The organism is Bradyrhizobium sp. Ses1 (assembly GCF_059512365.1).
The window spans coordinates 1-55,785 of sequence record NZ_JCAMOQ010000021.1; the positions used below are offsets into that span (position 1 = coordinate 1).

Here is a 55,785-nt window from a genome sequence, read left to right on the forward strand (position 1 = left end):
AATGTAGCGGTCCAGTTCCTGACCAGGCGCTTCGCCCTCGGCTCCCTCCGATAGCTGTCACTACTTGCCCAGTCTCGACGGGTTGTTATGTCGCACCGAAGGCAACCACACCGTCATTGCGAGCACCGCGAAGCAATCCATAGCGCCGCAAGCGGAGGCGTGGATTGCTTCGCTTCGCTCGCAATGACGGGTGGCTCACGCTGCGGTATTGCCGTCGACCATAGCGGCGATCACGGCGTCGATCGACACCGCGCCTTTGCGGGCATTGGCGCCTTTGTCCGCAAAGTCGATCCAGCCCTCGTTGAAGCCGTCGATCATCTGCATTCTCGGCAGCGGATTGCGCATGCCCTGCTCGCGAAAGATCGTTTCCCATTGGGCGCGCGGCACTGCCTCGGCCCGAACCGGCTTGCCGAGCGCCTTTGAGAACGCCGCTGCGATGGCCGCGGGGCTGACGCGCTCGGCGGCCTCGAGTTCGACGATGCGGGTGTCGCTCCACTGCTGCTGCAACAGATCGGCGATGGTGTTGCCGATGTCAGCGGTGGCGATCATCGGCACCGCGCGATCGAGCGGTTGCAGATAGCTTGTGATGACGCCGCGATCCCGGGCTGAGGCGAGATCGAATGCCGCGTTCTCCATGAACCAGGCGGCGCGAAGGAAAGCCACCGGCATGGCGATCGTCGAGAGCGCGCGCTCGAGCAGGCCGAGTTGGCTGAGCAGGTTCGGCCGCTCGGCATCGGCGCCGATCGTCGAGAGCGCCACCACGCGTTTCGGCGCGCCGCGTGTCAGCGCCGCGCGCAACGTAGCGATCATCGCTTTAGCTTCGCGCCAATCAGGCGAAGGATCGAACAGCGGCGGCAGCATCACAAACGCGGCTTCCGCGCCCTCGAAGGCGCGGCCCAGCGCATCGGCATCGCCGAGATCGGCTATCGCGATCTCGCATCCCTGTGCGGCCCAGCTCTCGCCCTTGGCGCGATCCCGCACGATGACGCGCGGCCGCTTGCCCTCCGCGAGCAGCGGGCGGGCTGTGGCGCCGCCGACTTTTCCCGTGACTCCCATGAGCGCGTACATGTCTCTCTCCTTTGGCCTGATATGATCGCCGCCGATTGTGCGACCCGTAGCCCGGGTGAAGCGAAGCGCAACCTGGGATGGTTGTTATGCGGCGGCACGGTTACCCGGGTAACGCGGAGCCTGTCATCGGGCGCGCGTTCGCGCGACCCGTTGGCTTCACCCGGGCTACGGGTAGAAATCGGCTACCAGGGTAGGCTGTCGCCGTGCCGGCTCATGAACTTCAGGCCGGGTTTGCCGGCGCGGGCCTCAACTGCGGTCACGACAGCCGGGATGCTCTCCTCGATCGAGAGTATTGCTTCGCTGCCACCCATTTCGGTCCGCACCCATCCCGGCGCGATCAAGAGCATCGCTCGCGGGTCACCGGGATGCCGCTGGCTGAAGCATTTCATCAGCATGTTGAGCGCGGCCTTGCTTGCGCTGTAGAGCTCCCAGAAACCACGATTGGCGGCGATGCTGCCGAGCTCGGATGACATCACCGCAATGATGCCACGCGGCGGCACCTGGTCCTCGAAGGTTTCGACCACGCGCATCGGCGACAGTGCGTTGGTCACCATCATCGCGACGAAGTCGTTGACATCAGCATCGATCGGCGTGTTCTCGCGCGCGAGGCAAATGCCGGCATTGACCAGCAAGGTGTCGATGATGCGATTCCCGAGGCGCTGCTTCAGCGCCTTGACGGAGGCCGGCTCGGTGGTGTCGACAGTCTCGATCTCGAGGCTTACAGGAAAGCGCGCGGCAAGATCATCCAGCGCTTTCGACGGGGTACGCACGGTGGCGGTCACCTGGTAGTCGCGGCCGCAATATTCCTCGGCGAGCGCAAGACCAAGCCCGCGCGAGGCGCCGATGATGAGAGCGGTTTTCCTGGTTGCCATTGAGAGCGATCCTTTCCGAGATCGTTTGATCTGCTGGATGGACTCTCTCACTCAGGTACTGATGATCCCAGTGCGGATATGTCATGTGACTGGTGATCGATGGTCATCAATTACTTCGCATGCGAACGGGCTGCGCCCTGTGCCGCCTTGAGCGCGAAGTCGATGAAGGCGCGGACTTTCGCCGGCGGGTGGTGTCGCGAGGGATGCAGCGCGTAGAGCGGGAAGGTCTCGCCCGGCCAGTCCGGAAACAATTCGATCAGCCGGCCCGAGTCCAAGAGCGGCTGCACGCCGATGGCCAGCAGTTGTGCGATCCCTGTGCCGGCGATGCATTCGTTGATCATGGTGCCGACGTCGGTCAGCACCAACGCACTCGAGGTCTTCACCGGCAGAACTTTCTTGCCCGCATGAAATTCCCATTCGAAGAGCTGTCCGGACAGCGGGTCGATGAACTGGATGCAGGGATGATGCTGCAGTTCGCCAGGATGCTTGGGACGGCCGTGCTTCCTGAGGTAGCCGGGCGAGGCGACGGTCAGCACGCGGGTCTCCAGCAATTTGCGCGCGATCAGCGGGCCGGCGGGAGGTTCGCCGAAGCGCATCGCAACGTCGATGCCATCGGCGACGAGATCGCCGACATGTTCGCGCGTGATCAATTCCAGCGTCAGCTCCGGATGCTGGCGCAGGAAGCCGCCGATATGGCCAGAGAGGATCATGCGCGAGAAATAGGGATCGATGTCGACGCGCAGCCGGCCGCGGACCACGCCTGATGATCCCGACGCGGTGCTCGCGGCGTCCTCGATCCCGGCCAGCAGCGGCGCCACTTGTTCATAGAAGCGGCGGCCTTCGTCGGTCAGCGCCACCGAGCGCGTGGTGCGGTCGAACAGCCGCACGCCGACGCGCGCTTCGAGTCGCGCAACCGCCCGGCTGACGCCGGAGGCGGTGATGCCGAGCGTATCGGCGGCGCGGGCAAAGCTTTTGGTCTGCACCACCGCCGCCAGCACGCTGATTCCCGCCAACAGGCGGCCGTCGAAGGGCATTGCTTCACCATGACTGTGTGTCAGTAATGATGGAGCGGGAGTGTCGTTGGATCAATAGCGCAGGCGGTTGCGCTCCCTCTCCCGCTTGCGGGAGAGGGTCGGGGTGAGGGTGTCTCCGCGATTGACATTCTTTGAGTGGAGAAAGCCCTCGCCCGCTCAGCCTTTGGCGCAGCGACCTCTCCCGCGAGCGGGAGAGGTGGACCGAACCCTCACGCCTTGCGTTTCGCGGCTTCCTGCAGATCAGGGGCGTTGACGGCGGGGATCGCGACGCGGCCGGGGCCGGTCTTGGACAAGGCCGCGGCAGCTTTGTCGTTCTCCATGATCTTGGCCATCACGGCCTGGCCGGCGCGTTCGAAGATCGCGCGGTTCTCGATCACGAATTTCTGCGACTTGCGCAAGGGCTCGATAAAGCCGTTGATCTCGGGGATCACATAGCGCGCCACCATGTCCCAGCTTCGCCTTGTGTTTTCCGGATTTGCCCAGTCATGGGCGAAGCCGACGATGGTGCCGACGCCGCCGGAGACCTGCACCAGGTTCTTGATCATCTTCACGAGATCGTCAGGCGTGCCGATGGTGGAGGCCGCACCCTCGACGAAAGCAGTCTTGTCGACGGCCTCGTCCGGTGAGGAGAATGCGGTCAGCCCGGGCCGCATCAAAGTGCCGACATTATATTCGTTGTGCCAGCGCATCAGCCCGGCGCCGGCCTCGCGCCGCGCCTGCTCGCGGGTCTCGGCGATGTGCCAGGACAGCAGCACCCGCCAGTTCGACCGGCTCACGGTGGTGCCGGCGTTCTTGGCGGCGTCCTCGGCGAATTGCCATTGCTGCGGCAGCGCCATCAGGCCCTGGGTCGACATCGAGCCGAGCGAGATGATGCCGATGCCGTATTTGCCGGCGAGCGTCATGCCGGAGGGTGAGATCTGCGAGGCCACCACGAACGGCATGTCTTCCTGCAGGGGCAGGATCTGCAGCGCGGCATCGTTCATCACGAACCAGTCGCTCTTTGCGGTGACGCGCTCGCCGTTGAACAGGCGGCGGATGATTGCGATCGCCTCGTCCTGGCGGTCGCGCTGAGTCATCGGGTCGATGCCGAGCGTGTGCGCGTCGGAAGCGAGCGCGCCCGGGCCGGAGCCGAAAATGGCGCGGCCGCCGGTCATGTGGTCGAGCTGCACCATGCGCTGGGCGACGTTGAAGGGATGGTGATAGGGCAGCGAGATCACGCCGGTGCCGAGCTTGATCCGCTTGGTGCGCTCGCCGGCGGCGGCCAGAAACATCTCCGGCGAAGCGATCATCTCCCAGCCCGAGGAGTGATGCTCGCCGCACCAGAACTCGTCATAGCCGAGCTCGTCGAGCTGCCGGACGAAATCGAGGTCGCGGCGGAATTGCAGCAGCGGATGTTCGCCGATCGGGTGATGCGGGGCGAGAAAGGCTCCGAATTTCAGGCGTGTCATTGGGTGTTCTCTCCAGGATTATTGTTGTCGTTGGTTGCGCCAACCCTACGGGCAGGGCAGGTCCGACGCAATGCTCCGAGCCCGCGCGCCATGCATGGTTGTTGAGCAGGCGGCGCGGTATGCCGCCGCTCGGAATTTTGGGCACGCGATCGTAGGATGGGCAAAGGAGCGCAGCGACGTGCCCACCATCAAGCATTCCGCCCGCAATGGTGGGCACGCTTCGCTTTGCCCACCCCACGATTCCTGGTGCGAAGCTTACCTCGGAGGTAATCGCCGGAATGTGCCGAATCTGTAGCTTGCACGCACAACAGATTTTGAACGGAACGCCCTGCCATGCACCAGATCGTCACCTATGTCAGTGAGCCTATGTCAGTGGATTCCTCGCGGCGCTGGTGGGTGTTGGCGACCGTGGTCGCGGCGCAATTCATGTTCGGCGTCGATGCCTTCATCGTCAATGTCGCGATCCCGACCATTGCGGCGGAGCTGCATGCGAGCGCGGCCGAGATCGAAGCCGTGATTGCGATCTACCTGATCGCCTATGCGACGCTGGTGGTCACCGGCGGCCGGCTCGGCGACATCTACGGCACCAGGAACGTGTTCGTCGCCGGCGTTGCGGGTTTCAGCTTGGCGTCACTGTGGTGCGGCCTTGCGCAATCCGGACCTGAGCTGATCGTCGCGCGGCTGGCGCAGGGCGCGACCGCGGCGCTGATGGTGCCGCAGGTGCTGGCGACGCTGCATCTGCTGTTTGCGGATTCCGCGCGCGCCCGTGCCTTCGGCATCTACGGCATCGTGCTGGGCCTCTCCGGCGCCGCCGGCTTCCTGCTCGGCGGCGTGCTGGTGACGCTCGATCTCGCCGGGCTTGGCTGGCGCGCGGTGTTCTTCGTCAACGTGCCCTTCGGCATCGTCATCATTGCCGCGGCCGTCAGGATCATGCCGACGGTGCCGCATCGCGCCGGCACGAGGCTCGACATTCCCGGAGCGGTGGTGCTGTTTGCGGGATTGCTGTGCCTGATCGGACCGCTGTTGTTCGGGCATGACCTGCACTGGTCGCCCTGGGTGTGGCTGGTGATGGCGGGCGGCGCTGTGATCATCGCCGCATTCGTCCGGCTCGAACGCGTGATCGCGCGCGGCGGCGGCATGCCGCTGATCGATCTGGCGCTGCTGACTGACGCAGCCTTCATGCGCGGACTGGTTGCCGTGTTCTTTTTCTTCTTCGCCAATCTCTCATTCTATCTGATCATGACCATGTTCATGCAGAACGCGCTGCATATTCCGCCGCTTCAGGCCGGATTGGTCTTCATGCCGGCCGCGCTCACCTTCGTGGTCGCCTCGCGCCATAGCGGCGCACGGGCCAGGCATCGCGGCACGCTGGTGCTGATCGAGGGCTGCGCGCTGCAGATTGTGGGCCTTGCCGCGATTGCCGTGACAGCGGCGCTGGTTGAGGCGCCTTCCGCACCGTCGCTTGCGCTGGTGCTGATGATCTTCGGCTACGGGCAAGGATTGGTGATGGCGCCGCTCTCGAGTGCGGTGCTCTCGACGGTGAAACCCGCGAGCGCGGGCGCGGGTTCCGGCATCTACGGCACCACGGCGCAGATCGGAAATGCGGCCGGCGTGGCCGCAATTGGCGCCGTGTTCTTTGCGATCGAAGTAGCAGGCTCAGCGGAGCTGGCGCTGCATGCGGCATGCGCCTTGTTTGGGCTGTCGATCATCATTTGCGCCGCATTCCTGTCATGGATGCGGCGCGCACCATGATCACAAATTAATCTTGCGATCACGAATTTACCGGCCGCCTCACGATTTCGCGGGAAATGACAGTATACGGACTTTTTATTTTGCGCTGCAGCAACTATGTGATTTGGCCGAGGCTGGACGAAATCACCTCAGGAGTTGCTGTTGTCACTTGCCAAGAACATCGAGTTCCTAAGCCATCTGCCCCGGCTGAGCGGATTCAATGGGCTTGCCGCCGTCTACGGGCGAAGCCTTGCACCTGCGGTCGACAGTCCGCTGGTCGAGACCGCCGATTTCGGATCGAATCCCGGCGCGCTGAAGATGTATTCGTTCGTGCCGGAAGAGCTGCCGCGCGGTGCCGCGCTGGTGGTCGTGCTGCACGGCTGCGGCCAGACCGCGGCCGGTTACGATCTCGGCGCGGGCTGGTCGACGCTTGCGCGTCACTATGGCTTTGCGCTGCTGCTTCCGGAGCAACAGGTCGCGAACAACGCCAACACCTGCTTCAACTGGTTCAATCCGGCGGACATCAAGCGCGGCAAGGGCGAGGCTGGCTCGATCCGTCAGATGATCGCGCGCATGGTGGTCGACCACAAGCTCGATCCGCGTCGCATCTACATCACCGGACTCTCCGCCGGCGGCGCCATGACATCGGTGATGCTCGCGGCCTATCCGGATGTGTTCGCCGCCGGCGCGATCGTTGCCGGCCTGCCGTTCGGCATCGCCACCAACCTGCGCCAAGCCCTCAATGGCATGATGCAGGCGTCGTCGCGCACCGCCACTGAATTGGGCGATCTGGTGCGCGGCGCGTGGAAGCACCACGGTCCGTGGCCGAAGGTTTCGGTCTGGCACGGCAGTGCCGATCGCACCGTCAATCCCGGCAATGCGGACGCGATCGTCCGGCAATGGCTCGACGTGCACGGCCTGCCCGAGACGCCGATGGCGACGACGATGGTCGACGGTTATCCGCGCGATGTGTGGTGGGATTCGAACGGCGAGACGGTCGTCGAATCCTACACCATCACCGGTATGGCTCACGGCACGCCGCTTGGCCCCGCTGCCAATGACGAACGCTATGGCGAGGCCGGCGCCTTCCTGATCGAGGCCGGGATTTCGTCGTCCTACCACATCGCGAATTTCTTCGGCTTGACCGAACAGGCTCGCCGACCCGCGCCGGCTCCGAAAGAAGCCGACAAGCCGGCGGTCAAGCCTGTGGCGCTGCCGGTCGCAAAGGAAACGGCAAAGCAGCCGATGCCCTTGCCGCGCGCCGCTCCCTCGCGTCAGGCTGTGCCGTCACGCAACCTCCGCGGCCGCGCCCGCGAGATCAGCGATGTGATCACCCGGGCACTGACAGCCGCTGGTTTGATGAAGTAATTCTGGCGCCGCGGTTACTAAAGCGCGATGAGATGAGGATGAATCATCATCGCGCTTTAGCTTATTGTTTGAGCATGATCTCCGCGCAAACGCTTCGCGTTTGTCGCGAGGGAAAACCGCTTCACACTTTTCCGGATCATGCTCTAGCCGCGGCGTCGCTCACAGCTCGCCGGTGATGAACGGGTTCGTCATCCGTTCCTGGCCGATGCTGGAGCCGGCGCCGTGGCCGCAGATGAAGCCGACATCGTCACCGAGCGGCAGCAGCTTCTCCTTGATCGACCTGATCAGCGTCTCGTGGCTGCCGCCGGGCAGGTCGGTGCGGCCGACCGAGCCGTTGAACAGGACGTCGCCGACATGGGCGAAGCGCAATTCGCGGTTGAAGAACACGACGCTGCCCGGCGAATGGCCGGGGCAATGCAGGATCTCGAAGGTGAGTTCGCCGATCGTGACCTGCTCTCCCTCCTCGAGCCAGCGGTCCGGCGCGAAGTCGCGCACGCCGCTCATGCCGAAACGCGCGCCGCTCGCAACGACATTGTCGAGCAGATATTTGTCCGCGATATGCGGGCCCTCGATCGGCACCTTCAGCGCATCGCGCAGTTCGGCGGCGCCGCCGACATGGTCGATATGGCCATGGGTGATCCAGATCTTCTCGACGCTGACGCCGGTCTGTTTGATCGCCTCCTGGATCTTCGGGACGTCGCCGCCAGGATCGATCACGACCGCCTTCTTGCTCGGCTCGTGCCAGAGGATGGTGCAGTTCTGCTCGAACAGCGTCACCGGCACGATGATGGCGCCGGCCTTCGGTTTTGTTTCGGTTTTGTCATCCATGGCGGCACCTTATTCTTCCCTTGGACCCCGTCAACAAGGGTCCGGAACATCCTGCGCCCATTGGCCGGTCTGTGATAGGATTGCACAGTTCTTGAACATGTAGTGTGAAAGAGGAATGGCATCCACCGTGACGGAACATCCCGTGAGCCAGGTTTCGCGGTCGCCGCTCGGAGGCGCGCGCACCACGGCCCGCGCCTTCTTTGTGGCCGAGCGCCTGAACACGTCGGGGCTCGAGCGCAGCGATGTACTGGCGACGACGCCATTGGCGTTCCGCGTCAATGACAACGGCGTCGCGATCCTGTTCCGTTACGGTGTCGTGGTCCTGATCGGCCTGAATGCGCTGGAGGAGGAGGAGTTCCTGCGCGGGCTGCAGTCGCGCCTGGTCGCGCCGTTTGCGCGGCGCGAGGAGGAGAGCGCCACCATCGAGCTCGCCTCCGAGAAGGACGATCAAATTCCGCCGGGCGGTCCGATCTGTCTGCAGAGCCTGTCGCCGGAGCGGCTGATCCTGGTCGGTGAGGCGCTGGCGAAGAGCGTCGTGCTGGCGCGCCATGAGCGCGAGGTCGCCGCGGTATTCGACACGACCGAGCCGTTCGCGCGCGAGCTCGCCAAGAGCGGGCAGATCCATCGCAGCCGCAGCGCGATCCTGAAGCACATCGGCAATGCCTTGTCGGTCCGTCATCGCGTCTCGGGGCCGGTCGAAGTGTCCGAGAAGCCCGATATCCTCTGGGACAAGCCGCAGCTCGAGCGGCTCTATGCCCGGCTCGAGGACGAATACGAACTGAAGGAGCGCACCGAATCGCTCAACCGCAAGCTCGCGGTCATCGCCGAGACCGCGCAGGTCCTGACCGACATCATCGATACCCGCCGCTCGCTGCGGCTCGAGCTGATCATCGTCTTGCTGATCCTGTTCGAGGTGTTGATCACCATCTACCAGCTCGCGACCGGCCGCCACGTGTGATGTTCCTCTCCCCGCAAGCGGGGCGAGGTGAAGCGGAGCTCGCGGCTCGCTTCGATACGAATCATTAATACGTTATGCATCGAAATTTTCACGCAAACACGCCACGCGTTAGCGCCTTGCCACGTTCAAGCCTGAATTGAAGGGTGACGTGACGATATGAGTGATTTGGGCGATATTGAAAAAGATTGGTGGCGGCGCGGCGTCTTCTATCAGGTGTATCCGCGCTCGTTTCAGGATTCCAACAGCGACGGCGTCGGCGATCTCAAGGGAATTTTGCGGCGATTGCCGTACTTGAGAGAACTTGGCGTCGATGCGTTCTGGCTGTCGCCGATCTATCCGTCGCCAATGGTCGATTTCGGCTACGACATTTCCGACTACACCGGCATCGATCCGCAGTTCGGCGCGATGGAGGATTTCGACGCGCTGGTCGCCGCAGCCCACGACGCGGGGCTGAAGCTGATCCTCGATCTGGTGCCGAACCATACCTCGGACCAGCATCCCTGGTTCATCGAATCGCGAAGCTCGCGGGATAACCCCAAGCGCAACTGGTACATCTGGCGCGATCCGAAGCCGGGCGGCGGACCGCCGAACAATTGGCTGTCGGAATTCGGCGGCAGCGCCTGGGAATATGACAGCGAGAGCGGGCAATATTATTACCACGCCTTCCTGGCCCAGCAGCCGGACCTGAACTGGCGCAATCCGGAGGTCCGGGCGGCGATCTATGACGTGATGCGGTTCTGGCTCGGCAAGGGCGTCGACGGCTTTCGCGTCGACGTCATCTGGCATCTGATCAAGGACGCCAAGTTTCGCGACAACCCGCCCAATCCGCATTATCACGAGGGCCGGCCGCCGCATGAGAAGCTTCTGACGCAATATTCCACCGACCAGGCGGAGGTGCACGAGGTGATCGCCGAGATGCGGCGCGTCACCGAGGAATTCGAGGCCCGGGTGCTGATCGGCGAGATCTATCTGCCGCTGCATCGCCTCGTCGCCTATTACGGCAATGATCTCACCGGCGCGCAGATGCCGTTCAACTTCGCGCTGCTCTCGACCTTGTGGAGCGCGCGCTCGATCGAGCGGATCATCGAGGATTATGAGAAGGCGCTGCCACAGGGCGCATGGCCGAACTGGGTGCTCGGCAATCACGACCGGCCGCGGGTCGCGAGCCGGGTCGGGCCTGAGCAGGCGCGCGTCGCCGCCATGCTGCTGCTGACGCTGCGCGGCACGCCGACGCTCTATTACGGTGACGAGATCGGCATGCGCCAGGTTCCGATCGCGCCCAATGAAGTGCGCGATCCCTTCGAAAGGAACGTGCCGGGTATCGGCGTCGGCCGCGACGGCTGCCGCACGCCGATGCAATGGGACGCCGAGCCCAATGCCGGCTTCTCGACCGCAAAGCCCTGGCTGCCGCTCGCTCATGATGCGCTGCGCGAAAACGTCGCCAGTCTCGGTGCCGACAGGACGTCGATCCTCAACCTGTACAAGGCGCTGATCGCGCTTCGTCGGCAATGGCCACAGCTCGTGACCGGCAGCTATGAACGGGTCGCCGCGCAAGGCGACATCCTGCTCTATCGCCGGCGTGGCGAGGACGGCGCGCTGATCGTGGCGCTGAACCTGGGGGCCGAGCCGGCCGCGGTCACCTCGAGCGCGATCGCTTTCGGCAGCGAAATCCTGCTGTCGACCTTCCTCGACCGCAAGGGAGAGACGATCGAAAGCGTGCTCGAGCTGCGCGGCAATGAAGGCGTCATCATCGCCCCACCGGGGCACCGAGATCGCGATGCCGCCGACCTCCACCAGCCAGAGCTGGAGCAGGGCGAATCGGCCGACATCGATGATCAGGCCGGGTGACCGCCTTTGTCGGCCTGATCGATATCGCTGCGTTTCAACAGATAATCGAGCCCGCCGACCCTGTACCAGCGGTAGCCATAGGCCTCGAGCAATAGCCGGTGCTGACCACGGCCATTGGCGCGGCTGTGGTCTTCCGTGAGAAGGTTGATCAGGAGCTTGCCGGTGTCACCGGGAAGCCCGGCCCGAAAGGCCACCTCGCACGGTCTGTCATCGAGGTTATGGACGAACAGCACCGAATTGTTGCGCCAGTCGTAGCGGATCGCGAATACGGCTGGATCATGCGTGTCGATGATGCTGAAGTCGCCCCAGCCGACCTCCGGGACTTCCTTGCGCATGCGGATGATGCGCTCGGTCCAGTTCAGCATTGAATTGGGATCGCGGCGCTGCTTGGCGACGTTGACGTGCTCATAACCGTAAGGGCCGGTATCGATGACGGGCGCCGTCGGCCTGTCGCCCTTCGTGAATCCGGCATGCGGCTCCGTCGACCATTGCATCGGCGTGCGCGCACAGCCGCGCTCGGGCAGATCGAGATTGTCACCCATCGCGATCTCGTCACCATAACGGATGACCGGCGTGCCCGGCAGCGTGCACATCAGGCTGTAGGCCAGTTCGAGCCGGCGCCGGTCGCCGCCCAGCATCGGCGCGAGGCGGCGGCGGATGCCGCGATCGTAGAGCTGCATCTCCTTGTCGGGACCGAATGCCTTGAACACGATCTTGCGCTGCGCGTCGGTCAGGCGGCCGAGATCGAGTTCGTCATGGTTGCGCAGGAACAGGCCCCACTGCGCCGTCGCCGGTCGCGGCTTTGTCGCCTCGAGCGCTTTTGCGAGCGGACGCGAGTCTGCGGAGGCGAGTGCATAGAACAGATGCTGGTTGACCTGGAAATTGAACATCATGTGCATGCGGTCGCCATCGCTGCCGAAATACTCCATGTCGGTTTTCGGCAGCACATTGGCTTCGGCCAGAATGATGGCGTCGCCCTCGCGCCATTGCAGGAATTCGCGAAAGGCGCGCAGCATGTCGTATTGCTCGACCGGCTTCTTGACGTTTGGTCCCTTGGTCGCAATCACGAAGGGCACCGCATCCATGCGGAAGCCGGAGACGCCAAGCTGAATCCAGAACCCCATGATCTTGAGGATCTCCGCCTGCACATGCGGATTCGATGTGTTGAGGTCCGGCTGAAAATCGTAGAAGCGATGGAAGTACCAGGCGCCAGATTCCTTGTCCCTGCTCCAGGTCGACTTCTGCACGCCGGGAAACACCATGCCAGTGTCGGCATTGGCCGGCTTCTTGTCGGACCAGACATACCAGTCGCGATACTGGGATTCTTTGTTCTTGCGCGCCTCGCGAAACCAGGGATGCTGGTCGGACGTGTGGTTGACGACAAGGTCGATGATGACACGGATGCCGCGCTGCTTGCAGCCGTGGGTGAATTCGACGAAGTCTCCGAGCGTGCCATAGCGCGGATCGACGCCGTAATAGTTCGATATGTCGTAGCCGCCGTCGCGGCCCGGCGAGGGCTGGAACGGCATCAGCCAGATCGCGGTGACGCCGAGCCCGTGGAGATAATCCAGCCGGCGCAACAGCCCCTTGAAATCGCCGACACCATCGCCATTGGCATCCATATAGGTGTCGACGGAAAGACAGTAGATAACGCCGTTCTTGTACCAGAGGTCGTCGATCACAGGGCTTCCCTCACAGGTCCGCCCGGGAGCGGCCGTCTATTAAGCGGAGAGAGCAGCTTGGGTTCCCGCCATAGCCGTGTTGGGTGGTCCGGCGGAATCGGCTAGGTTATTGATATGGAATCGTCCGCCCGCAACATCGCCCTTGTTCCGCCGCCGGACCGTCGCCAGTCGGAGACGGCGCTTGCGATCGCGCGCGGCACGGCGCGACTGTTGCGCTCGCTCGGGTTCTCCTGCATCAGCGAATTGCCGCTGCCGTCGGGCCGGCGTGCCGATCTCGTGGCGCTGAACGAGCGCGGCGAGATCTGGATCGTCGAGATCAAGTCGTCGGTGGAGGACTTGCGCGCCGACCAGAAATGGCAGGACTATCGCCTCCATTGCGACCGGCTGTTCTTTGCCTTCACGCAGGATCTGCCGTGCGAGATCTTTCCCACTGATACCGGCCTGATCATCGCCGACGCCTATGGCGCGCACATGCATTGCGAGGCGCCGGAGCATCGGCTGCCGGCGCCGACCCGCAAGCTGATGACGGTGCGCTTTGCGATCGCGGCGGCGCAGCGGTTCAACCGCTTGCTCGACCCGCAGGGCCATGCGGAGTTTTAGATTAGGGTGAGACCCTCATCCTGAGGAGCGCGGAACGCGCGTCTCGAAGGATGAGGCCACAGACGGGGCCTCATGGTTCGAGACGCCGCTGCGCGGCTCCTCACCATGAGGGGAAACAGGGGAGCCGTAGGGTGGGCAAAGCGAAGTGTGCCCACCTTCTCTTGCACCGATCGTGAATGGTGGGCACGCTGCGCTTTGCCCGCCCTACAAATTAACGCTACGAATTACCGCGGCGCGCGCTTGGCCAGGATGCGCTGCAGCGTCCGGCGGTGCATGTTGAGGCGGCGCGCGGTTTCCGAGACGTTGCGGTTACACATCTCGTAGATGCGCTGGATGTGCTCCCAGCGCACGCGGTCGGCCGACATCGGGTTGGACGGCGGTTCGGATTTCTCGGTGCCGCTCGCCAGCAATGCTGCGACGACATCGTCGGCATCAGCGGGCTTGGAGAGATAATCGATCGCGCCCATCTTCACCGCAGTCACGGCGGTGGCGATGTTGCCATAGCCGGTGAGCACGATCGCGCGCGCATCGGGGCGCTTGCGCTTCAACGCCGAGACGACGTCGAGGCCGTTGCCGTCGCCCAAACGGAGATCGACCACCGCAAACGCAGGCGCGGCCTTTCCGATCTGCGCCAGACCATCGGACACAGTATCGCAGGATGTCACGGTGAAGCCGCGGGTCTCCATGGCGCGCGACAGGCGCTCCAGAAACGGCTTGTCGTCCTCGACGATGAGCAATGAGCGGTCGGTTTGATCGTTCAGTTCGGCGATGGCGTTCACGGTTCTGCTATCCCTTCTCCAATCCCAAACATATGGCGTGTGACTGCGGCGATGCCAAGGCCGCCCGAAATCGGCGATTAATGCGTCAAATTGTCGAATTGTGTTCAGCCCATCATGTCGTCGGCGGCATCGTTCGTCTCGAAGACGTCGCGGGGCCACACGATCTGAACCACGGCGCCGTGATCGGGAAACACGCGGTTGGTGAACGTGACCTTGGCGCCGGTGCGCTCCAGCAGCGTCCGCGCGATGAAAACGCCAAGACCAAGCCCCGTGCGGCCGTTTTGCGCCTCATCCGCACTGCGGCGCCGCGACAAATAGGGCTCGCCGATGCGGTTCAGCATATCAGGCGCGATGCCGGGACCGTCATCGGAAATGACGATTTCGACGGTCTCGGCATTCCACCAGGCATTCACCTCGACGGTTTGGTTGGCGAAATCCACTGCATTTTCCAGGATGTTGCCGACGCCATAGAGGATCGCGGGATTGCGGGCGCCGACCGGTTCCGTGGTGACTGCGACAGCAAGCCGCACCTTGATTGCAACGCCGAAATCGCGGTGCGGTGCAACAGCCTCCTCGATCAGCGTCGACAGTTTCATGCGGTCGAACGGCGCGCCGGTGGAGGAGAGCTGGGTGATCTTGCCCAGGATGTCGCGGCAGCGCTGCGCCTGTTCGCGCAGCGTCTTCAGGTCGGCAGCGAGCGGGCCGTCCTTCACCGTACCTTCCAGCTCGCGCGAGATCAGGAAGATGGTTGCGAGCGGCGTGCCAAGCTCGTGCGCGGCCGCGGCCGCAAGGCCGTCGAGTTGGGTCAGATGCTGCTCGCGCGCCAATACCAGCTCGGTCGCAGCCAGCGCGTCCGAGAGCTTTCGCGTGTCCTCGGTGACCTGGAACGCGTACAGGCTGGTGACGCCGATCGCGAGCAGGATCGAGAGCCAGACGCCGAACAGATAGATCGGCGGCAGCACCAGCGGATCGTCGGCGTCCCAGGGCAGCGGCAAATGAAAGAACACCAGCGCCGACGCGCAGGCGACCGCGAGACAGCCGAGCGCGATCGTCAGCCGGACCGGCAGCGCGGTGGCGGAAATCAGGACCGGCGCCAGGAACAAATATGAGAACGGATTCTGCAGGCCGCCGGTCAGGAACAATAAGCCGGCAAGCTCGACAATGTTGAGCGCGAGCAGCGCCGCGGCATAGATCGGCTCCAGCCGCTGCATCGGGTTGAACGCGATCTGCAGGGCGAGATTGAGCAGCGCCGACAGCGCGATGATGGCGATGCAGGGGATGACGGGGACGTCGAATTCCAGGCCCTGCGCGACAATGAAGATCGCGGCGAGCTGGCCGAGCGCGGCCAGCCAACGCAGCCGCAGAATTGTATCCAGGCGAACATGGCGGCGCGGTTGGCGGAAATCGGAGGCGGCAACATCGGTCATATCCTCACTCTAGCTACACGACAGCTCGATCACAAACGCGCGTGATCTGGCTGTTGTGGCCTCCGTCATGGCCGGGCTCGTCCCGGCCATCCACGTTCTTGCCGCCGAGGGAGAGTAAGACGTGGATGCCCGGGACAAGCCCGGGCATGACGAGCTCCTTGCGCTCGGGGACGTGATGCCTCAATGAAACGGGTTGAATGAACATCGAACAGACAATTTCGCGTAAGCCGCCAGCTTCCGATCCCGTAGCTTCGGCCGCGATCGATGTCGCGCATCTGGTGAAGGTCTACAAGGCCACCCGTGCGGTCGACGATGTCTCGTTCCGGATCGCGCGCGGCAGCATCACCGGGCTGCTCGGCGGCAATGGCGCCGGCAAGACCACGACGATCGCCATGATCATGGGCCTGGTGCTGCCGACCTCCGGCCGCATCCATGTGCTGGGCTTTCCGATGCCCGAGCAGAGCGCCGAGGTGCTCGGGCGGATGAATTTCGAGAGCCCCTATGTCGACATGCCGATGCGGCTCACCGTGCGCCAGAACCTCACGATCTTCGGCCGGCTCTATGCGGTGCCGAATCTCACAGAGCGGATCGATCGGCTCGCCTCCGACCTCGATCTGCGCGACTTCATCGACCGCGCCAACGGCAAGCTGTCCGCCGGCCAGAAGACGCGCGTGGCGCTCGCCAAGGCACTGATCAACGAACCTGACCTGTTGCTCCTGGACGAGCCGACCGCCTCGCTCGATCCCGATACCGCCGATTGGGTGCGGCAGCACCTGGAGAACTACCGCAAGAGCCATAACGCGACGATCCTGCTCGCCTCGCACAACATGCTGGAGGTGGAGCGGCTGTGCGACCGCGTCATCATCATGAAGCGCGGCAAGATCGAGGATGACGACAGTCCCGATCGGATCCTGGCCCGCTACAACCGCGACACACTGGAAGAGGTGTTCCTGGACGTCGCCCGCGGCCGCACCCGGGAGAGCGCGACATGAGCGAGACTGCTGTCCATCGCGGGCTGTCGCTCAACCGCATCAATGCGATGGTGCTGCGCTATTGGTACCTGTTGCTGTCGTCCTGGCCGCGACTATTGGAACTGGTCTATTGGCCGGCGCTGCAGATCATCACCTGGGGTTTCCTGCAGAACTACATTTCGCAGACCTCGGGCTTCTTTGCGCAGGCCGGCGGCACCCTGATCGGCGCGGTCATCCTGTGGGACATCCTGTTCCGCGGCCAGCTCGGCTTTTCGATCTCGTTCCTTGAGGAGATGTGGGCGCGCAACCTCGGCAATCTCATGATGAGTCCGCTGAAGCCGATCGAGTTCCTGATCTCGCTGATGATCATGAGCCTGATCCGCCTCGCCATCGGCGTCATTCCGATGACGCTGCTGGCGCTGTTCTTCTTCGGGTTCAACTTCTACGCCATTGGCCTGCCGCTGATCGCCTTCTTCTGCAACCTGATCTTCACGAGTTGGTCGGTCGGCATTTTCGCCTCCGGCCTCGTGCTGCGGAACGGGCTCGGCGCGGAGAGCATCGTCTGGACGCTGATGTTCGCGCTGATGCCGCTTGCCTGCATCTATTATCCCGTCAGCGTCTTGCCGCCCTGGCTGCAGGTCGTCGCCTGGATGCTGCCGCCGACCTATGTGTTCGAGGGCATGCGGGCGCTCTTGATCGACCACGTCTTCCGCACCGAGCTGATGGTCGACGCCCTCGTCATCAACGCGGTGCTGCTTGTCGCGTCATTTTCGATCTTTCTTGCCCTTTTGCGCAGCGCCAAACGCAACGGCTCGCTGCTCAGCAGCGGCGAATAACTTTCACTTTCCCGTGGATTCCCGGTTATTTACGGCTTTTCGAGGCATAAATGGACCGATCGGTGCATTGACGCTTTATTACTCATTGGCCAGTATGCTGCGTCGCAAACAAGGATTTTGAAGCAAATGCCGATTGGTGAATTTGGCGGCGCCCCGCCGCTGGCGGCCGAAGGCAGTCCGGCGCTCACGACGCCACTGTACTGGATGTACGAGATGGCGCATTCGTCGCTGAACCCGGCGCGCGCGGTGACCGACGCCACCAAGATCCTGTTTCAGAATCCGCTCAATCCGTGGACGCATACCGAAGTCGGCAAATCCGTCGCCGCGGCTTGCGAACTGTTCGAGCGCACCACCCGCCGCTATGGCAAGCCGGACTGGGGCCTCGACGAGACCGAGGTCAACGGCGTGCGTACGGCGGTTGAAGTCCGCACGGTCTGGGAAAAGCCGTTCTGCCGGCTGCTCTATTTCGATCGCAAGCTGACCCGGCCGCTCCGCAGCCCCCAGCCGCGCGTGCTGATCGTAGCGCCGATGTCCGGCCATTACGCGACGCTGCTGCGTGGCACGGTCGAAGCCTTCCTGCCGACCCACGAGGTCTACATCACCGATTGGGCCGATGCGCGCATGGTGCCGCTGTCCGAAGGCCGCTTCGATCTCGATGATTATGTCGATTACCTCATCGAGATGCTGCATGCGCTTGGCGGCAACATGCATGTCATCGCGGTCTGCCAGCCCTCGGTGCCCGTGGTGGTCGCGGTCTCGCTCATGGAAGCGCGGCGCGATCCCTTCGTGCCGCTGTCGATGACGCTGATGGGCGGCCCGATCGACACCCGCCGCAATCCGACTGCGGTCAACAACCTCGCCGCCGAACGCGGCATCGAATGGTTCCGCAACAATGTCATCACCAAGGTGCCGTTCCCGCATCCTGGCATGATGCGCGACGTCTATCCGGGATTCCTGCAGCTCAACGGCTTCATCAGCATGAATCTCGACCGCCACATGGATGCGCACAAGGCGCTGTTCGCCAATCTGGTGAAGGGCGACGGCGATCTCGTCGACAAGCATCGCGAATTCTATGACGAATATCTCGCGGTGATGGACCTGACCGCCGAGTATTATCTGCAGACGGTCGACCTCGTCTTCGTCAAGCACGCGCTGCCGAAGGGCGAGATGACCCATCGTGGCGAGCTGGTCGTTCCCTCCAAGATCAGGCGCGTTGCGTTGATGACGGTGGAAGGCGAGAAGGACGACATCTCCGGCCTTGGCCAGACCGAAGCGACGCATGCTTTGTGCACGTCGATTCCCGATCATCGCCGCGTGCATTACGTGCAGAAGGGCGTCGGACACTATGGTGTGTTCAACGGTTCGCGTTTCCGCGCTGAAATCGTGCCGCGCATCTCCGATTTCATGGTTTCGTCGGCGAATACGCGGCTTTCCTTGGTCGCAGCCGCTGAATAGCGACGTGATCGAGCCCGTTTTGGGTGGGTTTGTAAGTCGCTGAATTGATTAAAAGAATCCGGATTCGGCGATCGCTCAAGGAATGAGTTTTGACTCGTTCCTTGGGAGGTGATTTCGGGCCGGGTCGGCCCAAATTTTTCGGGTTCCGACCCCACGATGTGGGGGTCAAACCACGGGCAGCCTCTGTATATTGGGCAAATGATTTGTTTTTGCGCCGAGCGATTTCCCTGGCGGCGGATATGGCAGAATCCGGGCGAACTCCTCCTCCCCGGACTCTCAGAAATGGCTACTCGCGCGCTCCTCTATCGGCGGCCCGCCGAACCCTCGACTCTTCTCATCAAGCACGGCTCCCAATATTTCGCGATCAGGCTACGGCGGCATAGGCGCGCGCGTCGCTACACGCTTCGCATTCATCCAACTGACCGCGAAGCGATCCTCACGATGCCGCCGCGCGGCACCATCGCCGACGCGCGCGACTTCGCGCAGCTTCATGGCGGCTGGATCGCCGCGCGTCTCGGTCGTCTGCCGAAGGCGGCACCGTTCCAACCCGGCACAGTGGTGCCGCTGCGAGGCGTGCCGCATCGGCTCGTGCATCGCGCCGGCGAGCGCGGCACGGTGTGGACCGAGATCCGTGACAGCGGCGAAAGGATTTTGTGCGTGGCCGGCGAGCCGGAGCACATGGACCGCCGCGTGCACGACTTCCTCAAGCGCGAAGCGCGCAAGGATTTGCACAAGGCTTCCTTGGCGTATGCGGCGGAACTCGGTGTGCGCGTGCGCCGTGTCTCGATCCGCGATCAATCGAGCCGCTGGGGTTCCTGCACTTCGCACGGATCGCTGTCGTTCTCCTGGCGCCTGATCCTCGCGCCGCCCTACGTGCTCGACTATCTCGCCGCGCATGAAGTCTCGCATTTGGTCGAGATGAATCACTCGCTGCGGTTCTGGAAGACCGTGGGCCGGATCTGCTCGTCGGTGGATCGCGCCAAGACCTGGCTCGACACCCACGGCAACGACCTGCACCGCTACGGGATCGAGGATTAAGCCGCGCTCTCCGCTGTCGTCCCGGGCTTGACCCGGGACCCATAACCCCAGGGAGCAGTTTTGCGGACGGCGACTGCCCCGAATCCTTATCGACAGATCACGCGGTATGGGTCCCGGCCTTCGCCGGGAGGACGGAATAGCTAGACTCGTAGGATGGGTAGAGCGAAGCGAAACCCATCACCTTCGCCGCCGCGGCCCAATTGATGGGTTTCGCTTTGCTCTACCCATCCTACAAGAACTACGCGATCAGCGGCCGCCGAACAGGCGATCGACCAGCCAACCATCCAATCCCGCCGCAGCTTCCGGACGCGCACCGGGATTGGGCGGTGTGGAGGCCCGCGTCGGCGCCGGCGTTGGCGGGCGATACTGACCGGCGGATGGAACGGGTGCGGGTGGCGCGAGCGACTGCGGTGATGGCGCGCTGACCTGCGACGAGGCCTGCACCAGGTTCGACAGCGCCCAGCCGACTTGCGAATTCGGCAGGCTCGCGACCGGCACGCCCTGATGCGCCGTGCGCATGAAGCGGCTCCACACCTCCACCGGCAGTCCACCGCCGGTCGCCTTCTTGGTGGGCGAATTGTCGTCGTTGCCGAGCCAGACGCCGGTGACGAGATTGGCGGTGTAGCCGATGAACCAGGCATCGCGGAAATCCTGGCTGGTGCCGGTCTTGCCGGCCGCGATCCAGCCCGGAATTTCGGCCTTGCGCGCGGTGCCGGAAATCAGCGTCTCCATCATCATCGCGTTCATCATCGCGACATAACGCGGCTCGACCACCCGGGCGAGCGGGTCGGCCGGGCGGACGTAGAGCAGCTTGCCTTTATCGGTGCGGATCCTCGTCACCACATGCGGCGAGACGGCGGTGCCGCCATTGGCAAAGGGCGCGTAGGCGCCGACCAGCTCGATCACCGAGACCTCGGAGGTGCCGAGCGCGATCGAGGGGTTGGCGTCGAGCTTGGAGGAGATGCCGAGCCGGTGTGCGGTCCGCACCACGTTCTTCGGCCCGACCTCGAGCCCGAGCCTGACCGCGACCGTGTTCAGCGACATCGCCAGCGCCTGCGTCAGCGTCACCGAGCCGAAATATTCGTGGGTGTAGTTCTCCGGCTTCCAGCCCTTGATATCGAGCGGCGCATCGGTGCGGATCGTCTCCGGCGTCAGCCCGGCCTCGACCGCGGTGAGATAGACGAACGGCTTGAAGGCCGAGCCGGGCTGGCGCTTGGCGGTCACCGCGCGGTTGTACTGGCTCTCGGCATAGTTTCGTCCGCCCACCATGGCGCGCACCGCGCCCTCGGGCGTCATCGCCACCAGCGCGCCCTGGGTGACGTTGAACTTCACGCTCTTGGCGGCGAGCTCGTCGATGATGGCGGCTTCGGCGACGTTCTGCAGCTTCGGATCGATCGTGGTCTCGACCGTGATGTTCTGGTCGATCTGGCCGACGAGGTCGTCGAGCACTTCGCCGATCCAGTCGGCGACATAGTTCACGGTGCCGGCGCCGGCCGGCTTCACGTTGTAGGAGGGATGGCCGATCGAGGCCTGCGCCTGGGTCTCGGTGATGAACTTGGCGTCCGCCATCGCCGACAGCACGACCTGCGCGCGCTGCTCGGCGCCTTCAGGATTGCGGTTCGGCGCCAGCCACGACGGCGATTTGACGAGGCCTGCAAGCATCGCGGCTTCCGCCAATGTCACGTTCTTGGCGGACTTGCCGAAATAGCGTTGCGCCGCGGCCTCTACGCCGTAGGCGCCGGAGCCGAAATAGACGCGGTTGAGATAGAGCTCCAAGATCTCGTTCTTGGAATGCTTGCGCTCCAGCCAGATCGCGAGCTCGGCCTCCTGCAGCTTGCGCTGCATGGTGCGCTCCTGGGTGAGGAACAGATTCTTGGCGAGCTGCTGCGTCAGCGTCGAGCCGCCCTGCGACACGCCGCGACGCAGGAGATTGGTCACCGCTGCGCGCGCGATGCCGATCGGGTCGACACCGTAATGCGAGTAGAAGCGGCGGTCCTCGATGGCGATGAAGGCTTTCGGCAGGTATGGCGGCAGGTCCTTCAGCGCGACATTGGCGCCGGCCATTTCGCCGCGCTGCGCCAGCATGCTGCCGTCCATGCCGACGATCTGGATCGTCGGCGGGCGCTTCGGGATTTCGAGCGATTGGATCGGCGGCAGATGCGCGCCGACCCAGACCACGACGCCGATAACCGCAATCGCCGCCCACAGGCCGAGCACCACGCCCCAATAGAACAGGCGGCCGATCGAAAAGCCGCCGCGCGATTTCCGCCGTTTCCCGCCACTCGGGGCAGGCTTGCGCTCGCGCGGCGGTTCCGCGCCGGGGTCACTGCTGCCGCTGCTGCCGTTGCCGCTGCGCTTGGCGGATCTCTTCGGTCTGTCTTCGGGATTGGGGATGCGGTCGGCCGGCGAGAGCCGCAAATCGGCGAGCGCGGCCGGAAGCCCGAATAGCGGCTCCTTGCGCCCGCCGCTCTTTTTCTTTCCCCACGCCATCCACAAACGCTGCTCACACCACGTTCCGCCGCACGCTAGCGGTCCCGGTTTAAGGCCCGGTTACGCAAAGCTTAACGCGGGATTAGGAGGTGAGGCGGCGCGTGGTAAGGATTGGGGAACCAGGCGTAGAAAACGCGCCAAACAAAGAAAGGAGCGACGCATGGGCCATATCGATCCGACCAAGGAAGTCTTCGCGCAGTTCAGGGAGAGTGATCGGCCGGGGCCGATCCACATGCTCAATCTGGTTCGCCTGCGCGAATGGGCCGCCTATCCGGACGGCCGCAAGGTGACCGGCGCCGAAGCCTATGCGGCCTATGGCCGCGAGAGCGGGCCGGTGTTCGAGCGGCTCGGCGGCCGCATCGTCTGGCAGGGCCGCTTCGAATTGATGCTGATCGGGCCCGAGGCCGAACGCTGGGATCATAGCTTCATCGCCGAATACCCAAGCGTCGCCGCCTTCGTCGAAATGATCCGCGATCCCGTCTATCGCGAAGCGGTGAAGCACCGCCAGGCCGCGGTGGAGATTGATCCGCCACGCGGTGCTGCCGGCCGGTAAGACGTTCGGGGAGATTCCGAAGTAGGCTTTTTCCCGTCATTGCGAGCGGAGCGAAGCAATCCATGCCTCCGCGAGTGGAGAGATGGATTGCTTCGCTTGCGCTCGCAATGGCGGATGGGGCAGCGTGCTCCGCCCTATCCCCTGAAGAGGTCGCGAAGCGACCGTCTCGAAAGGCGAGGCCACGGGCGGGGGCCTCATGGTTCTCCGAGCGATGCGGAGCATCGTCTCGAGACGCGCGGAGCCTGTCATCGGGCCGCGCCTTGCGCGGACCCGTTGGCGCTCCTCGCCATGAGGGTCAAGCAGCGCAGCGACGCATAAAACAAATCGGCGGCCCGGAGGCCGCCGATCGTGTCTTCCATAAGCCGTCCCACTAACCCGCGGGGCCGGCGTCCTCGAGGATCGGACCGAACAGTTCCCAGCGCTCGCCGTTGAAGCGCATCATCTGGAGCTGCTTGTTGACGCGGTAATCGGTCGGCGAGGTGTTGGCGACGATGCCGGGCAGCGAGAGGTCGAGCTGCACGTTCTTGAGGCTGGCGGCCTGCTTCATCACGTTCTCGCGCGTGAGATTGTCGCCGCACTCCTTGAGCACATGGATCAGGAGCTGCGCGGTCGAGTAGCCGTAGGTGTTGAAGTTCGAGTCCTTATCGCCTTCCGGATAGTACTTGGCCATGAACTCGAAATACTTCTTCATGCCGGCATCATCCTTCCAGGTCGGATCGAGCGGATCCTTGCCGTAGTTGACGCTGATCACGCCCTTGGCCGCCTCGAGGCCGGCGGGCTTCATCACCGCGCCGACAGAGGTCGCGTTGATGTCGACGATCTGCACTGGCTTCCAGCCGAGTTCGGCGATCTTCTTGATCGCCTGCGCCGCCTGCTTCGGCGTGGTGGCGCTGAAGAACAAGTCCGCACCGGCGTCCTTGATCTTGAGGATCTGCGAATCCACGGTCGGATCTGAGACCTCGTAGGAGGCTTCCGCCACCACCATGCTGGCCGCCTTGTCGCCGAGCCCGGCTTTGATGCCGTTCAGGTAGTCTTTGCCGAGGTCGTCGTTCTGATAGAGGATGCCGACCTTGGCGTTCGGATGGTTCTTCAGAATGTACTGGCCGTAGATGCGGCCCTCGACGAAGTAGTTCGGATTGAAGCCCATCGTCCACGGGAAATTCTTCGGGTCGGTGAACTTCGAGGCGCCGGTTGCTGCGAAAAGCTGCGGCACCTTCTTGGAGTTGAGATATTTCTGGACCGCCGCATTGGATGGCGTGCCGACGATCTGGAAAGTCAGAAGCACCTCGTCGCTTTCGACCAGCTTGCGCGCCTGCTCGACGGCCTTCGGCGGCGAGTAGGCGTCGTCGTACTGGATCAGGTTGATCTTGCGCCCGTTCACGCCGCCCTGGTCGTTGATCATCTTCATATAGGCGGCCTGGGTCTTGCCGATCGAGGCATAGGCCGATGCAGGTCCGGAGAACGGCACGGTCTGGCCGACCTTGATCTCGGTGTCGCTGGCGCCGGGGTCGTATTTCTTCTGGGCATTGGCCGCCGAAACCGACAGCGCGAATGCCAGCGCCGTCCCTGTGACCAGATGCAAAAACCCGTTCCTCATTCGCAGTTTCCTCATGTGTTGTGATTGTGCCGATGATCTTCTCCGCCGGACTTAAAGGCCCGCCGGATGCCATCGCTAGCGGCGATAGTGGAGGAACCCTTGCTGCAATGCAAGGTGGAGTCGTGCTGAAAAGCCGAGCGATATCAGTCGACCAAAGTAGGGTGTTGGCTAGAGCTTCGGTTCTGATGGAATCAGAACCGAAGCTCCAGATTCTTGTTTTGACGCGTTTTCTTCACGCGAACCGGTGTCCACCCTGGATCAAGTCCGAGGGCATGCTTCGCTTGAAAACGCTCTAGACAAGCCAGAGCAGAATCAGCGCGAGCGCAGCAGGAGCCGCCTGCACATAGAGGATCCGGCGGCTGACGGTTGCCGCGCCATAGACGCCGGCAACGATTACGCAGAGCAGGAAGAATGTCTTGATCTGAAACGCGAAGCCCGGGTTGGCGTGAAGCAGGCCCCAGATCAGGCCTGCCGCGAGGAAGCCGTTATAGAGGCCCTGGTTGGCAGCCAGCACGGCCGACTCGGTAGCCTTCTCGATCGAGTTGCGAAACGTCTTCAGGCCGAGCGGCTTGGTCCAGAGAAACATCTCCAGGATCAGGAAATAGACGTGCAGTGCCGCCACCACCGCGACCAAGAGGTTTGCGATCCAGAACATCTTGTCCCCCATCCCCGGAAACCGGGTGGACGCTAGCACGCGACGGATCGAAAATGCGACTGTTCATCGATGTCAGGACGACAATGCCTGTACGCGACAAACTGACGAAGCCGGCCACAACATTTGGTCTCGATCGGCTGGAAACGCCGATCGGCGTGGCGTTGCTGGTCACCGATGACGACGGCGTGCTCCGCGCGCTGGATTGGGAGGACTATGAGGCGCGCATGAACGAGCTGCTGCGCCTGCACTATGGCGCCGTGGTCTTGAAACAGGCGCGTGCGCCGAAGGACATTCGCGCCGCGCTGTCCGAATATTTCAAGGGCGATCTCGATCGCCTCGGCGGCATCCAGTGGCGCGTCGCGGGCACGGCGTTCCAAAACAAGGTCTGGACCGCGCTGGCGAAGATCCCCGTGGGCACGACGATGAGCTATGGCGCAATGGCGGCAAAGCTCGGTGCGCCCAACGCGCAGCGCGCTGTCGGTCATGCCAACGGCTCGAACCCGATCAGCGTCGTGCTGCCCTGTCATCGCCTGATCGGTGCCAATGGCGCGCTGGTCAAATATGGCGGTGGGTTGGAGCGCAAGCGCTGGCTGCTCGCGCACGAAGGCGTTTCGCTTTAGGCTGGCCGTCGCCGGATCAAGAACTTCTGCATGCCTTCGAGCACCAATTCGCGGCGCTGGTTGAACACGGTGGAGCGCAGGGTCACGACGCCGGTGGTGCGGCCGGGCGTAAGCTCGGTCACTTCGAGCGCGGGATAGATGGTGTCGCCGGCATAGACCGGCTTCAAGAAGCGGCTCGACTGCTCGAGAAAGCCGATCATGGATTCCTCGACGATGAACGGAAACAGCCCGGCACCGGGCGCGGTGTGGATCAGGGTCTGAAAGCCGTGCGCGAGCAGGTGCGGCATGCCGCGGGCGCGGCAATATTCGACGTCATAGTGGATCGGATGGGTGTCGCCGCTGGCGGTCTGGAACGCCGCGAACACCGCCTCGGTCTGGGTCCGGCTCGGGATCACAAAGCGCTCGCCGAGGGTGAAATCTTCGAACCAGCGCTGTGCTTGCACCATGCGGTGCTGGGCGGGGTCGAAGTCGGTCATATCAGGGCTTTCCTCGGCAGAATTGTTTTGTGATGTACCGGTATCGCAGCGATGTTGATGCGGCAATCGATTCCGCCTAAAGCGCGATGAGATGAGGATGAAGCATCATCGCGCTTTAGGTTATTGTTTGAGCATGATCTTTTCGGAAAACCGCGTCACACTTTTCCGGATCATGCTCTAATCCCGCCATGACGAGAAGCATCCCAGTCATCCATGACCCTGTTCGCAAAACTCTCCGCCTATGATGATCGCTCCGCCCGGCTTGCCGGCATCGGGCTGATGCTGCTGTCGATCTTCATGTTCTCGTTCGGCGATGCGATGGGGAAATTCCTTGTCGCGACCTATTCGGTCGGACAGCTGTTGTGGCTGCGCGCCTGTGCGGCACTGGTGGTGCTGCTGCCGATCATCTGGAAGCAGCGTGCGAAGTTCTTCCCTATCGAGCGTCCCTGGCTGCAATTGCTGCGGGTGACGCTGTCAACGCTCGAGGTTGCCGCCTTCTTCCTTGCGACCGTCTACCTGCCGCTCGCCGACGTCATCACCTATTATCTTGCCGGCCCGATCTTCGTCACCGCGCTGTCGGGTCTGGTGCTCGGCGAGCAGATCGGCTGGCGGCGCTGGAGCGCGATCCTGGTCGGCTTCTGCGGCGTATTGATCGCGCTCAGGCCATCGGCGCAAACCGTGAGCTTGCCGGCGATGATTGCGCTCGGCGGCAGCATGTCGTTCGCGGTCCTGATGCTGATCACGCGCTCGCTGCGCGCAACACCCGATATCGTGCTGACCTCGTCGCAGTTCTGCGGCACGTTCCTGCTCGGCGCCGTGCTGTCGCCGTTCGGCTGGGCGACGCCGGATGCCGGCAGCCTTGCTCTCTTCTTCGTCGCCGGGCTGATCTCGGTCGCGGCGCTGTTCTGTGTCAATCGCTCGCTGAAGCTGGCGCCGGCAAGCGTGGTGGTGCCCTACCAATATTCGATGATCGTCTGGGCGGTGATCTTCGGCTTCGTCGTGTGGGGTGACGTGCCGTCCTGGGCCACAATCGTCGGGGCCGCGATCATCATCGCCGCCGGGCTCTACATCTTCCTGCGCGAGCAGAAGCTGGGGCGGGAAGAGCCGGTGGTGAGCCCGCCGGGGTAGCCTCAACGACGCTGCGCAGTTTCTGCTTGCTCGCGCTTCAACAACTTCCTGTGGTTATGGGTCCCCGCTTTCGCGGGGACGACGGGTGTTGTTTGCGGCGAGACCCTATGCGGTCTTCTCTGCTATCGATCCCTTCGCATCGATGAGCCCCAGCGCCTCAGCGACGACCAGACGCTGCGCGACAGGCGGAAGCAGTCGACCGGGGTGGAGGAGCCGAGCGCTTCGAAGCGGTGCAGCTCGACGCCGCTCCACTGGAAGCCGCATTTCTCCAGGATGTTGCGCGACGACGGGTTGGCGACGCGGGCGCCGGAGAACAGGTAGTCGTGGCCGAACTCCTCGAAGAAGTAGTCGATCGTGGCGCGCGCGGCCTCGGTGCCAAAGCCCTGGCCCCAATGTTCGACGCCGAGCCAGTAGCCGAGCTCCGGAGTATCAGGCTCGCGCCAGTCGATGCCGACCACGCCTATCGGCGCGGAGCTGGTCTCGATCAGGAACACGGTCTCGCCGCCTCCCCCGGTAGTCGCACGCACGAATTCGACCGCATGCTCGTTCAGATAAGGATGCGGCAGGCGGCGGGTGTTCTCTGCAATGCGACGATCATTGGCGAGATGCGCAATTGCTTTTACGTCCGCGAGCGTCGGCTTGCGCAAGGTCAGCCGTTCGGTCTCGAGGACGCAACCTCTCGACTCGCGTAATATTGAGGTCGGGATATCCTGCAGCATGTCGGGCTCCTGTGATGCGATAACGGTACGCTACGCTTCGATCCTTGCGCGTGGCCCCACATGGGACACGCGCAACAGAAAAGGGGAGGCCGGTATCCCGCCTCCCCTGGAGCCTCTTGGAGCCCCGCCGGTTCAACAGGATCCGGCGGACTCATATCGTCCACCGTCTATTCGGCTGCGGCCTCGAGCACCGGAATTACCGATACGAAGGTGCGGCCATTGCCTTTGGCGCGGAACTCCACACGACCCTCGACCTTGGCGAACAGGGTATGATCGGTTCCCATGCCGACATTAAGGCCCGGATGCCAGGTGGTGCCGCGCTGACGCGCGATGATGTTACCGGGAATCACGAGCTCGCCACCGAACGCTTTGACGCCAAGGCGTTTGCCCTTGGAATCACGTCCGTTTCGCGATGAACCGCCTGCTTTTTTGTGAGCCATAGCTCGTCTCCAACTGCAGTAATTCTCTAGATCAATTCCTTGACGGAATCATTTCACTTTTTGTCACGTTTCAACTTTTGATACGTGACAATCACATTTCTCTAACGCCGCGATTTTGAAGGCTTATGCAGCATCCTCAGTGGGCGCTGCAGCAATCTTTTCCTTCTTCGGCCGCGGGCCGATCGTCGGCTTCGCGTTGTCGGTCAGGATCTCGGTGATCCGCAGCACCGTCAGCTCATCGCGATAGCCGCGCTTGCGACGGGAATTCTTGCGGCGGCGCTTCTTGAACGCGATCACCTTCGGACCGCGCTTGTGCTGCAGCACCTCGGCCGCCACCGAAGCGCCGGCCACCGTCGGCACGCCCAGAACCGGCGTTTCGCCGCCGACCACCAGAACCTCGCCAAGCTGCACGATCGTGCCGACATCGCCGGCGATCTTGCCAATCTCGAGAACATCATCCGGAACGACGCGGTACTGCCGGCCGCCGGTTTTGATGACTGCGAACATCGTTTTATTCCTTCGTGTTCGATCCCGTCCTCGGGGTATCCCCCGGGCCGGCTTCTTGTTCAGTCGCTATGGGTTACGATTTTCGCGCGGCGCGGGGACGTGCCCGGAATTCGCGCAAAAACAAACGGCGCGAGAAATCCCACGCCGGATTGACGGCCGTTATAGCGGTCAAGCGCCAAGAGTCAAGGCAAACGGGCCGAAAACCGGCCGAAAATGAAGGATTCGGAGCGATTTTAGGCCGGTTTGAGCGAGGTTCCCGGCCCGTAGCCCGGTGGAGCGCAGCGCAACCCGGGTCATCCATCGGCCCCGGGTTACGCGTTCCGCTCCACCCGGGCTACCGCGCCCCAGTCACGTCCCGGTCTTGGTCTTCGCCTTCGGATCATCCGCCGCCATGGCGTGCACCGGCGAGGTCTGGCGGGCGCCGGGGCCCGGATGCACATGGACGGCCTTGGCCGACAGCGGCTCGCCGCATTCCGAGCAGACCATCACCGGGTCGAACATGTGTCCGCAGTTCTTGTGCTGATGCAGCATCGGTCGGCCGCGCGAGTCGACCATGTGGATGTTGCCCCAGTGCACGATCGACATGATGATCGGATAGAGGTCGAGGCCCTTCTGCGTCAGAATATATTCGTAGCGCTTCGGCGATTCCTGGTACGGGATTCGGCGCAGCACGCCGAAGCGCACCAGCTTCTTCAGCCGCTCGGCGAGCAGATGGCGGGTGATGCCGAGCGAGGACTGGAACGCCTCGAACCTCCGCTTGCGAAGAAAGCACTCGCGCAGGATCAGGAGACTCCAGCGGTCGCCGATCACGGCCACCGTGCGGGCCAGCGAGCACGGCTCCTCTTCAAGCGTATCCCATTTCATCAATGTCTCCAGTCACCTGCAGTCCGCGAAGCAGGATTCATTCTAATTCGGCACTGAGGCTCGTTCAACCGTTTGTGCGTCGACCGTTACCGCAGAGCCCAATCCGCTATTGACAGTTCTAAAATAGAACTTTAAAGCCGAGGTCGCAACCGATGGCGGCGACGGGCCGCCCTATGCGAGGAAGGCAATCGATGGCTGCTCCGTTCAAGGTCGAGTTTCATTTCGATTTCGGCAGCCCGAACGCCTATCTCGCCGAGCTGGTCCTGCCGGCAATCGAAAAGCGCACCGGCGTGAAGTTCGACTACGTCCCAGTGTTGCTCGGCGGCGTCTACAAGGCGACCGGCAACATGTCGCCGTTCGACGCGCTGCGCGGGATCAAGAACAAGGCCGAATACAACGCACTGGAAACCGAGCGCTTCCTGCGGCGCCACCACATCACGAAATTCAAGTCGAACCCGTTCTTCCCGGTGAACACGTTGATGCTGATGCGCGGCGTGATCGCCGCGGAATTCGAGGGATTGTTCGAGCCCTATTTCCGTGCGGCCTACCACCACATGTGGGTCGAGCCAAAGAAGATGGACGATCCGCAGGTCTTCCGCGACGCGTTCCTCGCCTCCGGTGTCGATATCGACCGCGTGCTCGCGCGCATCCAGCAGGACGACGTCAAGAAGAAGCTGATCGAGAACACGCAAGCCGCGGTGGCGCGCGGCGAGTTCGGCTCGCCGACTTTCTTCGTCGGCGACGAGATGTTCTTCGGCAAGGATCGCCTGCGCGAGGTCGAGGAAGAGATCGTCGCCCAGCTCGCGGCGGCGAAAGGCCGCGCGAGACGGCCAGGAACCTAAGCAAACCAATTCACAGCAAGGCCCGGAACAAGGGTCGTGGAGGCGGGAGGTGTCGTTGACGATATTGGAGCGAGCGGCCCCGGCGGCCGAAATTCTGGCAAATCTGCCGAACCGGATCCACGAGGTGATCGACCGGCATGTCGCGGCGACGCCGGATCGCACGGCGCTGATCGATGACGGCGGCAGCCTGACCTACCGCGAACTCGATCGCGCCATTGGCGGCACCGCGGACGCGCTGCGTGCGCTCGGCATCCGCGCCGGCGACCGCATCATGATCGTCAGCGAGAACGCGATCCCGCTCGCGTGCCTTCTGTTCGCCGCGAGCCAGCTCGATGCCTGGGCGATCGTGGTCAATCCGCGGCTATCGCCGCGCGAACTGGACCAGATCCGGGATCACAGCGGCGCGCGCCGCGTCTTCCTCACCACCGACGTTTCCAAGGAAGCGGCCGCGCATGCCGCGCGTTACAGCGCACCGGTGCAGGATGTCGGCCCGCTCTATGGCATCGGCGTATCCGCGCTGAACGAGGCGACCTCGCCCGAGCCGGTCGAGGCCGACGGCGCCAGCCAGGTTGCCGTGCTGATCTACACCTCGGGCACCACGGGCGCGCCGAAAGGCGTGATGCTGACGCACCGCAATCTCTTGTTCAGCGCCCAGACCACCGCGGCGCTGCGCAACATGACGTCGGACGACGTGCAATATTGCGTGCTGCCGATCTCGCACATCGTCGGCATCTCGCTGCTGACGATGACGCTGATGACCGGCGCCACGGTCCGCCTGGTCGCGAAGTATGATCCGGCGGCGTTGGTGCGGGCGATGGCGGAGGAAGGCATCACGATCCTGAACGGCGTTCCCGCCACCTATCAGCGCCTGCTCGAATACAAGCGGACGTCAGGTCTTTCGAAACTGAACCGCGGCGCGCTGCGCCTGATCTCGGTCGCGGGCGCGCCGCTCGACCTCGATCTGAAATCGCGGGTCGAACAGGAGCTCGGGCTGCCTTTGCTCAACGGCTACGGCATCACCGAATGCTCGCCCGGGATTTCCGGCATCCGTCCGGAGGCGCCGAGAGCCGACCATGGCGTCGGGACGCTGCTGCCCGGTCTCGAGGCCAGGATCGTCGGCAGGGATGGCAAGCTGGTCGCAAGCGGCGCGGTCGGCGAGCTCCATGTCCGCGGCGCCAACGTCATGCGCGGCTATTACCGCGCGCCCGATCTTACCGCGAAGGCGATCGATCCCGATGGCTGGTTCAACACCGGCGATCTCGCGCGTTTCGAGGGCGACTGCCTCTATATCGTGGGCCGTACCAAGGAGATGATCATCCGCTCCGGCTTCAACGTCTATCCGGCGGAGATCGAGGCGGTGCTCTCGACCCACGACGCCGTGGTGCAGTGCGCCGTGGTGGGGCGGCCAGTCGAGGGCAATGAGGAAGTGGTCGCGTTCGTCCAGCTGCTGCAGGGCTCGAAGGCGACGGCGGAGGACCTGATGGCCCATGTCGCGCCGCAGCTCACCTCCTACAAGCGGCCCTCGGAGATCATCCTGCTCGACGCGCTGCCGGCGACCTCGACGGGCAAGATATTGAAGCACAAACTGGCGGAGTCGCTGCGCACGTCCTGAGCACGCGGCGAGATCGATTTATTTCCAATCAGCAGTCGGGAGAGGCCAATGCAGAAGAGAAATGCGACGGCGGCGGTCATCGGGGCCGGCGATTATATCGGCGGCGAGATCGCCAAGAAATTTGCGTCCGAAGGCTTCACGATCTTCGCCGGACGACGTAACGGCGCCAAGCTCGAGCCGCTGGTGAAGGAGATCGAGGCGGCCGGCGGCGAGATCCATGCGCGCTCGCTCGACGCGCGAAAGGAGGAGGAGATCATCTCCTTCCTCAACGACGCCGACAAGCACGCGCCGCTCGAAGTCTGCATCTTCAACATCGGCGCCAACGTCAACTTTCCGATCCTGGAGACCACTGAGCGCGTGTTCCGCAAGGTCTGGGAGATGGCCTGCTATTCCGGCTTCCTCGCCGGACGCGAGGCGGCGCGGCTGATGCTGCCGCGTGGCCAAGGCAACATCTTCTTCACCGGCGCCACGGCATCGTTGCGCGGTGGATCGGGCTACGCGGCCTTCGCGAGCGCCAAGTTCGGCCTGCGCGCGGTCGCGCAAGCGATGGCGCGCGAGCTCGGGCCGAAGAACATCCACGTCGCCCATCTCATCATCGACTCCGGCGTCGACACCGAATGGGTGCGGCAGCGGCGCATCGAAGCGTTGGGCCCCAACGCGCTCGACAATCCCGATCTGTTGATGCCGCCGTCCTCCGTCGCTGCCTCCTATTGGCAGCTCTACCAGCAGCCGAAGAGCGCCTGGACGTTCGAGCTGGAAATCCGCCCGTTCGGCGAAAAGTGGTAACGGCGAGGTAGGGAGCAAATCATGAGCGAGCATGTCAAGACCGAGATCGTCGACGGCGTGATGACGGTGACCTTGCAGCGTCCCGAGAAGAAGAACGCGCTCACCGTGGCGATGTATGACGCCATGTCCGACGCACTCGAACGCGCCGAGATCGATGGCTTGGTCCGGGTGATCCTGTTCCAGGGCGATGGCGACAGCTTTACGGCGGGCAACGACCTCGCTGATTTTGCCAGCCAATCCAGCGGCAACAATTCCGTCGAGGGCGGAGCGCATCGCTTCATCGCCACCATCGGCAAGGCCAAGAAGCCGCTGGTTGCCGCCGTGCAGGGCAATGCCGTCGGCGTCGGCACCACGATGCTGTTGCATTGCGACCTCGTTTATCTCGCCGACAATGCGCGGCTGATCACGCCGTTCGTCAATCTCGCGCTGGTGCCGGAAGCGGCCTCGAGCTTCCTGCTGCCGCTCCGGATCGGCCATGCCCGGGCCTACGCGATGTTCGCGCTCGGTGAGCCGATGGAGGCATCCGCCGCGCTGGCCTGCGGGCTCGCGAATGCAGTCGTGCCGCAGACGGAGCTGCGCAAGAAGGCGCGCGATGCAGCGATCGCGCTGACCAAGCGGCCGGCCGGCTCGCTCAGCCTCACCAAGCAGTTGATGCGCGACCATGAGCGGATCGCGGCGCGGATGGCCGAGGAAGGCAGCCTGTTCAAGGAGCGCCTCAAGACGCCCGAAGCGCGCGAAGCCTTTGCAGCCTTCGCCGAGCGTAGGCCACCTGACTTCACCAAGTTCCAGGCCTGACGTCCGATACGCACCAGACACGGAGACGAACATGCATAGCGCGGGCAGCTATCAATATCCCCCAATGGACTCGGTTATCTATGGCAAGCCCGCGACTGAAGCGCTGCGCGAGGAGGCAGAAAGGCTCGGCGCCAAACGCGTCTATCTAATCGTCAGCCGCACGCTCAACACCACGACCGACGAGATCGAGAAGATCCGCACCGCCCTCGGCGATCGTTATGCCGCGACCTTCGACGGCATCCCGCAGCACACCACGCGCGACGTCGTGGTGCAGACCGCAAAGCAGGCCAAGGAGGCCGGCGCCGATCTCGTCGTCGCGATCGGCGGCGGCTCGGTGGTGGATGCGGCCAAGATCGTGCTGATGTGCATGGAGCACGAGATCTTCGATCCTTCCGGGCTCGACGGCTATGAGACCACGCCGGAGCGCCGCTTCGGTCCGTTCCGCACGCCGAAGGTGCGGATGATTGCGATCCCAAGCACGCTGTCCGGCGGCGAGTACAATTCCGGCACCCTGGTGACCGACACGCGCCGCAAGCTGAAGCAGATCTTCAATCACCCGATGATGATGCCGCGCACCATCATCCTCGATCCCGCCATCACGCGCTACACGCCGGAGAAGCTATGGCTTGGCTCGGGCACCCGCGCGATGGATCACGGCATCGAGGCGATCTGCTCGATCCGCGGCAATGCGCTGGTCGATGCCGTCTGCCTGCAGGGCCTGCGCTATCTCCATGACGGCCTCTTGCGCACCAAGGAGGATCCGAACGACGAAGCGGCACGCATCAATTGCCAGTTGGGCTCCTGGATGTCGGCGTTCGGGCTGCAGGGGCGGGTGCCGATGGGGGCGAGCCACGCGATCGGCCATGTGCTCGGCGGCACCTGTGATGTGCCGCATTATTTCTGCACGGCGGTGATGATGCCGAGCGTGCTCCGCTACAATCGCCCCGCGACCGAGCAGGCGCAGAAGAAGATCGCGGCAGCGCTTGGCGCGCCCGAGCTCGATGCCGGCGAGGCCTTCGCCGCCTTCATCGCGAGGCTCGGCCTGCCGCGGCGGCTGGCCGATGTCGGGGTGGGCGAGGACCGCTTCGAGCTGATCGGCAAGAATGCGATGCTATCGATCTTCACCCGCTCGAATCCACAGCCGATCCGCGAGCCGGCCGACGTCGTCAAGATTTTGCGGCTGGCGGCCTGATTAGAGCATGATCCGGAAAAGCGGAATCCGGTTTTCCGACAAGATCATGCTCAAACAAGAAGATCTAACCGCCGTCGCGGGCGCAACCAAACCCGTTCCAGGCCGTTATCCCCGGGTTCCAACCGGGGCAAGGATTTCATGGCCGACGAACTGGTATTGACAACGGGGATCGCCCACCACGGTGCGACGCGGCTGCCGTCTGTCGACGTCGACAGCTTCAACATCGAACTGAAGGACGACGAGGGTTTCCTCGGCGACCGCGCCAGCAAGAGCGCGTTCCGCAAGATCCTCGATCGCTGGCGCAAGCCGCTGCGCAAGACCGGCGAGGACCCGTTCGGCGATGAGCCGTCCGACCAGGTCAGCAAGAAGACGCTGGACGCGATGCTGATCGGCGACGACACCGAAGCCTCCGCCGTGGTTCACAGCGCGATCGAGGAGTTCGCGCTGGAGCTTGCCTATGTGACTCGGCGTTTCCTCAAGACCAAGGCCTGGGCCAAGACTGAGCGCATCGTGGTCGGTGGTGGCTTCCGTGACTCCAGGCTTGGCGAGCTAGCGATCGCGCGCACCGAGATCATCCTCAAGGACGAGAAGTTCAAGGTTGATCTTCAGCCGATCCGCCATCACCCCGACGAAGCCGGGCTGATCGGCTGCCTGCATCTGGCGCCGTCATGGATCTTCGAAGCTCATGACAGTATCCTGGCGGTCGACATCGGCGGCACCAACATCCGCTGCGGCGTAGTCGAGACGCGCTGGAAAAAGGCGCCGGACCTCTCCAAGGCCACGGTCTGGAAATCCGAGCTGTGGCGCCATGCCGACGAAGCACCGACGCGCGAAGCCGCGGTGGAGCATCTGGTCGAGATGCTGCAGGACCTCATCGCGGAAGCCGAGACCGATGGGCTGAAGCTGGCGCCCTTCATCGGGATCGCCTGTCCCGGCGTGATCAATGAGGACGGCTCGATCGAGAAGGGCGCGCAGAACCTGCCGGGCAATTGGGAGAGCAGCAAGTTCAACCTGCCGGCAAGCCTGGTCGAGGCGATCCCGCAAATCGGCGACCACGACACCGCGATCGTCATGCATAATGACGGCGTGGTGCAGGGCCTTTCCGAAGTCCCCTTCATGCAGGATGTCGAACGCTGGGGCGTCCTGACGATCGGCACCGGCCTCGGCAATGCGCGCTTCACCAACCGCCGCAAGGAGAACGGCAAGAACGCCAAGAATGGCGAGAAAGCCGAGAAGGACAACGGCGAGAAGAAAGCGAAGAAGAGCGCGTGACGCTGGGTGGATGCCTACCCTTGATTTCGTCATCTTCCCGTAAGTTTACGGGCGGTTTCCCGGAAATCCGGGTGCAGTAAGGTTTAAAGGTTAGGTTAAGGCCGACATTGCGTTGGCCGTTGCGGCCCCCGTTGCTACGGTGATCGCGTCGCCTCCGCTGACCGGCGAAGCCGCACTTCCCCGGCCAGCATTTTGATGAAGCGGCACGGGACCGCCAGTTATTTTTGTCGCGTCTGGCGGTCCCACCCAATTTCTAACCTGATTCTCCCGCTTCAGATCCATCCGATGCGCGAAAAGAACGTGGAGATCTCGAGGCTTGCGCGATCGGGGGCTTCGCGATGCGGGAAATGTCCGACGTCTTCGAACATTTTCAGATCGAGATCGGTGAAGGTCTCGCCGAGCCGGTCGGCCCAGGCATAGGGAAACAGCGGATCGTGCTCGGCCCAGCGGATGCAGGTCGGCACGGTGATCGCAGGCAATGACGGCGCTTCGCCCTGCATCATCTTCACGCGCGCGGCGTGCGCGGCGCGGTAATGCGCGAAGCCGCCAGCGAGGTTGCCCGCCTTCAGGAAGTTGTCGGTGAAGGCGTCCAGCACATCGTCGAACGCATCCTGGCGATGCGACCAGCCTTTGAGGAAATGCCCGATATAGAGGCCGCAGCTCTCGCGCGTCGCGCCGACGAGCTTCGGCGCCATCTCCATCTGGTGGAATGACTGGTACCAGATGTGGTTCAGCCGATCCGGCGCCGCCATGCGAGGCCCGATGCCGGGATAGACGAAATCGAAGAAGAAAAGCCCCGCGATCCGCTCGGGTGCCTTGCGTGCCAAGGGCTGCATCACGGCGCCGCCGACGTCATGGCCGACCACGCCGGCGCGTTCGATCCCGAGCGCATCCATCAGCGCCAGCATGTCGCCGGTGTGCTGCTCGGGCCCGTACGGGCCGTCCGGCTTGTCGCTGTCGCCGAAGCCGCGCAGGTCGGGGGCGATCAGCGCAAAACGGTCGGAAAGTCGCGCCATGACCGGCTCCCAGGTCAGCCAGAATTCCGGCCAGCCATGCAACAAGAGCAACGGCTTGCCGGCCCCGATCCGGGCAAGATGGAACGCCGCCCCGTTGGCTTTCACCGTCAAATGCTCCATTTCGCCCTCCTTTGGCCGTTGCGGCGCTGCGGAAATCTTCTCCCGGCGCCTTGTCTCCCCCGGCATCCTCGCCTAGAACACGCCCCGACCGCAGAGGGTGAGGAATCACCTTTTTGGCACCGGGAGAGGTGGCAGAGTGGTTGAATGCACCGCACTCGAAATGCGGCATAGGTGCAAGCCTATCGGGGGTTCGAATCCCTCCCTCTCCGCCATCAACGGGAACGGCTGGGATCCTCTGCGGGATGCGCGCGGGAAACGCCATTGCCGCGCGAGCTTTACATGACGCAAACGATCGGGATCGACGAGTTCCTGGCCATCGACATCAGGGTCGGCACGATCGTTGACGTGGCTGATTTTCCGGAAGCGCGGAAGCCGGCGTGGAAACTGACGATTGATCTCGGCCCCGAGGTTGGAACGAAGCGGTCCAGCGCGCAGCTTACCGAGCTGTATTCCGCCGAGTCATTGATTGGTCGGCAGGTGACCTGCGTGGTCAATCTGCTGCCGCGCCGGATCGGCCCATTCCTCTCGGAGGTGCTGACGCTGGGCTTTCCCGATGAACAAGGCGGTGTGGTGCTCGTTGCGCCTGAGCGGCCAGTTCCGAATGGCGGGCGCCTGTTCTAGCGGACCTATATCATGGCGACCGCTAGGGAGCCGGATTCGCTCGGGGCGATGGGATGGCTTTCGCTTGTGCGCGCGTCGCGGCGTGCCTTGTAGAACTCAAGCACTCGTCTCGCCGTTCGGAGCTCGATCCGCTCGAAGTTTTCTCGCGCTTGATCAAGGTCGATCTTGCTTAGCCTGCGGTCCGCTACTCTCATCAGCAGCAAAGCCTTGGCCGTTGCCCAGGAACATCCGCCGGCTTTTGCGACAAGTTGCACGGTGCCAGGATTGTCGTTGAGAACCGCCCGTTCGACCAGTTCGATGGGGCAGGCTGCAAGGACGGACAACGCCATCACAGCCGTTTCAAAATCCTGCGCTCGGGCAGCCGCGTGAACATCCGCTTCTCCGAGCTCCTTCCAGTATTTGCGGCGCTTTACCTTCTTCCTTGCCCGCGCGTGATCCGGAGACTGATTGCGGACCTCCAGATTTATGTCGTCGATGACCTCTGTCACGGCGTCATGCACGGCGTCGGAAAATTGCGGGTTTGCCGCGGCGATCTTGTTGCGTACGGAAGCCGAGGCAGTTTCCATAAGCTTCAGGAAATGATGTCTGGGGATGTCATGCCGCGTCCCGACATGGAGGGCAAGCTGGGTATCTTCGCTCGATCGCGCGACGAGCTCGCCGAAGCTGCCATCCGAAAAGCGGGCGCCCGGGTTGCTCGCAACCGCATGGACCACGCCGGCCTCGCCGCGCAGAATCAGCAGCTCCGTGATCGCCTCGCTGATTGTTCGACGTTGCGCGATTGCGTGAAGGTGGCCCTGACCTTGGGTGCTGGCGCAGGCAACAAGATCGGACTCGCTAAGGGCATCCGACTGACTGAGAACCGGAGCCGCCACGGCAACAGCATCATCCGATGCAAGTGCCCTGACCAGCGTTGCCGGCGCATTCGAGTCAGTCGCGAGATGGCGAGCCAGCCTGACGCGGGTCTTCAACTCGATCACGGCAACGAGTGTTTTGAATATCTCGTCAAACAGTTTGATCTGTTGTTTGGAGTAGCGACCAGACCCGGCAAGGAACAAGTCCGTAATGCGGGTGAGAGCCCTTAGTTGCCGTTTCGTCGACCCGGATGTCGTCGTGTTTTGCACTTCATTGATTAACGAATAGAACGTCGTCATGATCATGGGTCTCGTCGGCACGTTCGCCTTTGGCGGCGAGGAGTTGATGGCGACGAGCTATCATGCGGGCAATGAAGATTGTTGATTCGAGCTGCCTCATAGATGATTAAAATTGTCGGCATTCCAGTAATCGTCTGGTTGCAGCTCGAAGCTGCCGTGCGCTTCGCCTGCTCTCTCGGCAGACAGCATCACGAAACGAAATAGAGCATGACCCGGAAAAGTGGACACCGGTTTTCCCTCGCGACAAACGCGAAGCGTTTGCGCGGAGATCATGCTCAAACAAAAAGAGCTAAAGCGGGATGACGATTCGAAGAAAAGTCATCACGCTTTGGCGGACGTCCGTAGCGCCAGCGTCGGATGAATCTATCGCCGGCCGCGCTCGAAGGTCGCGCATAGCAGCATAGTTTCGTCCGCTGTGATCGCTGCGCGAAAGAAGCGGCATGTGAATTGTGGGCAGGCGTTGCCTGTCGCGCCGTCGGCACTATTCTCCGTCAAGAACGTGCACTCCCTGCAAATGTCCGCATGATGTCGTTGCTGGGTAATATCCAACCAGTCGAGCACCTGGCGGAGCGCATCGCGTGAGCTGGTCTGGCGATCGACGCTGAGCACGCCTATCGCCTTTACGAGTACATTGACCGGATCATGCCCGAGAAATTTCTCACCCTGCGCGGTCACATAAAGGATCACCGAGCGTTTGTCTTCCGCAGCAGGTTTGCGAACGAGGAATCCCTTTCTTTCGAGCACCTTGACGATTTGAGATGCGGTGCCCCTGGTAGTGCCGACAAAAGTGGCCAATGCCGACGGAGTCCGTGAGAACTGATTCGCGCGAGCAAGAAAACGCAGGGCCATCCATTCGCGATCGCGCAGCCCGTGCCGACTACCTTCGAAGTGCCAAATTCTCGCCGTCTGAACCAATAATTCAACCGTCTCGCGTGCTAACGTCATGATCGACCCAATTCAAAAAATTTTGCGAGCAGTTTCTCGGCGTGCACCTCATTAGCGCCCTGATTCGCTAGCGCTTTGGTTCGAGGTTCAACTCAACTGCATGTCGTTTAGCCCACTAATGCGTCGGCCATTAAGAAATTGTCTGCTGATCGTTTGAATTTCCCCGCAAGCAACACTGACTTCATTAATCATCCCCCGATTGGATCGGACTACACACCGCAGCAACGCAATCTGGATCGTCAGTGACAACGACATTGTCGCTGTCACAAGGCGAAAGGTTCAGCGATGCATTCGAAGAATGATTTTCACGTTTCGAAGCGTCTCCAGAGGATTCGCGCGAGATTCGACAAATCGTGCTGCTCTATCGAGAGCATTGTCGAGGCGGTACGCGATGCCAACACGTAAGCGGCGGGCCTGCGCGTCGCGCAAACCCGTTATCCGGCATGGGATGGCTGCGCCTGCTGCCGTGACGGGCAGGCATGCGCTAGCTCGTTACCAAATCTGCACAGACGCCACGCGGTCGTTGTTCGTGGCGATGCGTTACCTGTTCTGAATGATGATCTCGTTCTCTCAAGTGAAGATGGGTCGTGGCCTCGATGGTGCTTGCTTGGCCAGGATGCCAAGGGTTTGGAGATCTCGCGTCGCATCGTCTTCGGGCGCTCCTGTCGAGGAATCGAGCCGGTAGCCGATATATCGCCTCGAGACGATCGGGTCGTAGCCGAGACGGTCACGCAGCTTCTTGCGCAGCTTGCTGACGTGACTTTCGATCACGTTTTCATCGAACGTTGACTCGAAGATCCCATAAACCGCATTGAAGATCTGCGTTTTGGTCAGCCATTTTCCTTGCTGACCAACCATGTGTTCCAGGATGCGGAGCTCGCGACGCGGCAGCATCATGACTGCTCCTCCAATTTCCGGATCTCTCCCGTCAAAGAAGACTCGAATCGCACCTTGCCTGCCATGGGTCGATATTCCGAGGCTGCGGCGGGAGATCGCGGCAGTTCTTGCCAGGATCTCGCGTGGGTGGACTGGAATATGGACGACATCATCCACGCCAGCTTCAAAGAGCTCGACCGTGTGCTTGAGCATTCTCTGGTGGCTGAGCGCGATGATCGGTGCACGGCAGCGCTTGCGGACAGTGCGAGGCAAGGTGGCGCGAGTATCACAATCTCCAAGAAGAAAAGCGTCAATGGCCGACAGCTCATCGTCGCCCGCAGATTCCAGCCACTCAAGGAACTCCGTTGGCGAAAATCCAACAGAAGAAATGCCTTCACGGTCGAAACCGCCGATGTAGCCGGTGGCAACGTTCTCTCGATCATCGATGATCACGTACATGCGGTATTTGCCCCATTCGCCTAGCCTGTTGAATTTTTTCGTTTGGCGTGTGCCGTGTGCCGTGGTGATGCTGACAGCGCGAGCAGAGATTGCCCTGCGCACGCAGTTCTTTCTTTTCCGGATGAGTCACTTGCAGATTCAGCGGTTGTAGCGTGACCTCAGCGCGTCGTGGATTTATGTTTTTGAGGTTCGGACTCGACGAGACGCCACAAACGCACACGCACACAATCGTGAAGGTGCCCCCAAGACATAGGTGGTCACCCCGAATGCAGAACGGCTATGTCAGTTGTGTCGGAGCGCCTTTGTCATGCTGAGCGCTCCAAAAATTTGCCGTTCTTTTAGATAAGCGACGTGAATCGCTCGTCCTGACGTTGGCAAAATGCAGAAATGCAATCAAGCTTGCCCCGAGAGTAGTTGGTACGCAGGCCGACCATTTGTTTTGAGATTATTGAAGCAATTAGTTTTGAAGCAAGCATTAGATGATTTTGTAGCAATGCTACTTTGCTCAAGAGCTGGAGCTATCGGAAGGCGCAATCATGAATCCCGCCGCGCCAAGATCAAGCATTGTCCATTGCTGGCCTGAAAGTGACGCTTGGCAGGTTGTCGCCACGGAACCTGCCACATGGCACGACGACGCAGACGTCATCGCGCCGATTAGACAAAATCTAACTGGTCGGATTCTGCTCGGGAGAAGCGACCTTGCGGGGCACCGTCCGTTCCCGCGTCATCCGCAATCTCGTTTTCGTCCCCTGGAGGCCGTATCGGCGCTATACTCATGGCGCTGATTTCGAGACTATTTCTGGCGGGATGCGGCGATGCAGGACAACTCACTTATTCTGCAATCCATCATCAGATGCCCACACTGCGGAGATCGTGTCCCGTGACGTGGTGTAACTGCGGCGTGGCACCGCGTTCGTCGGCCGGAGCCGGGCAGGTCAGCTGGCGATAGCCGGAAGGCTGACGGTTGGATCATCGCTCAACGGCGCGATTGTTTCCAGCGTCATGTAACGGGCCCGCTGGACCGCCCATTCGTCGTTCTGCTCGAGCAGGATCGCTCCGATGAGGCGAACGATGGCGTCCTCATTGGGGAAGATGCCGACCACCTCGGTGCGCCGCTTGATCTCGCCGTTGAGGCGCTCGATCGGGTTGGTCGAGTGCAGCTTGGTCCGATGCTGGGGCGGGAAGGTCATGTAGGCGAGCACATCAGTCTCCGCTTCGTCGAGGAAGCCGGCAAGCTTGGGCAGCTTGGGGCGGAGCTGGTCGGCAACCTTGCGCCACTGCGCCTGTGCGGCCTCGGCATCGTCCTGGGCAAACGCGGTGGCGATGAAGGCAGAGACCACACGCCGTCCGCTCTTGCCGGCATGCGCCAGCGCGTTGCGCATGAAGTGCACGCGGCAGCGCTGCCAGCTGGCGTTGAGCACCTTGGAGACGGTGGCTTTGATGCCCTCATGGGCGTCGGAGACGACCAGCTTGACGCCGCGCAATCCGCGGCGGGCGAGCTTGCGCAGGAATGCCGTCCAGAACGTCTCGGCCTCCGAGGGGCCGATATCCATGCCGAGAACTTCGCGGCGGCCATCGCTGTTGACGCCGACCGCAATGATCACCGCAACCGAGACGATGCGCCCCCGCTGGCGCACTTTCACGTAGGTGGCGTCGATCCACAAATACGGCCAGTCGCCCTCGATCGGACGAGCGAGAAAGGCCTTCACCTTGTCATCGATCTCGCCGCACAGCCGGCTCACCTGGCTCTTGGAGATGCCGCTCATGCCCATGGCCTGCACGAGGTCGTCCACCGAACGGGTCGAAACGCCCTGCACGTAGGCTTCCTGCACCACGGCGGTGAGCGCCTTCTCGGCCATGCGGCGCGGCTCCAGGAAGCCCGGAAAGTAGGAGCCCTTGCGCAGCTTGGGAATGCGCAGTTCGACCGCGCCGGCGCGGGTCTCCCAGATCCGGTCGCGGTAACCGTTGCGCTGGGCCAGACGCTCCGGATTCTTCTCGCCGTAGGCGGCCCCGGTTTGGCCTTCGACTTCCAGCTCCATCAGACGCTGGGCAGCAAAGCCGATCATCTCGCGCAACAGATCGGCATCGGGGGTCTTCTCCACGAGCGTGCGCAGGTTCATCATATCGTCGGTCATCGGTGGTTCCTCGGTTGCGTTGGCGTGTCGCAACCCGATCCTACCGGCGAATCGCCGGTGACCACCGCAAAGCCGCCCGCCCGCTACGGCGCTATGTGAGGGCGCGCGTACGGGCGGCTTTGCTCTACCGAGCTACACCATCACCGGGGACACGACCCACTGCGGATATCGTCAGATGGAAATCATGCCGCTAGATGCTTGCAGGTTCTTCTACGATTGCAAGGCATGCGGTGCTCACCTGAAGCCCAAGCCAGGCGATTGCTGCGTTTTTTGTTCCTATGGCACGGTGCCATGCCCGCCGGTTCAGGCCAGCCGTGGAGCATCGACTTGCGCTTGCTCAGCCAGAGATGGCTGAGCAACTGGGGAGCTGCCGACCTGTTTCGCGAGTTCCGCGCGCTAAACACCGCGGCCTCATCGAGCGACGCGAAGGACGAAGCCAGCAAGGTTTCCCGGCCTGATGCAATCAGCCAACCAGATTGGCTCTCCACGCCATAATCGCCCTGACGCAGCCGACCTAGTCTCCAGCCTTGCAAAACAAGGCTTGGAGATCACAGTGGATTTTGAACTGTCCAGGGAACAACGCGACATCAAGGCGCGGGCCGCTGCCTTTGTGGAGGAAGTCTGCCGCCCGCTCGAGGATGACTGGGGAACGGACGACTACGCCGTGCCGCACGACATCTTCATGGGCGTAGTGCGGAAATTCCGCGAATACGGCTTCAGGGGATTGGCGGTGCCGAAGGAAGCCGGCGGGCAGGGATTAGGCACGGTCGCGAAGTGCCTGGTCTACGAGGAGATCGTAAGGTCGCCCGTGATGCATGGCCTGCTCGCGACCTGGTCGGGCTTTCTCGATCCGCATCCCGCGCTTCACGTCGCGCCGGAATGGCAGAAGGAAGCGTATCTCTATCCGATCCTGAAAGAGGACAAGTTCTACCACATCAACATCTCGGAGCCGGGCGCGGGCTCCGACGCGGCCGGGATAAAGACCACCGCCGTTCGTGACGGTGACAATTACATCATCAACGGCATCAAGCGCTGGGCGCCGCCGCCGAACCATCCCGCCATCACGCCTAAATATCTGCTCTGCTATGCCGTGACCGATCCGACCAAGGGCTATGAGGGGATCAGCCTGTTCCTGGTCGACTATCCCAATCCCGGCGTGTCGGTGCTGCGCGAATACGAGACCATGGCGCCGGGCACCTATCTCGGCCGGAGCTGCGACTACCAGTACAAGGATTGCGTGGTCCCAGCGAAGAACATGCTGGGCGCGGAGGGCATGGGCTTCCGCTACATGATGGACCAGCTCAACCGCAACCGCACCGTGATCGGTGCGCGCCTCACCGGCACCGCGCGCTGGGCGCAGACGCAGGCCGCGAAACGGGCGCGTGAGCGCGAGACGTTCGGCAAACCGCTCGCGGAACGGCAGGCCATTCAATGGATGCTGGCGGAATCGGAGATGGACCTCGAGCAGTCGCGGCTGATGGTCTACAAGACCGCCTGGATGCTCGATCGTGGCCTCGATGCACGCAAGGAAGCCGCGATGGTGAAATGCTTCGCGCCGCTCGCGGCCTGCCGGGTCATCGATCGCGCCATCCAGATCCATGGCGGGCTCGGCGTGCTCAGGGAAAACCGCTTCGGCCAGCTCTATTTCCAGAGCCGCATCGCGCAGGTCGCGGAAGGCACCACCGAAGTGATGAAGATGACCATCGCGCGGGAGGTGCTGCGCGAGTGTGAATAGACTGAAGAGCGCAAGTGCCCTGCGCCTCCCTCTCCCCGTTCTTCACGGGGCCGAGACGAGCGGAGCTCGCTCTGAGAGGGTAGGGTGAGGGGCTATCTCCACGAAGACGGTTTGAGACGAGCTTGCGGAGGCACCCCCTCACCCGGAATTCAAGCTGCGCTCGAATTCCGACCTCTCCCCGCAAGCGGGGCGAGGTAAAATTCCCGAGACCGCGCTCTCACTTCTCCGCGTCGATCACCTCGCCGATCGGCTTCCATTTCACGCCGTCGAACTGCATCAATTGTTCCTGGCTCATCGGCGTGTAGCGCGTCGGGGTGGTATTGAGCTTGATGCCGGGAAGCATGATCGGGAGGACGAGGTCCTTGATGCTGGTCGCCTGCTTCATCAGGTTCTCGCGCGTCAGGTCGTCGCCGCAATTCTTCAGGACGTGAACGAAGGTCTGCGCCGTCGCATAGCCGAACACGTGATAAGTCTCGGACGGATTGGCTTCGGGCATGTACTGCTTCATGAAGGCGAGATACTCCTTCACGCCGGCATCGTCGCCCCATGCCGCATCGTTCGGATCCTTGCGGAAGGCAACGGTGATGACGCCCTTGGAATTCTCCAGCCCCGCCGGCGCCAGCGTGCTGGAGATCGAGCCGGCGGCATCGCTGAGGAGATGCAGAGCGTCCCATTTCGTCTCCGCCATCTTCTTGATCGCCTGCGCCGAGAATTTCGGCGTCGAAATGTCGAGGAACACGTCGGCGCCGGTCGCTTTCAGGATCAGGATCTGCGAGTCGATGGTCGGCTCGGCAATCTCGTAGCTGAGCTCCTTGACGATCGTCGTCGCAGCCTTGTCGCCAAGCCCGTCGCGAAAGCCCTTGACGTAGTCGCGGCCGAAATCGTCGTTCTGGAACAGCACCGCGACCTTCGCATTGGGCCGCTCCTTGAGGAGGTATTTGGCGTAGATCACGCCCTTGGCATGGTTGTTCGGCTGCCAACCCATCGACCACGGATAGGTCGCGGGCTCGGAGACGCGGTTGGCGCCGGTGCCGAGGAACAGGCCGGGCACCTTCTTGGCGTTCAGATATTTTTGCGTTGCGAAGTTGGTCGGCGAGCCGAAGGTGCCGACGATCGCCAGCACCTCCTCGCTCTCGACCAATCGCCGCGTCTGCTCGACGGCTTTGGGTGGGCTATAACCGTCGTCGAGCGAGACCAGGTTGATCTTGCGGCCGTTGACGCCGCCTTCCGCATTCACCTTCTGGAAATAAGCGGTCATCGCGCGGCCGATCGCCGCGAAGCTCGACGCCGGGCCGCTATAAGGCATGGTCTGGCCGATCTTGACCTCGGTATCGGTCACGCCTGGTCCGTAGTTCTTCTCCTGAGCGAATGCGGAGAACGACAACCCCGCCCATGCGATTGCACAGGTCGCCACCGTGAGCTTGTTCATGCTCTATTCCTGTCTTCGTTGTTGATGATCCGGTTAGGCCGGCTGCAGATAGCGCTGCTTCAGCACGTGCTTGAACAGCTTGCCGTTCTCCTGCCGCGGCAGCTCGGCCGCGAAATCGATCGAGCGCGGGCATTTGACGTGCGACAGGCCGTCCCGGCAGAACGCCATCAGCTCAGTCGCAAGCGCCGATGATGCCTTCGACGGCTCCCTGAGCTGCACCACGGCCTTGACCTCCTCGCCATACTCCGGATTGGAGATTCCGAACACGGCGACATCGGCCACATCGGGATGCAGCGCCAGGCGATTCTCGATCTCGGCGGGATAGATATTGACGCCGCCGGAGATGATCATGTGCGAGCGGCGGTCGGTCAGATAGAGATAGCCGTCGTGATCGAGATAGCCGACATCGCCGATGGTCGACCAGCCCTTGGCGTTTCGCGAGCGCGCGGTCTTTTCGGGATCGTTGTGGTAGACGAATTGCGGGCCGTCGAAATAGACGTCGCCGATCTCGCCGGGGCCGAGCTCGTTCTGCGCTTCGTCGAGGATATGGATAGTGCCGACGCAGGCGCGCCCGACCGAGCCGCGATGGATCAGCCAGTCCGCGGTCGAGATGCAGGTGGCACCGTTGCGCTCCGAGCCCGCGTAATATTCCCAGACGATCGGCCCCCACCACTCGATCATCCGCTCCTTGAGCTCGGGCGGACAAGGCGCGGCGGCGTGGATCGCGCAGCGATGCGAGGCGAGATCGTAGCGGGCGCGTATCTCGTCAGGCAGCGCGAGCAGGCGGAAGAACATCGTCGGCACCCACTGGCTGTGGGTGACGCGGTAATGCTCGATCGCGGCCAGCGCCTGCTCCGGTACGAACTTTTTCATGATCACGGCGGTGCCGCCGCTCTCCAGCGTGCGCATGGTGAAGCGAAGCGGCGCGCCATGGTACAGTGGTGCCGGAGAGAGATAGACCGTATCCTCCGCGAAGCCGAAATTGTCGCGCACCCAGTCGCCGGAGGCCTGCGCCTGGCGAAGATTGGCGAACAGCGGCTGCTTGATGCCTTTGGGCCTGCCGGTCGTGCCTGAGGAATAGAAGAAATCCTTGCCGACCGGGCCGTCGGGAATCTCGATCAGGCGATCGAAGCGGGCAAGCTCCGCGCCATAGTCAAAGCTGCCATCCAACGCGCCGCCGAGCGCGTAGACCGCACACCGGTGCGGATTGTCGGCGAGCAGCGCCCGGACCGCGTCCGCAAAACGCGCGGCGACGAAGAACAGCTTGGCGCCGCTGTCGCGCACGATATAGGCCGCCTCCTCGGGCTTCAGATGCGTGCTGACCGGCGTGTAATAGACGCCGTGGCGGCGCGCGCCCCAGATCAGCTCAAAATAGGTCGGGTCGTTGTCGAGCATGATCGCGATGCCGTCGCCGGCGGCGAGCCCCATCCAGATCAGGAGCTGCGTGACGGCATTGGCGCGGCGATCGAGCTCGCCATAGGTCATCGCCTGGTCGGAAAAGGCGACGAGCGCGGCGGTCTTGTCGGGATGACGTTCAGCCCATTGGCGCAGGATTGGCATTTCTTCCCCGTGTTGGCCGAGAACATCGGCCTTGCCGGGATTATCCGCATCAAGGCTGCATCATTGAATGACCGCGCATGCCAATCCGATTGGCGGAATCCGACGCTACTATTTTGCGGCAGGGCCGCGGCGCTCGCGGAACTCGCCGGGCGTTACGCCGGTCCACCGCCGGAACGCGCGATGGAAGGTGCTGAGCTCGGAGAAGCCGAGCGAGACCGCGATTTCTTCCAGCGACAGGCGGGACTTCTGCAATAGATGCGTGGCGAGGTCGCGCCGCAGCCGGTCCTTGATGTCCTGGAAGCCGCAGTTCTCTTCGTCGAGCAGGCGGCGGCGCAGTGTCTGCGGCGAGACGGCGAGCATCCCGGCGATGTCCTCAAACGACAACGGACGCTTGAGGTTGCGGCGGAGAATGCCGCGCACGCGTTCGGCCATGCTGCTGTCGTCGCGGTAGCGCACCAGGAGCGCATTGGGCATCGAAGCGAGGAAGCGCCGCAGCCGCTCCTCGTCGGGCATGATCGGCAGATCGAGCAATTCGGCATCGAAGCGGATTTCGGTGCGCGGCTGGTCGAACAGCATCGGCGCCCTATAGAACGGCTCGAGCTCCGAGCTGAACGGCTCTTCCGGGAAGACGTAGTGAACGGTGATCAGCGGCAGCCGGCGGCCTACCAGCCAGCACATCAGCCCATAGGCGAACAAGAGGATCGCGCCGTTGACCATGCGCCGCCGGTTCGGCTGGGCGATGGTGTCGGTGACGTAGAGCGAAGCGTCATCCGGGCCTTCCGCCAGCCGCACCACGAAATCGTCGGCGACCAGATGATAGAACTGGCAGCCGATCCGGATCGCCTCCCGCAGATTGGCAGAGCGGATCAATAGCCGGCACATCATGCGGAAGGTGCCGGGCTTGATCGGGCGGTTGCACAAGAGCCAGAGTTCGTCACGCGTTTCCCGGGTCAGGATCGCGATCAGGCGGGCGAACTGGTCCTGCGGCAGCCGGGCGCCCGGCTTCTCGAGTTGCTCGGGCGCGATGCCGGCGCGCGCCAACAGCCGGTCGATATCGAAGCCGGCCTCGCGCACGCCGCTCAGGACCAGGCCGACATAGCCGGAGTCGATCGCTGAACGCGACGGCGCAGCGCGCGATGATCGAAGTGCGGCGGAAGCTCCCGGCATGGCATTGGCATGTTAGCGCCGGGATTGTTCCGTCGCCACCATTCCTGTGGCAGGCAAGGTCAACGCAACTGATCGTTTTCGTCATTGCGGGTGCGGGACTTCTTTTCATTGTCGCTGACGGGATTGCCGCCGGAGGATAGTTGATGCGCGCGTTGATGAGCTGCGAGCCGGGCGGGCCCGAAACCCTGCGGCTGCTCGATGTGCCAGAGCCAGTCCTTGGGCCGGGACAGGTGCTGGTGGCGGTGAAGGCTTGCGGCGTGAATTATCCGGACCTTCTCACGATCCAGGATCGCTATCAGGTCAAGACGCCGCGGCCCTTCGCGCCGGGAGCCGAGGTGGCCGGCGTCGTGGGCGCGGCAGGGGAAGGGGTTGCCGGGCTGCGCGTCGGCGATCGGGTCGCGGCGCGGACCGGAACCGGCGGCATGGCGGAGTTCGTCGCTGTCGATGCCACGCGCTGCAGCCCGATTCCCGAGGGCATGTCGTTCGTCGATGCAGCAGTCATGCAGTTCACCTTCGAGACGGCCTATTACGCGCTGCATACCCGCGCCGGTGTGCGGGCCGGCGAAGCCGTGTTGGTGCTCGGCGCAGCAGGAGGCGTCGGCATTGCCGCCGTGCAGGTCGCGCGCAATCTCGGCGCCCGCGTCGTCGCTGCGGCCTCATCGGAAGAGAAGCTCGGCTTCGCACGCCAGCATGGCGCCTCTGAAGGCGTGATCTATTCGGCCGACACCACAGGGGATGGTCGCGAGCTCGCTGCGCGGCTGAAGCAGGCGGTCGGGCCGCACGGCGCCGATGTGATCATCGATCCCGTCGGCGGATGGCTCTCGGAAGCCGCCATTCGCTGTATCGCAGAGGGCGGGCGCTATCTCGTGCTCGGCTTCACCGCCGGCATTCCGTCATTGCCGCTCAACCTTCCGCTGCTGAAGAATTGCGATGTGCTCGGGATCAACTGGCGCACCTTCACGCTGTCGCAGGATTCACGCCTCGCCGAGAATCGGCGGGCGCTCCAGTCCTGGTATGCGCAAGGCATGCTGTCATCAGGCATCAGCGCCGAATTCCCGCTGCAGGAGGGCGGCAAGGCGATCCAGCACCTTGCCGACCGGCGCGCGCTGGGCAAGGTCGTCGTGGTGATTTGACTCGATCATCCGCTGCAGGACTAGATTATCTCTGCTGCGTCCGATCTGATTGGAAGAATTTTGCACTGCGTCACGGGCTCACGGCAAGATGACCGTGGGCGCTGCTTGCCGCCGTGCAGCACGCTGATATGGTCTGCGGCCGGCGAAATGGATTGCATTCGCCGCTTTCGCTGAGATTCACAATCATCCCGTGCTGCAGGAGTTTCTCATGACACACGCCTTTCGTTTCCATCAGGCCGGTGGTCCCGAGGTTTTGAAATGGGAGGAGGTCAAGCTCGGCAAGCCCGGTCCCGGCGAAGCGCGGATCCGTCACACCGCAGTCGGCCTCAACTTTGTCGATATCTATAACCGCGCGGGCGTCTATGGCGTGCCGCTGCCGAGCGGCCTCGGCAGCGAAGGCGCTGGAATCGTCGAGGAAGTCGGGCCCGGCGTCACCGACCTGAAGCCGGGCGATCGTGTCGCCTATGGCAACTCGCCGCTCGGCGCCTATGCCGAGGAGCGGCTGATCCCCGCCGACCGTCTGCTCAAACTGCCCGACAGCATCGATGACAAGACTGCCGCCGCGATGATGCTCAAGGGTCTTACGGTGCAGTACCTCATTCGCCAGACCTATCGCGTCAAGAGCGGCGACACGATCCTGCTGCATGCCGCGGCCGGCGGCGTCGGGCTGATCCTGGGCCAATGGGCGAAGCATCTCGGTGCCACCGTGATCGGCACGGTTTCGACCGACGAAAAGGCGAAACTCGCCAAAGCCCACGGCACCGCGCACACGATCGTCTACACGCGCGAGGATTTCGTCGCCCGCGTCAAGGAGATCACCGGAGGCAATCTGGTGCCTGTTGTCTACGACTCCGTCGGCAAGGACACTTTCCTGAAATCGCTGGACTGCCTGGCGCCGCTCGGGGTCGCGGTGTTGTTCGGCCAGTCCTCCGGCAGTATCGAGCCGCTCAACCTCGGCCTGTTGGCACAGAAGGGCTCGCTGTACGTGACCCGCCCGACGCTGAACACCTATGGTGCCAAGCGCGAGAATCTGGTGGCGATGGCAAACGAACTGTTCGAGGTGGTGAAATCAGGCGCGGTCAAGATCGAGATCAACCAGACCTATCCGCTCAAGGACGCCCCCAAGGCACACGCCGATCTCGCCGCCCGCAAGACCACGGGATCGACTGTGTTCCTGGTGTGATGCAGTCGAGCCGTCTTTAACCTCTCCCGGTTGCGGGAGAGGTCGGCGCGTAGCGCCGGGTGAGGGCTCTCTCCACATGTTCGAACAGCGTGAATCGCGGAAGCACCCTCACCCCGCCCTCTCCCGCAAGCGGGAGAGGGCGCCAAACCTCACTCCGCGTTGAAGCGGCGCCGGTAGTCGCCCGGCGTCAGGCCGGTGATGCGCATGAACACCCTCCTGAATGCGCTCGGGTCGCCATAGCCGACGTCCCAGGCGATCCGGTCGACGGGCAGGCGGCTGAATTGCAGCAATTCGCGCGCCTTGCCGACGCGCAGCCTTTGGCAATATTCCGTTGTCGTCAGGCCCGTCGCCTTCTGGAAGCGGCGCAGGAACGTGCGCTCTTCCAATCCGGAGCGCGCCGCGAGTGTTGCCAGCGCGATGTCCTTCGCTCCGGTCGCCTGCAGCCAGTGCTGCACCTTGAGCACGGCCTTGTCGCCATGGGTCAGCCGCGGCGCGAACACGCTGTAGTAGCGCTGCTCGCGGCCAGGCGGATCGACCAGCAAGAGGCGTGCGGTCTCGATCATCACCGTCGGCCCGAGCAGGCGGTCGACCAGCTTCAGGCCGAGATCGGTCCAGGCCATCACGCCGCCGGCGGTGATGATGTCGCCATCGTCGATGATGAGCCGGTCGATATCGACGCGCGCCTCCGGGAAACGGTTCTGGAATTGCTCGGCGTAGGCCCAGTGCGTCGTCACCGATCGTCCTGCCAAGAGGCCGGTCTCGCCGAGCAGGAATGCACCCGCGCACACCGAGCCGAGCGTGACGCCGGCGTCGTGATGGCCATGCAGCCATCGCACGAAAGGCGCCGCCTTCTCCGTCGTGGGCGCATCGCCAAGGCTCGGCGGCAGGATCAGCGCGGCAGGCGCTGCCTTCGCATCGCTGTCCGGGACGCTGTCGAAGACTCGCGCCGGCGGCTTGTTCGGCTCCGCCTGCTGCCAATGGCTGATCCGCAACAGAGCGGACTTGCGTTTGCGATGTCGGGTCGCAATCCGGTTGGCGACGCCGAACAGATCGGTCAGGCCGTGGATCGCGGCGAGCTGCGCCCCGGGATAATGCACCAGTCCGATCTCGGTGGGGCCTCGGGAAACCATCTGTCGGTATCAACCCGTTTTATGTCGGTATCGCCAATTTGCAGCATGCGATGGCGGGCCTAGTCTTGTCCAGAAAGATACAGACCAATTTGCGGAAAGGACGGTCCGGTCATGAGCAAGCGCGCGATCATCGTTGTCGATCTTCAGAACGACTATTTTGCTTCCGGCAGGCTGCCGCTGGTCGGGATCGACGCGGCCACGACCAACGCGGCGCGGGTCATCGCTGCTGCCCGTGCCAGCGGCGATCCGGTCATTCACATCAGGCATGAATTCGTGCGGCCGGATGCGCCGTTCTTTGTCGCGGGATCGGATGGCGCGCAAATCCATGGGTCCGTCCAGCCGGCCGACGGCGAGACGGTGATCGTGAAGAACTATCCCAACTCGTTTCGCGACACTCCGCTCAAGCAGGCGCTCGATGCGAAAGGCATCGAGGACGTCGTGATCGTGGGCGCAATGAGCCATATGTGCATCGACGCGACGGCTCGCGCGGCGGCGGATTTCGGCTACAAGGCCACCGTTGTGCACGACGCCTGCGCGACGCGCGACCTTGCGTTCGGCGGCGTCAACGTTCCCGCCGCGCAGGTCCACGCTGCCTTCATGGCCGCGCTGGGGTCGTCCTATGGGACACTGGTGAGCACGGCGGATTATCTCCCGCGCTAATCCGCTCCCGCGCCGAAGCGTTCGACCAGGAAGTCGATGAACAGTCGCACCTTCACCGAGAGATGCCTGGTCGGAGGGTAGATCGCATAGAGCGTCAGCGGCGGTGCGCGATAGTCCGAAAGGATGGTCTTCAGCGCTCCGGTGTGGAGCGCATCGCCAGCGATGAAGGTCGGGAGCAGCGCAATGCCGTGCCCCTTCACGGCGACGTCGCGCAGCACCTCTGCGTTGTTCGCGCACAGCGACCAGGATGGCTGGATCCAGTGATCGCCATCCGCACCCGTCAGCTTCCATTGGTTGCCGGTGAGCAGGAAGCCGTAAGTCAGCGCGACATGCTCGCGAAGATCGCGCGGATGGGTCGGCGTGCCGTGCTCGGCCAGGTAATCCGGCGAGGCGCAGACGATGCGGTCGATCGGCACGATCCTGCGCGCGATCAGGCTCGATGATTCCAGCTCCGCGATCCGTAAGGTGACGTCGAAGCCGTCCTGCACAGGGTCGAGCAGGTCGTCGCTCAGGACGAGCTGAAGCTGGATCTTCGGATATTTCCCCATGAAGTCCGCGACCGCCGGTCCGAGCCGCAACGTGCCGAACGACATCGGCGCGTTGACGCGAAGCAGTCCGTGCGGCGCCGATTGCGCCTGCGACACCGCCTGATCCGCCGCGTCGAGTTCGGACAGGATCGAGAGCGCGCGCTCGAAATACATCTGGCCGCTCTCATTGGTGCTGACATGGCGGGTGGTGCGGTTGAGGAGCTGCACGCCGAGGCTCTCTTCGAGCTCGGCCACATACTTGCTGACGGCGGAGCGGGAGAGGCGAAGCTGTCGGCCGGCCTCGGCGAAACTGCCGGTCTCCACGACCTTCACGAACGCCCGCAAGCTCGCGACCTTGTCCATCTTGCCTCCGGCCGATTGTCCTCAATTCGTAGACAGTGGCGCCATGAAAGCATGGATTGTTCTCGGAACATAGCGGGCCGATATTGCAGTCGACTAGCCCGATCGGGTTCCCGAGTTAACCAGGAGAGACCAATGTCTGGCATCCATCATGTCACCGCCATCGCCGGCAACCCGCTGAAGAATTTCGACTTCTACACGCGCGACCTCGGCCTGCGGTTCGTCAAGAAGACCGTCAATTTCGACGATCCCACGACCTATCATTTCTACTACGGCGACGAGGTCGGCCATCCCGGCACCATCCTGACGTTCTTCCCGTGGGAGGGCGCCCCCGCCGGCCGTCGTGGCGTCGGCGAGACCCATCAGACCGCTTTCCGCGTGCCGGCGCGCTCGCTCGGCTATTGGGTGCAGCGCTTCGTCGAGAAGGGCATCCCCCATCAGCCGCTGGAGAAGCGGTTTGGTGAGTCGGTGCTGCCGTTCACCGATCCCGATGGCATGGCGCTCGCTCTCGTCGGTATTCCCGGCGCGGAAGATGAGCCGGCCTGGAGCAATGGCGACGTCCCAGCGGAGCACGCGATCCGCGGCTTCCACGGCGTGACCTTGCTGCTCGAGACCGCCGAGAAGACCGCGGCCATCCTGACCGATGTGCTCGGCTTCCGCGAGGTCGCGCGCGAGGGTTCGGTGATCCGCTTCGCTGCTCCCGGTGACGCCCAAGGGGGCATCGTCGACATCTACGAGGCCAAGGGCTTCCTGCGCGGTCATCAGGGCGTCGGCTCGGTGCATCACATCGCGTTCCGCGCGGCTGACGATGCGGAGCAGGGGCAGATGGCGCAGAAGCTGGTCTCGGCGCACGGCCTGCATCCGACCGAGCAGAGGGATCGGAACTACTTCCGCTCGATCTACTTTCGCGAGCCCGGCGGCGTGCTGTTCGAGATCGCGACCGACATTCCGGGCTTTGCGGTGGATGAGCCCGTCGAGAGCCTCGGCCACACCTTGAAGCTGCCGGCGTTCCTCGAGCGGCATCGCACGGAGATCGAAAGCGTGCTGCCTGATTTGGGAGAAGTCGCATGACGAACGAGACACCCTT

At 63.1% G+C, this 55,785-nt stretch carries 52 protein-coding genes, 1 tRNA gene and 1 pseudogene (1 of these 54 only partly in view); 27 read left to right on the top strand and 27 right to left on the bottom strand.

Features of this window, described 5'->3' with window-relative positions; translation table 11 throughout:
- Positions 1-195: 195 nt before the first annotated feature.
- The 4 genes from AC5ZG5_RS23120 to AC5ZG5_RS23135 form a co-directional block, all read right to left on the bottom strand.
- Positions 196-1,068: an NmrA family NAD(P)-binding protein gene (locus tag AC5ZG5_RS23120; protein WP_456644129.1), complete on the bottom strand. Its 873-nt coding sequence runs from the start codon at positions 1,066-1,068 to the stop codon at positions 196-198.
- A gap of 182 nt (positions 1,069-1,250) precedes the next feature.
- On the bottom strand, positions 1,251-1,940 hold the full coding sequence (locus AC5ZG5_RS23125) for an SDR family NAD(P)-dependent oxidoreductase (protein ID WP_456644128.1): 690 nt from the start codon (positions 1,938-1,940) through the stop codon (positions 1,251-1,253).
- Positions 1,941-2,050: 110 nt separating this feature from the next.
- Positions 2,051-2,974: a LysR family transcriptional regulator gene (locus AC5ZG5_RS23130; protein WP_456644127.1), complete on the bottom strand. Its 924-nt coding sequence runs from the start codon at positions 2,972-2,974 to the stop codon at positions 2,051-2,053.
- A gap of 209 nt (positions 2,975-3,183) precedes the next feature.
- Entirely contained in the window at positions 3,184-4,422 is a 1,239-nt protein-coding gene (locus AC5ZG5_RS23135; protein WP_456644126.1) for an LLM class flavin-dependent oxidoreductase, read from the bottom strand.
- 333 nt (positions 4,423-4,755) lie between these two features.
- Between AC5ZG5_RS23135 and AC5ZG5_RS23140 the strand changes: the two genes are divergently transcribed.
- Entirely contained in the window at positions 4,756-6,174 is a 1,419-nt protein-coding gene (locus AC5ZG5_RS23140; RefSeq protein WP_456644125.1) for an MFS transporter, read from the top strand.
- Between the two features lie 141 nt (positions 6,175-6,315).
- Positions 6,316-7,521, top strand: a complete 1,206-nt coding sequence (locus AC5ZG5_RS23145) for an extracellular catalytic domain type 1 short-chain-length polyhydroxyalkanoate depolymerase (protein WP_456644124.1) — start codon at positions 6,316-6,318, stop codon at positions 7,519-7,521.
- A gap of 159 nt (positions 7,522-7,680) precedes the next feature.
- Here the strand turns inward: AC5ZG5_RS23145 and AC5ZG5_RS23150 are convergent, their stop codons facing one another.
- On the bottom strand, positions 7,681-8,349 hold the full coding sequence (locus AC5ZG5_RS23150) for an MBL fold metallo-hydrolase (RefSeq protein WP_130227969.1): 669 nt from the start codon (positions 8,347-8,349) through the stop codon (positions 7,681-7,683).
- A 142-nt stretch (positions 8,350-8,491) separates the two neighbouring features.
- On the opposite strand from AC5ZG5_RS23150, the gene AC5ZG5_RS23155 reads away from it, so the two are divergent.
- Positions 8,492-9,307, top strand: coding sequence for an RMD1 family protein (locus tag AC5ZG5_RS23155; protein WP_456644123.1), 816 nt, complete (start codon positions 8,492-8,494; stop codon positions 9,305-9,307).
- Positions 9,308-9,463: 156 nt separating this feature from the next.
- Positions 9,464-11,155, top strand: a complete 1,692-nt coding sequence (locus tag AC5ZG5_RS23160) for an alpha-amylase family glycosyl hydrolase (protein WP_456644122.1) — start codon at positions 9,464-9,466, stop codon at positions 11,153-11,155.
- Here the strand turns inward: AC5ZG5_RS23160 and AC5ZG5_RS23165 are convergent.
- The gene (locus tag AC5ZG5_RS23165) at positions 11,143-12,837 is read right to left on the bottom strand and encodes an alpha-amylase family protein (RefSeq protein ID WP_456644121.1); all 1,695 of its coding nucleotides are present in this window, start codon (positions 12,835-12,837) and stop codon (positions 11,143-11,145) included. The genes AC5ZG5_RS23160 and AC5ZG5_RS23165 overlap by 13 nt on opposite strands.
- 114 nt (positions 12,838-12,951) lie before the next feature.
- Here AC5ZG5_RS23165 and AC5ZG5_RS23170 point away from each other — a divergent pair, with 114 nt between their 5' ends.
- Positions 12,952-13,437 (top strand): MmcB family DNA repair protein, encoded by a 486-nt coding sequence (locus AC5ZG5_RS23170; RefSeq protein ID WP_028162441.1) that lies wholly within the window; start codon positions 12,952-12,954, stop codon positions 13,435-13,437.
- Between the two features lie 224 nt (positions 13,438-13,661).
- On the opposite strand, the gene AC5ZG5_RS23175 is transcribed toward AC5ZG5_RS23170, so the two are convergent.
- From AC5ZG5_RS23175 to AC5ZG5_RS23185, 3 genes are all read right to left on the bottom strand, one after another.
- Positions 13,662-14,216, bottom strand: a complete 555-nt coding sequence (locus AC5ZG5_RS23175) for an ActR/PrrA/RegA family redox response regulator transcription factor (protein ID WP_130227973.1) — start codon at positions 14,214-14,216, stop codon at positions 13,662-13,664.
- A gap of 104 nt (positions 14,217-14,320) precedes the next feature.
- Positions 14,321-15,643, bottom strand: coding sequence for an ActS/PrrB/RegB family redox-sensitive histidine kinase (locus AC5ZG5_RS23180; RefSeq protein WP_456644120.1), 1,323 nt, complete (start codon positions 15,641-15,643; stop codon positions 14,321-14,323).
- Between the two features lie 13 nt (positions 15,644-15,656).
- The gene (locus AC5ZG5_RS23185; protein WP_456644119.1) at positions 15,657-15,791 is read right to left on the bottom strand and encodes a hypothetical protein; all 135 of its coding nucleotides are present in this window, start codon (positions 15,789-15,791) and stop codon (positions 15,657-15,659) included.
- A gap of 49 nt (positions 15,792-15,840) precedes the next feature.
- Between AC5ZG5_RS23185 and AC5ZG5_RS23190 the strand changes: the two genes are divergently transcribed.
- The 4 genes from AC5ZG5_RS23190 (at position 15,841) to AC5ZG5_RS23205 (ending at position 19,943) form a co-directional block, all read left to right on the top strand.
- A complete protein-coding gene (locus AC5ZG5_RS23190; protein WP_456644118.1) occupies positions 15,841-16,635 on the top strand; it encodes an ABC transporter ATP-binding protein in 795 nt (264 codons plus the stop codon).
- Entirely contained in the window at positions 16,632-17,450 is an 819-nt protein-coding gene (locus AC5ZG5_RS23195; RefSeq protein ID WP_456644117.1) for an ABC transporter permease, read from the top strand. Before AC5ZG5_RS23190 ends, AC5ZG5_RS23195 begins: the two co-directional genes overlap by 4 nt.
- 126 nt (positions 17,451-17,576) lie before the next feature.
- The gene (locus AC5ZG5_RS23200) at positions 17,577-18,905 is read left to right on the top strand and encodes a polyhydroxyalkanoate depolymerase (protein ID WP_130227977.1); all 1,329 of its coding nucleotides are present in this window, start codon (positions 17,577-17,579) and stop codon (positions 18,903-18,905) included.
- A gap of 198 nt (positions 18,906-19,103) precedes the next feature.
- A complete protein-coding gene (locus tag AC5ZG5_RS23205) occupies positions 19,104-19,943 on the top strand; it encodes a M48 family metallopeptidase (protein ID WP_130580957.1) in 840 nt (279 codons plus the stop codon).
- 246 nt (positions 19,944-20,189) lie between these two features.
- On the opposite strand, the gene AC5ZG5_RS23210 is transcribed toward AC5ZG5_RS23205, so the two are convergent.
- Entirely contained in the window at positions 20,190-22,433 is a 2,244-nt protein-coding gene (locus AC5ZG5_RS23210) for a transglycosylase domain-containing protein (protein ID WP_456644116.1), read from the bottom strand.
- Positions 22,434-22,593: 160 nt separating this feature from the next.
- Here AC5ZG5_RS23210 and AC5ZG5_RS23215 point away from each other — a divergent pair.
- A pseudogene (locus AC5ZG5_RS23215) lies at positions 22,594-23,011 on the top strand (DUF1330 domain-containing protein).
- A gap of 345 nt (positions 23,012-23,356) precedes the next feature.
- Here the strand turns inward: AC5ZG5_RS23215 and AC5ZG5_RS23220 are convergent.
- Both AC5ZG5_RS23220 and AC5ZG5_RS23225 read right to left on the bottom strand, forming a co-directional pair.
- Complete coding sequence (locus tag AC5ZG5_RS23220; protein ID WP_208829512.1) at positions 23,357-24,583, bottom strand: ABC transporter substrate-binding protein; 1,227 nt, start codon at positions 24,581-24,583, stop codon at positions 23,357-23,359.
- A gap of 292 nt (positions 24,584-24,875) precedes the next feature.
- A complete protein-coding gene (locus tag AC5ZG5_RS23225; RefSeq protein WP_456644115.1) occupies positions 24,876-25,238 on the bottom strand; it encodes a DUF1304 domain-containing protein in 363 nt (120 codons plus the stop codon).
- Positions 25,239-25,321: 83 nt separating this feature from the next.
- Here AC5ZG5_RS23225 and AC5ZG5_RS23230 point away from each other — a divergent pair, with 83 nt between their 5' ends.
- Positions 25,322-25,858 (top strand): methylated-DNA--[protein]-cysteine S-methyltransferase, encoded by a 537-nt coding sequence (locus AC5ZG5_RS23230; RefSeq protein ID WP_456644135.1) that lies wholly within the window; start codon positions 25,322-25,324, stop codon positions 25,856-25,858.
- Here AC5ZG5_RS23230 and AC5ZG5_RS23235 read toward each other — a convergent pair.
- Complete coding sequence (locus tag AC5ZG5_RS23235) at positions 25,855-26,334, bottom strand: MaoC family dehydratase (protein WP_456644114.1); 480 nt, start codon at positions 26,332-26,334, stop codon at positions 25,855-25,857. The genes AC5ZG5_RS23230 and AC5ZG5_RS23235 overlap by 4 nt on opposite strands.
- Before the next feature lie 213 nt (positions 26,335-26,547).
- Here AC5ZG5_RS23235 and AC5ZG5_RS23240 point away from each other — a divergent pair, with 213 nt between their 5' ends.
- A complete protein-coding gene (locus tag AC5ZG5_RS23240) occupies positions 26,548-27,462 on the top strand; it encodes a DMT family transporter (RefSeq protein ID WP_456644113.1) in 915 nt (304 codons plus the stop codon).
- A 122-nt stretch (positions 27,463-27,584) separates the two neighbouring features.
- Here the strand turns inward: AC5ZG5_RS23240 and AC5ZG5_RS23245 are convergent, their stop codons facing one another.
- From AC5ZG5_RS23245 to AC5ZG5_RS23260, 4 genes are all read right to left on the bottom strand, one after another.
- Positions 27,585-28,181, bottom strand: coding sequence for a GNAT family N-acetyltransferase (locus tag AC5ZG5_RS23245; RefSeq protein WP_456644112.1), 597 nt, complete (start codon positions 28,179-28,181; stop codon positions 27,585-27,587).
- A 167-nt stretch (positions 28,182-28,348) separates the two neighbouring features.
- Complete coding sequence (gene rpmA, locus AC5ZG5_RS23250; protein ID WP_027583052.1) at positions 28,349-28,621, bottom strand: 50S ribosomal protein L27; 273 nt, start codon at positions 28,619-28,621, stop codon at positions 28,349-28,351.
- A gap of 123 nt (positions 28,622-28,744) precedes the next feature.
- Positions 28,745-29,128, bottom strand: coding sequence for a 50S ribosomal protein L21 (rplU, locus tag AC5ZG5_RS23255; RefSeq protein WP_456644111.1), 384 nt, complete (start codon positions 29,126-29,128; stop codon positions 28,745-28,747).
- 348 nt (positions 29,129-29,476) lie between these two features.
- Complete coding sequence (locus AC5ZG5_RS23260; RefSeq protein ID WP_028162425.1) at positions 29,477-29,992, bottom strand: winged helix-turn-helix transcriptional regulator; 516 nt, start codon at positions 29,990-29,992, stop codon at positions 29,477-29,479.
- 191 nt (positions 29,993-30,183) lie between these two features.
- Here AC5ZG5_RS23260 and AC5ZG5_RS23265 point away from each other — a divergent pair, with 191 nt between their 5' ends.
- The 6 genes from AC5ZG5_RS23265 (at position 30,184) to AC5ZG5_RS23290 (ending at position 36,491) form a co-directional block, all read left to right on the top strand.
- Positions 30,184-30,834, top strand: a complete 651-nt coding sequence (locus AC5ZG5_RS23265; protein ID WP_456644110.1) for a 2-hydroxychromene-2-carboxylate isomerase — start codon at positions 30,184-30,186, stop codon at positions 30,832-30,834.
- Positions 30,835-30,889: 55 nt separating this feature from the next.
- Positions 30,890-32,446: a class I adenylate-forming enzyme family protein gene (locus tag AC5ZG5_RS23270; RefSeq protein WP_456644109.1), complete on the top strand. Its 1,557-nt coding sequence runs from the start codon at positions 30,890-30,892 to the stop codon at positions 32,444-32,446.
- A 48-nt stretch (positions 32,447-32,494) separates the two neighbouring features.
- Positions 32,495-33,232, top strand: coding sequence for an SDR family oxidoreductase (locus AC5ZG5_RS23275; RefSeq protein WP_208829505.1), 738 nt, complete (start codon positions 32,495-32,497; stop codon positions 33,230-33,232).
- Between the two features lie 21 nt (positions 33,233-33,253).
- A complete protein-coding gene (locus AC5ZG5_RS23280; protein WP_456644108.1) occupies positions 33,254-34,027 on the top strand; it encodes an enoyl-CoA hydratase-related protein in 774 nt (257 codons plus the stop codon).
- A 31-nt stretch (positions 34,028-34,058) separates the two neighbouring features.
- Complete coding sequence (locus AC5ZG5_RS23285; protein WP_456644107.1) at positions 34,059-35,219, top strand: iron-containing alcohol dehydrogenase; 1,161 nt, start codon at positions 34,059-34,061, stop codon at positions 35,217-35,219.
- A 138-nt stretch (positions 35,220-35,357) separates the two neighbouring features.
- Positions 35,358-36,491: an ROK family protein gene (locus AC5ZG5_RS23290; RefSeq protein WP_456644106.1), complete on the top strand. Its 1,134-nt coding sequence runs from the start codon at positions 35,358-35,360 to the stop codon at positions 36,489-36,491.
- A gap of 272 nt (positions 36,492-36,763) precedes the next feature.
- Here AC5ZG5_RS23290 and AC5ZG5_RS23295 read toward each other — a convergent pair whose 3' ends face one another.
- On the bottom strand, positions 36,764-37,627 hold the full coding sequence (locus tag AC5ZG5_RS23295; protein ID WP_456644105.1) for an alpha/beta fold hydrolase: 864 nt from the start codon (positions 37,625-37,627) through the stop codon (positions 36,764-36,766).
- Positions 37,628-37,749: 122 nt separating this feature from the next.
- On the opposite strand from AC5ZG5_RS23295, the gene AC5ZG5_RS23300 reads away from it, so the two are divergent.
- Positions 37,750-37,839: transfer RNA gene (locus tag AC5ZG5_RS23300), tRNA-Ser, on the top strand.
- A 67-nt stretch (positions 37,840-37,906) separates the two neighbouring features.
- A complete protein-coding gene (locus tag AC5ZG5_RS23305) occupies positions 37,907-38,248 on the top strand; it encodes a tRNA-binding protein (RefSeq protein ID WP_456644104.1) in 342 nt (113 codons plus the stop codon).
- 5 nt (positions 38,249-38,253) lie between these two features.
- Here AC5ZG5_RS23305 and AC5ZG5_RS23310 read toward each other — a convergent pair whose 3' ends face one another.
- The 4 genes from AC5ZG5_RS23310 to AC5ZG5_RS23325 all read right to left on the bottom strand — a co-directional run bounded on the left by AC5ZG5_RS23310 (position 38,254) and on the right by AC5ZG5_RS23325 (position 43,814).
- Complete coding sequence (locus AC5ZG5_RS23310) at positions 38,254-39,399, bottom strand: DUF2336 domain-containing protein (protein WP_165435630.1); 1,146 nt, start codon at positions 39,397-39,399, stop codon at positions 38,254-38,256.
- A gap of 363 nt (positions 39,400-39,762) precedes the next feature.
- Positions 39,763-40,344 (bottom strand): MarR family winged helix-turn-helix transcriptional regulator, encoded by a 582-nt coding sequence (locus tag AC5ZG5_RS23315; protein WP_130231305.1) that lies wholly within the window; start codon positions 40,342-40,344, stop codon positions 39,763-39,765.
- Positions 40,345-40,914: 570 nt separating this feature from the next.
- Positions 40,915-41,679 carry a response regulator transcription factor gene (locus AC5ZG5_RS23320; protein WP_456644134.1) on the bottom strand — a complete coding sequence of 255 codons (765 nt, stop codon included), beginning with the start codon at positions 41,677-41,679 and terminating at the stop codon, positions 40,915-40,917.
- Positions 41,680-42,614: 935 nt separating this feature from the next.
- Complete coding sequence (locus tag AC5ZG5_RS23325; RefSeq protein WP_456644103.1) at positions 42,615-43,814, bottom strand: IS256 family transposase; 1,200 nt, start codon at positions 43,812-43,814, stop codon at positions 42,615-42,617.
- A 139-nt stretch (positions 43,815-43,953) separates the two neighbouring features.
- On the opposite strand from AC5ZG5_RS23325, the gene AC5ZG5_RS23330 reads away from it, so the two are divergent.
- Both AC5ZG5_RS23330 and AC5ZG5_RS23335 read left to right on the top strand, forming a co-directional pair.
- Positions 43,954-44,169, top strand: a complete 216-nt coding sequence (locus tag AC5ZG5_RS23330; RefSeq protein ID WP_456644133.1) for a GDCCVxC domain-containing (seleno)protein — start codon at positions 43,954-43,956, stop codon at positions 44,167-44,169.
- A 198-nt stretch (positions 44,170-44,367) separates the two neighbouring features.
- Positions 44,368-45,549: an acyl-CoA dehydrogenase family protein gene (locus tag AC5ZG5_RS23335; RefSeq protein WP_165435631.1), complete on the top strand. Its 1,182-nt coding sequence runs from the start codon at positions 44,368-44,370 to the stop codon at positions 45,547-45,549.
- 217 nt (positions 45,550-45,766) lie between these two features.
- Here the strand turns inward: AC5ZG5_RS23335 and AC5ZG5_RS23340 are convergent, their stop codons facing one another.
- The 3 genes from AC5ZG5_RS23340 to AC5ZG5_RS23350 form a co-directional block, all read right to left on the bottom strand.
- Positions 45,767-46,978, bottom strand: a complete 1,212-nt coding sequence (locus AC5ZG5_RS23340) for an ABC transporter substrate-binding protein (RefSeq protein ID WP_456644102.1) — start codon at positions 46,976-46,978, stop codon at positions 45,767-45,769.
- A gap of 33 nt (positions 46,979-47,011) precedes the next feature.
- Positions 47,012-48,538, bottom strand: a complete 1,527-nt coding sequence (locus tag AC5ZG5_RS23345; protein WP_456644101.1) for an acyl-CoA synthetase — start codon at positions 48,536-48,538, stop codon at positions 47,012-47,014.
- Positions 48,539-48,646: 108 nt separating this feature from the next.
- On the bottom strand, positions 48,647-49,705 hold the full coding sequence (locus AC5ZG5_RS23350; RefSeq protein WP_208829495.1) for an AraC family transcriptional regulator: 1,059 nt from the start codon (positions 49,703-49,705) through the stop codon (positions 48,647-48,649).
- Positions 49,706-49,848: 143 nt separating this feature from the next.
- Here AC5ZG5_RS23350 and AC5ZG5_RS23355 point away from each other — a divergent pair, with 143 nt between their 5' ends.
- Together AC5ZG5_RS23355 and AC5ZG5_RS23360 are read left to right on the top strand one after the other, a co-directional pair.
- Positions 49,849-50,838: an NADPH:quinone oxidoreductase family protein gene (locus tag AC5ZG5_RS23355; RefSeq protein ID WP_456644100.1), complete on the top strand. Its 990-nt coding sequence runs from the start codon at positions 49,849-49,851 to the stop codon at positions 50,836-50,838.
- A gap of 208 nt (positions 50,839-51,046) precedes the next feature.
- Positions 51,047-52,021: a quinone oxidoreductase family protein gene (locus AC5ZG5_RS23360; protein WP_456644099.1), complete on the top strand. Its 975-nt coding sequence runs from the start codon at positions 51,047-51,049 to the stop codon at positions 52,019-52,021.
- 149 nt (positions 52,022-52,170) lie between these two features.
- On the opposite strand, the gene AC5ZG5_RS23365 is transcribed toward AC5ZG5_RS23360, so the two are convergent.
- The gene (locus AC5ZG5_RS23365) at positions 52,171-53,151 is read right to left on the bottom strand and encodes a GlxA family transcriptional regulator (protein ID WP_456644098.1); all 981 of its coding nucleotides are present in this window, start codon (positions 53,149-53,151) and stop codon (positions 52,171-52,173) included.
- Positions 53,152-53,262: 111 nt separating this feature from the next.
- Between AC5ZG5_RS23365 and AC5ZG5_RS23370 the strand changes: the two genes are divergently transcribed.
- On the top strand, positions 53,263-53,811 hold the full coding sequence (locus tag AC5ZG5_RS23370) for a cysteine hydrolase family protein (protein WP_456644097.1): 549 nt from the start codon (positions 53,263-53,265) through the stop codon (positions 53,809-53,811).
- On the opposite strand, the gene AC5ZG5_RS23375 is transcribed toward AC5ZG5_RS23370, so the two are convergent.
- On the bottom strand, positions 53,808-54,701 hold the full coding sequence (locus AC5ZG5_RS23375; RefSeq protein ID WP_456644096.1) for a LysR family transcriptional regulator: 894 nt from the start codon (positions 54,699-54,701) through the stop codon (positions 53,808-53,810). The two genes, AC5ZG5_RS23370 and AC5ZG5_RS23375, sit on opposite strands and share 4 nt — an antisense overlap.
- A gap of 132 nt (positions 54,702-54,833) precedes the next feature.
- On the opposite strand from AC5ZG5_RS23375, the gene AC5ZG5_RS23380 reads away from it, so the two are divergent.
- Positions 54,834-55,769 carry a ring-cleaving dioxygenase gene (locus AC5ZG5_RS23380; RefSeq protein ID WP_456644095.1) on the top strand — a complete coding sequence of 312 codons (936 nt, stop codon included), beginning with the start codon at positions 54,834-54,836 and terminating at the stop codon, positions 55,767-55,769.
- Positions 55,766-55,785, top strand: partial view of an alpha/beta hydrolase gene (locus AC5ZG5_RS23385; protein WP_456644094.1) — the 5' end (the start) only. 619 nt of this gene lie beyond the right edge of the window; only the first 20 of its 639 coding nucleotides appear in the window; it begins with the start codon at positions 55,766-55,768; its stop codon lies off the right edge, out of view. The genes AC5ZG5_RS23380 and AC5ZG5_RS23385 overlap by 4 nt, the downstream gene beginning before the upstream one ends.

What these genes read in the sequence shown, in the direction of transcription:
- AC5ZG5_RS23240 (WP_456644113.1), top strand. Translation starts at nt 26,548, where the DNA reads ATGACCCTGTTCGCAAAACTCTCCGCCTATGATGATCGCTCCGCCCGG.
- AC5ZG5_RS23150 (WP_130227969.1), bottom strand. Translation starts at nt 8,349, where the DNA reads ATGGATGACAAAACCGAAACAAAACCGAAGGCCGGCGCCATCATCGTG.
- AC5ZG5_RS23310 (WP_165435630.1), bottom strand. Translation starts at nt 39,399, where the DNA reads ATGACGACGTTCTATTCGTTAATCAATGAAGTGCAAAACACGACGACA.
- AC5ZG5_RS23130 (WP_456644127.1), bottom strand. Translation starts at nt 2,974, where the DNA reads ATGCCCTTCGACGGCCGCCTGTTGGCGGGAATCAGCGTGCTGGCGGCG.
- AC5ZG5_RS23245 (WP_456644112.1), bottom strand. Translation starts at nt 28,181, where the DNA reads ATGCTGCAGGATATCCCGACCTCAATATTACGCGAGTCGAGAGGTTGC.
- AC5ZG5_RS23355 (WP_456644100.1), top strand. Translation starts at nt 49,849, where the DNA reads ATGCGCGCGTTGATGAGCTGCGAGCCGGGCGGGCCCGAAACCCTGCGG.
- AC5ZG5_RS23275 (WP_208829505.1), top strand. Translation starts at nt 32,495, where the DNA reads ATGCAGAAGAGAAATGCGACGGCGGCGGTCATCGGGGCCGGCGATTAT.
- AC5ZG5_RS23345 (WP_456644101.1), bottom strand. Translation starts at nt 48,538, where the DNA reads ATGCCAATCCTGCGCCAATGGGCTGAACGTCATCCCGACAAGACCGCC.
- AC5ZG5_RS23195 (WP_456644117.1), top strand. Translation starts at nt 16,632, where the DNA reads ATGAGCGAGACTGCTGTCCATCGCGGGCTGTCGCTCAACCGCATCAAT.
- AC5ZG5_RS23235 (WP_456644114.1), bottom strand. Translation starts at nt 26,334, where the DNA reads ATGACCGACTTCGACCCCGCCCAGCACCGCATGGTGCAAGCACAGCGC.
- AC5ZG5_RS23280 (WP_456644108.1), top strand. Translation starts at nt 33,254, where the DNA reads ATGAGCGAGCATGTCAAGACCGAGATCGTCGACGGCGTGATGACGGTG.
- AC5ZG5_RS23210 (WP_456644116.1), bottom strand. Translation starts at nt 22,433, where the DNA reads ATGGCGTGGGGAAAGAAAAAGAGCGGCGGGCGCAAGGAGCCGCTATTC.
- AC5ZG5_RS23265 (WP_456644110.1), top strand. Translation starts at nt 30,184, where the DNA reads ATGGCTGCTCCGTTCAAGGTCGAGTTTCATTTCGATTTCGGCAGCCCG.
- AC5ZG5_RS23350 (WP_208829495.1), bottom strand. Translation starts at nt 49,705, where the DNA reads ATGCCGGGAGCTTCCGCCGCACTTCGATCATCGCGCGCTGCGCCGTCG.
- AC5ZG5_RS23120 (WP_456644129.1), bottom strand. Translation starts at nt 1,068, where the DNA reads ATGTACGCGCTCATGGGAGTCACGGGAAAAGTCGGCGGCGCCACAGCC.
- AC5ZG5_RS23230 (WP_456644135.1), top strand. Translation starts at nt 25,322, where the DNA reads ATGCCTGTACGCGACAAACTGACGAAGCCGGCCACAACATTTGGTCTC.
- AC5ZG5_RS23225 (WP_456644115.1), bottom strand. Translation starts at nt 25,238, where the DNA reads ATGTTCTGGATCGCAAACCTCTTGGTCGCGGTGGTGGCGGCACTGCAC.
- AC5ZG5_RS23180 (WP_456644120.1), bottom strand. Translation starts at nt 15,643, where the DNA reads ATGACCGATGTTGCCGCCTCCGATTTCCGCCAACCGCGCCGCCATGTT.
- AC5ZG5_RS23295 (WP_456644105.1), bottom strand. Translation starts at nt 37,627, where the DNA reads ATGGAGCATTTGACGGTGAAAGCCAACGGGGCGGCGTTCCATCTTGCC.
- AC5ZG5_RS23315 (WP_130231305.1), bottom strand. Translation starts at nt 40,344, where the DNA reads ATGACGTTAGCACGCGAGACGGTTGAATTATTGGTTCAGACGGCGAGA.
- AC5ZG5_RS23135 (WP_456644126.1), bottom strand. Translation starts at nt 4,422, where the DNA reads ATGACACGCCTGAAATTCGGAGCCTTTCTCGCCCCGCATCACCCGATC.
- AC5ZG5_RS23285 (WP_456644107.1), top strand. Translation starts at nt 34,059, where the DNA reads ATGCATAGCGCGGGCAGCTATCAATATCCCCCAATGGACTCGGTTATC.
- AC5ZG5_RS23160 (WP_456644122.1), top strand. Translation starts at nt 9,464, where the DNA reads ATGAGTGATTTGGGCGATATTGAAAAAGATTGGTGGCGGCGCGGCGTC.
- AC5ZG5_RS23365 (WP_456644098.1), bottom strand. Translation starts at nt 53,151, where the DNA reads ATGGTTTCCCGAGGCCCCACCGAGATCGGACTGGTGCATTATCCCGGG.
- AC5ZG5_RS23380 (WP_456644095.1), top strand. Translation starts at nt 54,834, where the DNA reads ATGTCTGGCATCCATCATGTCACCGCCATCGCCGGCAACCCGCTGAAG.
- AC5ZG5_RS23140 (WP_456644125.1), top strand. Translation starts at nt 4,756, where the DNA reads ATGCACCAGATCGTCACCTATGTCAGTGAGCCTATGTCAGTGGATTCC.
- AC5ZG5_RS23370 (WP_456644097.1), top strand. Translation starts at nt 53,263, where the DNA reads ATGAGCAAGCGCGCGATCATCGTTGTCGATCTTCAGAACGACTATTTT.
- AC5ZG5_RS23325 (WP_456644103.1), bottom strand. Translation starts at nt 43,814, where the DNA reads ATGACCGACGATATGATGAACCTGCGCACGCTCGTGGAGAAGACCCCC.
- rplU (WP_456644111.1), bottom strand. Translation starts at nt 29,128, where the DNA reads ATGTTCGCAGTCATCAAAACCGGCGGCCGGCAGTACCGCGTCGTTCCG.
- AC5ZG5_RS23205 (WP_130580957.1), top strand. Translation starts at nt 19,104, where the DNA reads ATGATTTGTTTTTGCGCCGAGCGATTTCCCTGGCGGCGGATATGGCAG.
- AC5ZG5_RS23185 (WP_456644119.1), bottom strand. Translation starts at nt 15,791, where the DNA reads ATGCCCGGGCTTGTCCCGGGCATCCACGTCTTACTCTCCCTCGGCGGC.
- rpmA (WP_027583052.1), bottom strand. Translation starts at nt 28,621, where the DNA reads ATGGCTCACAAAAAAGCAGGCGGTTCATCGCGAAACGGACGTGATTCC.
- AC5ZG5_RS23320 (WP_456644134.1), bottom strand. Translation starts at nt 41,679, where the DNA reads ATGTACGTGATCATCGATGATCGAGAGAACGTTGCCACCGGCTACATC.
- AC5ZG5_RS23290 (WP_456644106.1), top strand. Translation starts at nt 35,358, where the DNA reads ATGGCCGACGAACTGGTATTGACAACGGGGATCGCCCACCACGGTGCG.
- AC5ZG5_RS23190 (WP_456644118.1), top strand. Translation starts at nt 15,841, where the DNA reads ATGAACATCGAACAGACAATTTCGCGTAAGCCGCCAGCTTCCGATCCC.
- AC5ZG5_RS23375 (WP_456644096.1), bottom strand. Translation starts at nt 54,701, where the DNA reads ATGGACAAGGTCGCGAGCTTGCGGGCGTTCGTGAAGGTCGTGGAGACC.
- AC5ZG5_RS23260 (WP_028162425.1), bottom strand. Translation starts at nt 29,992, where the DNA reads ATGAAATGGGATACGCTTGAAGAGGAGCCGTGCTCGCTGGCCCGCACG.
- AC5ZG5_RS23200 (WP_130227977.1), top strand. Translation starts at nt 17,577, where the DNA reads ATGCCGATTGGTGAATTTGGCGGCGCCCCGCCGCTGGCGGCCGAAGGC.
- AC5ZG5_RS23170 (WP_028162441.1), top strand. Translation starts at nt 12,952, where the DNA reads ATGGAATCGTCCGCCCGCAACATCGCCCTTGTTCCGCCGCCGGACCGT.
- AC5ZG5_RS23305 (WP_456644104.1), top strand. Translation starts at nt 37,907, where the DNA reads ATGACGCAAACGATCGGGATCGACGAGTTCCTGGCCATCGACATCAGG.
- AC5ZG5_RS23360 (WP_456644099.1), top strand. Translation starts at nt 51,047, where the DNA reads ATGACACACGCCTTTCGTTTCCATCAGGCCGGTGGTCCCGAGGTTTTG.
- AC5ZG5_RS23220 (WP_208829512.1), bottom strand. Translation starts at nt 24,583, where the DNA reads ATGAGGAACGGGTTTTTGCATCTGGTCACAGGGACGGCGCTGGCATTC.
- AC5ZG5_RS23125 (WP_456644128.1), bottom strand. Translation starts at nt 1,940, where the DNA reads ATGGCAACCAGGAAAACCGCTCTCATCATCGGCGCCTCGCGCGGGCTT.
- AC5ZG5_RS23340 (WP_456644102.1), bottom strand. Translation starts at nt 46,978, where the DNA reads ATGAACAAGCTCACGGTGGCGACCTGTGCAATCGCATGGGCGGGGTTG.